The sequence below is a fragment of the Pseudoalteromonas sp. GABNS16E genome (genome assembly GCF_028598715.1).
GTDB lineage: Bacteria > Pseudomonadota > Gammaproteobacteria > Enterobacterales > Alteromonadaceae > Pseudoalteromonas > Pseudoalteromonas atlantica.
The window spans coordinates 1-53668 of sequence record NZ_JAQREZ010000033.1 but is presented as its reverse complement, the minus strand read 5'-3'; the positions used below and the strand labels follow the sequence as shown (position 1 = coordinate 53668).

Sequence of the window (53668 nt, the reverse complement as noted above, 5' to 3'; positions counted from 1 at the left end):
ATCGACATCTACGTAAATTGCATCTAAGTTATTCATGCCCTTGCCTTGGTAATCTTATGTTTCTTGGTCGAAAGATCTGATCACCGCAAGGGCATTTAGTTCCATTTCTTATGTGCAGCTCAGGTTACATTACGAACCGGCGTTATGGCTGGCTCAACCTGTCCCGAACAAGTTATGCGTAAAGTACAAACACTGATGAATATGAACCAAGTCGTTATAGCCTATGGACAAACAGAGTGTAGCCCAATCAACAATATCACTGAAACCGACTCATCAATTGAACGTCAAGTCACCACAGTAGGAAGAGCACTTGCGCACACTGAAGTAAAAATTATTGATGAAGTGGGTGAAGTTCAAAAAATAGGCCAACCCGGAGAGGTTTGTAGCCGTGGTGCCGGCATAATGCGTTGCTACTGGAATGATGAAGAGAAAACCAAAGCCACTATCGATAATCAAGGCTGGTTACATTCAGGTGATTTGGGGGTAATGGACAGTGAAGGCTTTGTCAGTATTGTTGGCAGAATTAAAGACATGATCATTCGCGGCGGTGAAAATATATACCCCCGTGAGATTGAGGAGGTTTTATACACCTACCCAGGGATACAAGATGCGGCAATTTTTGGTATTACCGATGAAAAGTTTGGCGAAGAAGTGTGTGCCTGGATCCAACCTAAAGAAGGTGAAGTACTTGATGAGCAAGCAATTCGATTGTTTTTAAAAGACAAACTCGCCTACTTTAAACAGCCTAAATATATTCGCTTTGTCGAACATTACCCAATGACGGTAACCGGCAAATTGCAAAAATTTAAAATGCGCGAACAAATGCAAGAAGAACTCGCCGAGTCTGCATTTTCGTAATAGTTAACGGCTACTTTATTACAATGCAACGATTAAACGTTGCATTGTATTTTATTATAAATTACTTAGCTAAGACTTAATGACTTTAACAGTAAGCCTGTTTCTACCTGCTGCTTTTGATTTGTACATGGCAGTATCAGCTGTAGCCAATAAAGTTTCGATTGATGGCCTATGTTGACAATATTTATCATAAGCTACCCCTGCAGATACAGTTACGTAATTAAACGGAGAATAAGCATGAGCAATAGGCTCATTTGCAAAGCGCTGTGTTAAATCACTCAGCCAATGTAATTCATTTTCATCGACCGTTTTAACTAATATAAATTCCTCCCCACCAAAGCGCACAGTAATATCAGCACCACAATCTTTCAGTCGGTTTGCAACTTCAACCAACACGTTATCACCCTCTAAATGACCATAGTTATCGTTATATTTTTTAAAATAATCAACATCTATCATCGCAAGCGCTAAATATTGAGAGGGTTTTAGCTTTTTTATTAAGGTTTTACAGTGCTTGTCAAAGCTATGCCTATTGCTCATACCGGTAAGTTGATCAATATTGGCTTTCTCTGCTTCTAAGAGCTCAGCCTGGTATTGTTTACGTAGTAAAATATCGAGTTGATATTGAATTATGGCCATCACAATAACCATACTGAAGTAAAAATAGAGCGTCCAGATAATTGATATAGAAGAATAAAGTTCAATTACTAATAAACTGATAGCTATAATTGACCACAGGACTAGCTTATGACCTAAATGTAACATGGGAATAGCGACAAATGCAGCCGCAACTAACATCGGGCCACCTTCGTGGAGTTCATAATAGGTTTTAACATAAGTCCAAAAGAAATAACCAAATAATAAACAAAATAAAATGCCGTATAAAAAGTAGCGAGTATGCAATTTTTCAGGTTTTAATTTTTTGTTTATGTAAATTAGATAAACCGACAAACCCACCATTATAATCCTCAGAATATTAATGGTTGAGGTACTCTCTTTTTTATCATCAAACCAAGAAATAAAAATAAAGGACAATAAAAATACCGTAACTAAATACAGCGTCACATTAGCAATGTGAAGCGTGTTTTTATTCAATAAGTATTGAAAGTCATGCTCGGTGGCACTTGAAAAATAAAACTGTGAAGGTAAGAGCTGCAATGTCACTCTCCTTGTTAGGCATCCTTATCAAAATAATATAGTAGACTCACCTTGTTTAGCGAATCAAATTTTAATTAACCTAATAAAAAACTTAAGAAAAGCCCACATAATCTCAATTATATAGGCTCATAAATTAAGAGAGTGGTTACACTACACCTTGTTCAATCATTGCATCGGCTACACGTCTAAATCCAGCGATGTTAGCGCCTAGTAGTAGGTTGCCGGGTTGATCAAACTCTTTTGCGGTGTCGTTGGCTGTGGTGAAAATATCTTTCATTATTTGCTTAAGCTTTTCATCAACTTCTTCAAACGTCCAGCTTTGCATACTGGCATTTTGCGCCATTTCTAATTGGCTAGTTGCTACCCCACCGGCATTCGCTGCTTTGCCAGGGCCATAAGCTATTTTTGCTTCAATAAAGCAATCAATCGCTTCTTTGGTTGAAGGCATATTTGCCCCTTCACTAACTAAAATACAACCATTTTCAAGTAGTGCTTTTGCATCCGCTTGGGTTAATTCATTTTGCGTAGCACAAGGAAAAGCCGCATCCGCACTGTAACGCCATACAGCATGACCATCCTGAGGGTACTCATCGCGGGGCGTATACTTTGCCTGAGGATGAGTATCTAGGTAGTCACTTAGGCATCCTCGTGAGTGCTCTTTTAATTGCTTAATAAGTTTTAAGTCAATGCCACTCTCATCGTACAAAGTGCCTTTTGAGTCACTACAGGCAATAGGTGTGGCCCCTAATTGATATAATTTTTCCATGGCATAAATAGCCACATTGCCTGAGCCTGAAATTAAACAGCGTTTTCCTGCTAAGCTGTCATCACGATCTTTAAGCATATAGTTAGCAAAATACACTGCGCCATAACCCGTTGCTTCTTTGCGAGCAAGCGATCCGCCCCAAAGTAAGCTTTTACCGGTTAGTACGCCTTCATAGCGCCCTGTTAAGCGTTTGTATTGGCCAAACATATAACCAATTTCTCTTGCCCCTACGCCAATATCTCCTGCAGGTACATCGGTTGTAGGGCCAATATGACGATATAACTCGGTCATAAACGATTGGCAAAAACGCATTATCTCGCCATCAGAGCGTCCTTTAGGATCAAAGTTAGCGCCTCCTTTGCCGCCGCCTATAGGCAAACCAGTCAGTGCATTTTTAAAAATTTGTTCGAAGCCTAAAAATTTTATGATGCTGGCATTTACACTTGGATGAAAACGTAAGCCGCCTTTGTAAGGGCCCAGCGCTGAATTAAATTCGATACGGTAGCCTTTATTTACTTGAATATTGCCCTCGTCATCAACCCAAGGCACGCGAAACATTAACTGACGCTCTGGCTCTACCATTCTTTGAATAATTGCTTGTTGTTGGTAATGACTGGTTTGCGCAAATATAGGCTCTAGCGAGTCCAGCACTTCTTCTACTGCTTGATAAAACTCACATTGCGCAGGGCTCGTCTGCTTTAATTGCGCAATTGTTCTGTGTATATAATTCATATTTATTCTTCCATGTGGGTATTTTTTAATTCGAAACAGGAAAAATGATCAACGCTATTGTTAGTGGAGAAATTGATTATGCGATCATTATTTTTACACTTTAACATCATAGATAAACTGGATGCACGTGTTTGATGTTGAATTAAATTGTTGTTTATTTTGTATAAAAACCCATTAATAAAGAATTTATATGCTAAAAACGCCAGTTTTAATGAATAACACGTTAAAAGTATTAAAAAAATAGTAAAACAAAAGACGACTCTACGTTTTTACGAGCGCAACAATATAAAATGCTTTATGAGACTGAAGTTGTAGAAGGATAAGACTAATAATAGCGTAGGTTTTAGTGAGTTCGTTTAAGAGTTTTAAATGGAGGTTGCTAACCAACCTCCATAAAATGCATTAAGCTTTTTCGCCATCTGGGCGAAAAGTACGCTGCACACCGGTTAAAAATAAACGTAAAACTTGATCGTTACACACACGGTAATGTTTGTTTTCAACTTTACGTGAAAATGCACTAAGTTCATGCTTACTTAAATCAAAATCAACTAAGGCTAGTGTGGCAATTACGTCTTCTGCTTTCATATTTAAAGCAATACGTAATTTCATAAAAATAATATTATTGTTTAATTTAGTCTCTGGGATTGGCTGCTCACCGTCACGTTTACCGCGCTTAGTATTTATAAAGCCATTTAAGAATACCGCAAATTCAGTGTCACTTATTGGGGTGTAACCTTGCTCGCCCTCTTTAGTTAACCATGCAATCACCTGCTCAGTGCTTACGCTGTGCTCTGCAGCGGCGAACACGCCAACCATTGCTGAATCGGTTAAATCAAAGGTGTAGCGAATACGGCGTAAAATATCGTTATTTGTCAAAGTAAATCCCAAGGTAAATAAGTGCTCAGCAAACAAAAGCTGTTTAATAGCGGCGCAGTTTATCAGAGTTACACTAAGCGCCCTATTAAATACTGCGTTTAATTACCCAATACTTTTGCCGGATCAACACGTGTTGCTTGCCATGCTGGATATAGCGTCGCCAATATTGCAAGCACAAAGGTGGCAATAACGGTCAACACAATATCTTGCCAAACTAATTTACTCGGTAAGAATTCGATAAAATACACACCTTCTAGCGGGTTTTCACCCATCAATAAGCTCAGCCAAGTAAACAGCTCACTAATATTGATTGCTAGAATAACGCCAATAATAGAGCCTAAAACCACGCCAACAAACGCTTGGGTTAAGCCTTGCATTACAAAAGTAGCCAAAATAGTACTGTCTTTGGCACCCATGGTTTTTAAAATGGCAATATTGCCTTCTTTTTCGCGCACTTCCATCACTAATGACGAAACAATGTTAAAACTAGCGACTGCAATAATTAAAAACACCACAATATAAACAATCGTGCGCACCATTTGAATGTCTTGATACAAGCTGCCTTGAGTTCTAAACCAACTCGATATATACACATAATCAGTGACTGTTTGCCCTACTCTCAACGCTATTTGGTGCGCTGCAAACACATCATCAACCCGTAAACGTAGGCCGGTTACTTGGCTTTGATCGTAACCTAAGGTTTGTTGTGCTTTGCTAAGGTGAATAAACGCGGCACTGCTATCAATAGGACCGCCCATTTCTATAATGCCTGCGAGTGTTAATGTAACCCGTTTTGGCGCAAGTAATGATTGTCCTTTTTCACTAATTTGTGGGATCAATAAAGTGACAGTGTCGCCTATTGATATATTAAGTTGAGTGACAATTTGCTTGCCTAAAATAACATCCTCAAGTGCTAGCTGACTGACTAATTTACCTTGTGTAAATTGGTTAACCGCTGATACGTCGCTCTCTAGCGAAGGCTCAACACCACGTATTTCAACTGCTTTTAATTGGCTTTTAAATTGCGCCATACCATTTACTGCTATAAATGGGGCTGCTCCTGTTACTTGTGGTTGCTGTTTTAATTTTTCGACTTTGCTGGGCCAGTCAGCAATCGGCCTGCTTGGTGCCACATATTCAACTTGTGGCACGACACTTAATAAACGATGCACTAATTGTTGCTCAAAGCCATTGATCACCGATAACGCCACAATCAACACGGCAACACCAAGTAAAATGCCAATAGTGGATGCCTTGGCAATAAAACTAACAAACGCGTTTTTTTCATCTTTATGGCCTGAGTAGGCTCTGAAACGTTTACTTATAAAGGCACTAAGCAACATGGCTCGACTCTTTTATCGTTAATTTACCATCATCTAAATACGCTATTTTACCCAGCTTGTCGGCAAGCTCTAAATCATGAGTCACCACCACAAAACTGGTGTTTAAACTTTTATTTAGCTGATTAATTAAATCGTAAATTTTAATCGCGTTTTGCTTATCTAAATTACCTGTTGGCTCATCAGCAAGCACCAGTGCAGGCTCAGTTACTAAAGCACGCGCTATGGCAACACGTTGGCGTTCGCCACCAGAAAGTGCCGACGGTTTATGGCTACTTCTGTGGGCAAGGCCGACTTTATCAAGCATGTCGAGCGCTTTTATATTTGCTTCTTTGGCACTCAAGCCTTTTATTAACAGTGGCATAGCAACGTTCTCAACCGCACTAAATTCCATTAATAAATGATGAAATTGATAAATAAACCCTAAGTTTTGATTTCTAAACGCGGCTTGTTGGCTGCGAGACAGTTTAGCCACATCTTGATTTTTTATTTTTGCACTGCCAGAACTGGCGGTATCTAAGGTACCTAAAATATGCAACAAGGTGCTTTTACCTGAACCTGAGCTGCCTACAATAGCTAACATTTCACCTTGGGTTAGGGCTAAATCAACCCCTTTTAATACCTCAACTTGGTTTTGCCCGTCTTGGTAGGCTTTACTTATTTGTTCACAACTAATTACTAAATCATTCATAACGTAATACCTCTGCTGGGTTTACTTTGGCGGCCTGACGCGCGGGATATAAAGTCGCTAAAAAGCTCATGGCTAAGCTTAAAACAGCAATCACACTTAAGCTAAGCACATCAAATTTGACCGGCAGTGAAATCCCCGATAATAAATTTAAACCAACCAACGCCAACAGTTCATTTATATATAAGCTAAATAAAATACCTAAAGAGGCACCTACTGCCGTACCAATCACTCCGTTATATAAACCTTGAACCATAAATACCGTTTGTACTTGGCTTGGCGTGAGCCCAAGAGTTTGCAATATGGCGACTTCGCTTTGTTTTTCACTCACCATCATGGTGAGCGCCGACACAATGTTAAACACCGCCACCAGCACGATTAAGCCAAGGAGCATAGACATAATGCGTTTTTCCATCGCGACAGCGGCAAATAAAGTGCCTTGGCTACTGCGCCAATCTGTGTAGCTAAAATTCTTGAGGATACGTTGGCTGTCTTGAATAAATTCATTAAGTGCAAATGGCTCATGCAGTGACACACTTAAATTAGGGGGTGTAGAGCTACTTTGCTTTAATACTCGTTGCAATGACACACCACTGGTAAATGCCAGTCCCATGTCAATTTCAGATCCGGTTTCGTAAATAGCAGCAATTTTGAATAAACGCTGACTTGGAACACGACCAAGGGGTGTATAAGTAGATGCATTAGGCATAATAACGCGCAGTTTATCGCCTAAGCCAACGCCGAGTTTACGGCTTAAATAGCGGCTAATGGCAATGTGATAATTATTATTTAATACGCTTTGCCAATTACCCTGCACTACTTTGTCAGTGATTTTATAAAGCGAGTCATTATTATCATAGAGCCCTTGCAGCAGCACACCATGCAGGTCTTTATTGGTTTGCAGTATGGCTTCACCATGGCGATATAAACTAACATGTTCAACATACGGTGATTGTTCAAGATCAGCTTTAAGGGTGTTCATCTGCGCTTTAGAGTGTTGTTTGGCCTGCACTTCAACGTGTGGAATGAGCCCGAGCATATTTGTTTTCAAGCTGCTTTCAAAGCCGTTCATGACACTACTTACTGTAAAGAGCGCCATTAAACCAATCGCTATACCTGCAATAGAAAAAAAAGAAATAAACGAAATAAACGCATTGCCTTTAGAAGAGCGACTATATCTAAGTCCGATAAACAGGCTAACAGGTTGAAACATATTAATTAAAACATTAATGCTAAAAGTGTGGCTTTATAGTAGCACGAACTCAGCGCAATTGAATATCATCAAAAATGTAAGAAATAATTTATAAATCTGATACTTGGCTATATTATGAGCAACCCCGTAAACCTAGCTAAACCTTCAACCCTGTTACTAAATAATCAAGTAATACCCGTACATTAGTAGCAACAAATTGCCGCGGAGGATAGAGCCCCCACACACCCTCTTGCTGAGGTTGATAAGCTGTTAATATTGGTACTAACTGCCCTGTTTTTATTTCATTCTCTATGTAGTAATCCGGCAACTGAACAATACCCAAGCCTTTTTTAGCGCCGTCAACCAGTGCCCAACCGCTATTACAATGCAATCGCCCTGCTATTTTAATATGTTTGTCGCGGCCATTTTCATTTACTCGCCAATAACTACTGTTACCAATTAAGCATTGATGCTGGTTAAGCTCACCTAGCGTATGAGGTTCGCCAAAACGCGCTAAATAGCTAGGTGCGGCACACATAATAAATCGTCGCGAGCTCAAGCGCCGCGCTTTTAGACTTGAGTCTTTTAAATGGCCTAATCGAATGGCTAAATCAAAGCCGCCTTCCAGCAGGTTTTCTTGCTCATTAGAGAGTGTTGCGATTACTTCTACTTCTGGGTGATCATGCATAAACGAATGCACTATAGGCATAATAAAACTCTCACCATACATAACCGGTGCTGTTAATTTAATTTTACCTTTAGGCGTTGTTTGCTGCGTTGCTAAGCTTTGCGTGGCATCGTCCATAGCATGTTGTAATTGCTTAGTTTGATGTAAAAAGGCTTCACCTTCTTTGGTTAATACCACTTTGCGGGTGGTACGGGTGAGTAACTGGGTGTTTAAACGCTGCTCCAGCGCCGTTACATGGCGACTTATATGAGCAACCGACAGTCCCAGTACATTAGCCGCTGCTGTAAAACTACCCTCTTCACCCACTGCTATAAATTCGTCTATGCCATCCCAACGCGCCATTATTACCATACTGTAAAAGTGTTTTAATAAATCAGAGATTATCATTATTTGAGAAACAAATACAATAGAGCCATCACCCAAACAAATTGGGTCTACAATTGTTATTTAAACCACTACAAAGGATAAACACATGTCTGAATTTATAAAATCAAAAGCAGCTATTGCGTGGGGTCCAAACCAACCATTAAGCGTTGAAGAAGTTGATGTGATGATGCCTAAAAAAGGCGAAGTAATGGTAAAAATTACTGCTACTGGTGTTTGTCACACTGATGCATTTACTTTATCAGGTGAAGATCCTGAAGGTATTTTCCCAGCAATTTTAGGCCACGAAGGTGCAGGCGTTGTGTATGCAGTGGGCGAAGGCGTAACCAGTGTTGAAGTAGGCGATCACGTTATTCCACTTTACACCGCTGAATGTGGCGTATGTAAAATGTGTACTTCAGGCAAAACTAACCTGTGTTCAGCAGTGCGCGAAACACAAGGTAAAGGCCTAATGCCAGATGGTACTACACGCTTTTTTAAAGACGGCCAACCAATTTATCACTACATGGGGACGTCTACTTTTTCTGAGTACACAGTACTTCCAGAAATTTCACTCGCAAAAGTAAACAAAGAAGCGTCGCTTGAAGAAATTTGTTTATTAGGCTGTGGCGTAACCACAGGTATGGGCGCGGTAACAAACACTGCAAACGTAAAACCAGGCGATACCGTGGCTATTTTTGGCTTAGGTGGCATTGGTTTATCGGCCATTATTGGTGCAAAAATGGCAGGCGCGGGTCGCATTATTGGTGTTGATATTAATACCAGCAAATTTGACCTTGCAACAAAACTTGGCGCAACCGATTTAGTAAACCCTAAAGACTTCGACAAGCCAATTCAAGAAGTGATTGTTGATATGACCGATGGCGGTGTTGATTACTCGTTTGAGTGTATTGGTAACGTTGATGTAATGCGCTCAGCACTTGAGTGTTGTCATAAAGGTTGGGGTGAGTCGGTAATTATTGGTGTAGCCGGTGCTGGCCAAGAAATTTCAACCCGTCCTTTCCAACTAGTAACAGGCCGTGTATGGCGTGGTAGCGCATTTGGTGGCGTTAAAGGCCGTTCACAATTACCTGAAATAGTTGAGCGTTACATGGCAGGCGAATTTGCTCTTAACGACTTTATTACGCATACCATGAGCCTTGAAGAAATTAACGATGCGTTTGATTTAATGCACGAAGGTAAAAGTATTCGTACAGTAATTCACTACTAATACGCTATTGGTAACCTATGTATTAAAAAGCCGTAATACTCAATTGTTTGCGGCTTTTAAGGATTTTTATGTTAGAAAATATCTCAAGTACAAAAGTAGCAGGTGGTTGGCACAAACAATATACCCACACTGCAACAAGTACCCATTGCACAATGCGTTTTGCGGTATTTTTACCACCTGGCGCAAGCGAAACAAATAAAGTGCCAGTACTATATTGGCTATCGGGTTTAACCTGTACAGACGAAAACTTTATGCAAAAAGCCGGCGCATTTAAAAAAGCGGCTGAGCTGGGTATTGCAATTGTAGCGCCTGATACAAGCCCACGTGGTGATAATGTCCCTGATGACGACAACTACGACTTTGGCCAAGGCGCAGGCTTTTACGTAAACGCAACACAAGCACCGTTCAATACACATTTTAATATGTATGACTATGTAGTTGATGAACTGCCTATGCTTATTGAGCAACACTTCCCAGTAACCAGTACTAAAGCAATTAGCGGTCACTCAATGGGCGGGCACGGCGCTTTAATGGTGGCACTTAAAAACCCTAAAGCGTTTGTTAGCGCTTCAGCCTTTAGCCCTATTGTTAATCCAATTGACTGCCCATGGGGCGTGAAAGCATTTACGGGTTACTTAGGCACTGACAAAGAGCTTTGGGCTCAATACGATTCGTGCGAATTGATGAAAAAAGCGCAGCAGGCTGATTTTCTCCCTATGCTTGTTACACAGGGCGATGCCGATGGGTTTTTAGAGGAGCAACTTAAGCCACAAAATTTAGCGGCTGTTGCTAAAAATAAAGGCTATCCGCTTAGCATTGAAATGCAAGCTGGCTACGATCATAGTTACTTTTTTATAAGCAGCTTTATTGACCAACACTTATCATTTCATAGTCAGTTTTTAACTGCGTAATCTCATTAGTGTGTAGATCAGATTTATCTACTTCTACACACTCTTTCAACACTTTACTCACTTGCCTACACACTTGTACCGTATTGCCCTCACCTTTTACTAAATTGATCAGCAATGAATCTATTTTTAACCCTATATCGGTAAAACTAAACCCGTTTTTGTCTTTCGGTACAGGTTCGAGTGGATTTTTATAAGGATCTGAACGAGCTGGGCTATTACTATATTTATTGGCGCGTGCATTTGACTGTGCCTGCCCATCAATTATAACACCAGCGACTGTGCAGCCACTTAGGTAAATAACACATAAACATAAAGTTAGCGCTCTCATGGCTCATCCTGATCAAAAATATTACCTAAATTATAAACATCTTTAAAAATAGTATTGTAAAAATATGTATACCTGTTCTATATACTTAATTTTGAGCGGCGTAAGCGTACAATTTAATACAGTGCGTCATCCTTTTATTAATAAAATGGGTTTAAGCCCTAATACTTAAATTCACTTATACACTCTTTTATAAAGCCCACCAGCTGCAAAATAAAAATAACTAAAAACGGTAAAGCGCCAATAATAGCAATGGTTCTGTTTAGTGGCTCATTATTTTGTACCAGTAATATAAAGGCACAAAGCCCAAGCGCGAGTGACCAACCATAAATACTCCATGCTTTTGCCTTTTTGCTATTTGTTAAATCACGTATTACTAATATGGCCGAGTCGGCTGAGGTAACCACAAAAATAAGTAACAGTAACAAGCTTGACCAAATAAGTACGGCGCCTTGCCAGCCTAACTGCTGAAAAAATATAAATAGCCCTTGGGTATAGTCGGCTTTAATGGCATCTAAAATACCGGCATGGTAGGTTTTATCCCATGCGATAGCCGAGCCCGAAAACACACTAAACCACACAATAGTCACAAGCGTAGGTAGCAAAACTACGCCCAATATATATTGCCACACTGGCCGGCCTTGGCTAATTTTAGCTAAAAACACGCCAACAAAAGGTCCCCACGCTAACCACCAAAAATAATAATTGTAGGTCCAGCCATTTGCCCACTCGGGGTTATTAAGTTGCCTTTGTAATTGCCATGCCCCTGTAAAAATAAGCCGTAGGTAATCCCTTGTGCCATCAATGGCAATAGCCATTATAGGCTGTATGGGCATTAACAAAAGTAGCCACAATAAAAGTAAAAAAGCTAGCCAAACATTAAACTTACTCAGCGTTTGAATACCTTTTTTAAGCCCAAGCTTGGCCGATATTGTATACAGCAATACAATTAAGCTGACTATGATAAAACCAGATACAAGCGCGGACTCTATCCCTAGGTTTATTTCAATTCCCTTGCGTAGCAATAACGTAGAGTTTGCAATTGTCCCAACCACACCAAAAAAAATGGCGAGCACGGCCACTAATTTAACAATAAAGGTAAGCCTGTTTTGGTATTTTATATTTATTGCGCCTTTTAATGCACTGATTACCGGTGCGCTAATATCACCACTGCAATGACTGTTTTTTGTTAAGCCACCTAACACAAGCCCAAATACTGCATAAAGAGCCCACGCATGCGCCCCCCAGTTAACCAACGTCAGCGCTAAAGCACTACTTACTTTGTCAGGGTAAAGTGTATGTTTTAAAGGAGAGTTGACTACATTCAACGCAGGCTCCGCAACTCCCCAAAAAATCAAACCCGACCCCATCCCTGCGGCAAAAAGCATAGAAAGCCAGCCAAATAAGCCAAATTCAATACGGGCATTGTCACCGCCTACTTTTCGCCTCCCAAGCGGGCTTATGGCAATAACGATGACTGCAAGTTATAAAAAATTTACTAACAAAAAAAACGGCGCCCCTAAAAAACTTAAGGCGTTATTTATAAGTGGTTGCAAATAATTAGTAAGTAATTGAGGCGCCAAAAATGCAATAGCACAAAGAGTAAGGCAAAGTAATAACGCTGTTTTTTCAAGCTTGGTTGTATGTAAAGGCAAGTGAAATACTGTTTATTAATGTTTAATAATAAAATAATACGCACTTTGCATAATTAATTAAACGCATAGGCAGGGTTTATCTGTAAAAGCGTAAATTAACTATGTAAATGTTACCAATTAATCAATGAATGCCTCTCAAATTTAAATTTAACACATTGATTTTAAGCAATAAAACAAGCTGGCCTGTAGGTTGCTATTAGTTTACACCCTTAACCAATAGAGACCATTATGGAAATTGATTTACAGTGGAACGAAATCATCGATAATTTAGTACACCTTGGCATTGCCTACATACTCGCACTGCCTATGGCTTACGACAGGGAGCGAAGCCACCATGGTGCAGGGTTAAGGACTTTTCCGCTTGTGGCAGTTGCCTCATGTGGCTATGCGGTAATTGCTATGTCAGTGCTAGAAGGTGCAGAAGCGCAATCTAAAATGCTACAAGGGATTATTACCGGCATAGGCTTTATTGGCGGTGGTGCAATTTTAAAAAATAATAAATCTACATCAGGTACCGCAACAGCAGCAAGCATATGGAATATGGGTTTAATTGGTATAGCGGTTGCCTACAGCCGTTACGAAATTGCTATTTTATTAGCTATCATTAATTTTATAACACTGAGGTACATTAAAAAGTTTAAGTAATGCTAAGGTGTACCATTATGTAATTACTAAAAAGAAGATAAATTGTGAGTAACTACTGCAACCTAAATTAATGTAATAAATCAAGGCGCTTAAAAGCGCTCAAGCTCGCATGACGATACTATATAACATATAATATCGCTAAATTTATACAACGTATTTGAGCTTAATGATGTCGTCTCACTCTACAGCCCCTCGGTTGCATCATATTGATTTATTGCGTGGCATTATCATTATATTTATGGTGATTGACCATGGTATGTATTATTGTCTTAATTACTCAGTAACCGATCCTATGACGGTTCCGGGTACCAGCCCTGTTACTTTTTTCACCCGCTTTATTTCGCACTTTTGCGCCCCTTTATTTGTTTTTTTAGCAGGCCTTTCAGCAGCTGTTACTGAGCATAAATACGCTTCAACTAAGGCATTTTCTTACAATTTAATTGTCCGTGGGTTGGTGCTAATCATTTTTGAATTTACCATTGTTTCGTGGTCATGGAGCTTTAACCCCGCTTTTCCAATGTTATACGCACAGGTCATTTGGGCAATAGGCTGGGGATTTGTCATATTAGGCTTATTACGTTTATTAGGCATTTACGGCGTACTAATAAGTGCTTTATTGTTGGTGTTTGGCCATAACCTATTTGATGGCGTAAGCTTTGAGCCAAATACGTTTGCACATACACTTTGGTCTATTGCACATCAAAAAAATGTACTTGAACTACCTTTGGGCTTAAAAATGAGAACAACTTACCCAGTTGCGCCCATTGTAGGTTTAATGGCTTTAGCCTACTGCGCGGGGGTATATTATAAAAAACACCAGTACAAAGCTCAGGTGATGAATCATGCAGCTATATTAGGTGCAAGCTGCCTTGCTTTATACACTGTGCTGCGCGGTTTTAATTTATACGGCGACACTTCAGTATTTACTATTCATACCAATACTATTAATACTGTTATGTCGTTTTTAAATCCGACTAAATACCCACTGTCATTACAATTTATGTTGCTAACCGTGGGCCTTGGGCTAATTGCGCTTAAACTTTTAAGCCATGTTAAAGCCGACTTTTCTCGCAACTTTTTACAAGTGCTTGGTAAAACCAGTATGTTCTCATACCTTGCACATTTGTATTTATTGCACGCTGTCGCTTGGTTGCTTATCCCTGTTTTAGGACTTAGTTTTAGCGATATGACATACGGTGACACATTAGTAGGCCTTCCACCGGGGTACGGTATGAGTTATGGCGCAACTTTGTTATTTATAGCTGTGGTTATAGGCTTAACCACTTTACTTGCAAAACGCTATTTAGGCTGGAAGCGCAATAATAAGCACACTCTAATTGCTAAATATATATAACAAAAACCCCACATAATATTGTGGGGTTTTTATTTAAGTGTTTATTACCAATAAAATACTTTATAAAAAGCTTTCACCAGTTTGTTTTAAAGTAACCGTTTGCGCCTGTGCACTTTTAATTAATAGCCCACAACGAATATCATTTTTTGAAATTAATATTTTATCAATCTCGTTGGTATTATAATTAACGACTTTGTTTTCACAGCGAAGTTGTACTTTAGATAACGGTTTACTCGCACTAAGTTTAACCGTACCTTTAGAAAGTAAAGGTAAAACCGCTTTTTCAGATTCAAGTGTTATTTGCTGATTTATAGCGCCAGAATTTTTATAAATGTCATTCACTTGTGCAAGTAATTGCGCTCTATTTTCCTCGCTAAACGTTATCGATTCAATATCGCCTAATGCATCAATTGCATCGTAAGCACGTACGTAGTCTTGTTTTGAAATAAACCACTGTAAGGCATTTTTAATAACACGTTTTTTTATTTGATCCGGTAAGTTATCTCTAAACAAAAAGGCTTCATAAATAGACTTATCAAAGCTTTTCCAATCTTGCACAAAGTAGCTATGTTGGCTTTTAAGCCAAGCCAGTAAAACTATTTCGACTGTGTTTTTAGTGTGTTCGTTTTCAAGCTCAGTAATATACGTTTTAGCTTCATCGTACTTTTTATCATCAATAAGCTGGCTGGCTTTCTCATAATCGTCAAAAAACGCCGGGATGCCTGATCGTTAGAAAAACTAGCATGTACATTTTGCGAGCTTACCGTAATAGTTTTCGCCGTAGGCACTGCCATTTATCTGTGCACTTTTATAATTAAGCTTAGAAACATAATCGAGAACTTCTCGTTGATATTTTTTTGACCAAGCGAAGCCACAATTTCGATATCACTCACCTGGCCGTTTTCATCAACCACGTAGCTACTTAAATTAATCCCTTCTAACCTTGATGCACGCGGCGAGGTATTAGTGAGCTGGTCGTAATTTTTATTAATAATTTCAGCAGCTACAAAATCATCTGCTGATACTGATAAGTGAGTAAAGGTTGAAGCGAGAGAAAGTGCTAGTAAAAGTTTTTTCATCGATATATCCATCCTAGATTATGTTTCTAATATAAAAACAAAGGTACTCCATAAATGCAAGTTAATCCATAAAAAAACACGTCATTTTTTAATCAATTTTATACCAATCCGCTTTATTAAGTGATCTATTTTAAGGTTGGAAAACGTGTTTGTAGCTAGGAAAAAAGTTGGCTATTTAATTAATCTAATTGAGAATTTTAACGCTTGTAGCGACATGTTTAGCCGCGCAAAATGATTGAGTATTACGGATTGGTATTATTATGGGTTTTATAAAAGACACAGGCATAAAAAAAGGCGCTTTAAACAGCGCCTTTGGATTCAAGTATGTGTGCTTAAAACATATCTTGATAGGAGTTGGTTGTATTAAACGAAATTGCTTTATCAAAACCAGGAAGCTCTATGCCGTCCTCGCCAATTACAATATCGTTATCGTCAATGGCGCCATCACCAAAACGATATACTAATTCGTACTTACCAAGGTCAGCTTGCGCTTTATAGGTATTTTGCGCCGCAACAACGGATGTGTTTTTATCAGCGTAATCACTCAGCGCTTTTTCACCATGGCGTTTAGCAAGCATTTGAAGTGTTACTTTAGCGCTTAGTACAGTAGCAGTGGCGTTATTACCGCCAAAACCTTTTGAGTTTATAAAGGCTATGTCCATGTCGCCACAATCGTAGTGGCTGTTACGTATATCTAAGTGTTCAGCATAAACATCGTCGGCAACTTTATCTATGGTAGTAATACCCGGCATAATATTATGGCTAAATACACCCAGCGCAATAGCAAGCTGATCGCCACTGGCGGGAGCAATTGTATGCCCTACATAAGCTTTTGGCGCCGTCACTTTCCAGCTATCAATGGCAAACGTTTGTGCCACTTTATGATAAATAAGTGACTCTGTGACTCTATTTTGCGGCGTGCTAGAACCGTGCGCTAAAATAAAGCTGCGCTTTTGTAACGCCTCTTTACCTAATAAACTTGTTGCAAGCGCTGCAGATTTGGCCATTGTAATGTAGTTACCAGGGCCCGGTGAGGTGATTGATTTTTTTATACCATCGGCATTTACAAATACATCCGGTACTGAACCCATAATGTCTGCACCTAGTTCAAGTGCTAACGCATCGTCCATTAGAATGGCCACTTGTGCGCCTTCACCTAATGTAAAGCCACAGTTTTCACCGAATGGGCGGCTACTTTTACGGTAATCGGGCTCTTGTTCACTGCTTAAATTATCTAAACGGCGCAGGCCTTCAACATTAGCAAGGGCGCTCATATTACCAAAGCCTTCTACTACTTCAGGCGTAATAGCGCATTCAACACTTGCTACCACCGCAACACGGGTGCGCCCTGCCTGAATATCGTTTACTGCAGCGCGTAAGTTATATAAAAATGTGGCACATGCACCCGAGGTAGAAAACGTAGTACCTACATTACCTGTAACGTAGGCATTTATAAAATCAGTCGACATCGTGTTTAAGCCAAGTGCTAATTGCTTTGTACTAACACGATCGCCCTGCTGGCGTGCTTTAACTAAACCGCCTAATCCTTTGTCGTCCATTTGGCCAATAACCGAGGCTGAATAAGTACCAATTTTATCTGGCTCTACGCTATTCATTATGCGTTGCCAATCAAGACCAGTTGACTTAATAGCATCGTTTGCTGCAAATATAGTGGCTTGTAAACCGCGAGGCTGGTAACGGCTGTTATACATTATTGATGGATCAAACCCGGTAGGAAACTGGCCTGCCGATTTAATTGGGTTATCACGGGTAGAATCTAGTTTTACATCTAGCTCTGCCGCTATAGTCACTTTTACTTTTTTGCCTTCAAGCTCTTGTACTTTCCAACTGGCAGGCAATGGGGTTGGTAAATCGCGTGCGCGCGTTTCAAAGACAATTGCGTTTTCATCAGAGGACTTTAACGTCATCTTTTGCTGCCAAGGCGTGGCATCTGCATCAAAGTGCTCTTTTTCAATTTTACGAATAAGCGTCCCAGCAATAATTTGCTCACCAAAGCGTGCTTCTATGTCGCTTTGCTCAACATTATTACCGTTTGTGTCTTGTAACTGGCCATCAACAACGCGTACTAAGTTCATTAATGTGGCGAGGCCTAAAAATGTTTCACTACGAGCTTGTGCGTTTAATGCGTCTAACACGATACGGCGGTAACCTTGATGAAAAGAAGTACGGCCCGCGGCGTTAATACCACCCATGCCTACTATTACGGGTAATGCTGTCATAATTAACCTTTAAAACGTGTTATAGGAGAAGCCAACAGTTTAATTGGATTAATCACAGCGCTTTGTGCTTTAATAGCCAAATATTCAGCATTAAAGGCCAAAAAGTACTGGTCGGAGCATTCACATGCATAAAAAATCAGTAAACCCTGCGTTAAATATTGCCATTGCAGTGTACCCGCATTTACTTATTACCAGTTTAACACTGCCTATTGAAATGCTAAGAGCCGGTGAGGCTTATGCAAAAGGCCATTTAAGCCACACGGACTTTAGACCGCTTAGTATAAATTTAATTGCTAAAAATAATGAGCCAATACAAAACCGTACTGGGCTTGCCATAGTTCCCGACTGCACCACACAAAACGCGCCCTACAACGACCTAATTATTGTACCTGGGATTTGGCGAAACCCTCGTCCTGTAGTACGTACTAATAAAGAAGTGGTTGAATGGCTACAAGAAAGTTTTGAAACCGGCAGTCATATAATTGGCGTAGGCACGGGTAATTGCTTAGTTGCAGAGGCAGGCTTACTTGATGGGCACCCTGCAACAACCCATTGGCATTACGCTAAACAATTTAGCAACGACTACCCGCTAGTACGCTTAAAGCCCGACTTTTTTATCACCCAGTCTGAGCGCATGTATACGGTGGCAAGTTTAAATGCCCTTGCCGATGTAATCGTTCATATTATTAGCCAATACTATGGCAAAGCCGCTGCGCAACATGTAGAGCGTAACTTTTCGCACGAAGTACGTAAACCATACGAAGATCAGCGCTACCTTGAAGGCGCGGTTGACCGCCATCCAGATGAACTCATAGCGCAAATTCAGTTTTGGCTTAAAACTAATTTAGCCAGCGAGTTAAACTTACAAGAAGTAGCCGCCCAATTTAGTTTGAGCTACCGTACATTTACCCGCCGCTTTAAGCTTGCGACTAATCAAAGCCCTATAGAATATTGGCAACAATTACGGGTAGAAGGCGCTAAAGAGCTATTAGCTTCATCTAATTTAACGATTCAAGAAGTAGCACTTGAGGTCGGCTATAATGACCAAGGCCATTTAACCCGCGTGTTTAAAAAAGTGCTTAGCCAAACGCCAAGCGAGTACAGAAAAGTAGTACGAAGAAAACTATTTGGCTAATGCAAATAAAAACGCCACTAAATTAGTGGCGTTAAATCAGTGGCTTTCTGAGTCGTTAAAGTCTTTTCGGTAGTAACGCTTTTGATAATTTTTTACTTTAGTGTGCACGCCTTTGCTTAGGCTTTTAAATTTTGCCTCCAGTACATCTACACCGTATAAAATACCAACCACCAGCACCGAAAGTTTAATGGCTGCACCTAAATTGTCGGTGGCTATCATTACCCCAATTGAGGCAAGCACCCAAATGGTTGCAGCAGAGGTCACCCCTACTACAGCGCCGTCTTTTGCAAGCATAACGCCAGCGCCTAAAAAGCCAATACCTGTAATTATTTGCCCCACTACACGAGAATGATCAATCACATCACCTTGTAAGTTAAACGCAGTTGATAAAAACAAATACGTGCCCAGCGTGATTAAAGCTGAGGTACGAATACCCACAGGTTTACCGCGCAATTGCCGTTCTAACCCAATTATGGCACCGCAAAAAGCGACGGTACCAATGGCCGCCCACGAATAAGGGGCTACATCAATTAAATCTAAAAAAGTCACTCTTTTTTATAAACCTATTAATTATTTGCAATGGCCACTGCGGTTCTTAAACGTTGGCTACCAAATGCTGACATTTTACTAAAATCACTGCGCGCTATAGGTACGTACTGGCAATCTATAGCGAGTTGTTTGTCGCTTCCTGGCTCGCAAAACGGGTCATGAACATACACGCAGTGCTCATCAAGGTGGGTAACGCACACCCAATGAGGTGATTTTTTACCATCAAAACTGTATGTGCTAATTAGTAGCAGCACACTAAAGCCTTGGCTTAACCACTGTTCAATATGCTCAAGCTCTACATCTTTATAGCTAAGTGGTATATTTGCGTGCGCTATACCCTCTACAAATTGCTTATGCACAGTAGCAAGCACCACTTTTTTATTTTCACTGCGTACACCATCTAAAAACAAAGGCTCTGTGGTATTTACCATTACCTCGCTTTTAAAGCCGCGTTTATTAGCCGCCAGTGCTAAACCAAACGGATGGCAACCACCGTAGCCCAATGTCATAAAAATAGTGGTGCCTTCGCGCCAAAGTGCCAACTCATGTGTTTGGCTAAGCTTAGTTGTTGGCTCAAGTGCCCCCATTGCCATTAATAGCGCCGCAGGCCCACAGGTAAACTCGGTAGTTTGTTGGTACCACGGCGTTAACCGCGCTACTTTTAGCTCACGCGTTTGGCGAATATTTTTTTGCATTCGCAGTGCATCACTATGATCGTCATAATAATCACTATATTGACCAAACACTCTGTAACCCAAACTTTTATAAAGCCCTATCGCACTTTCGTTATTTACCGCCACTTCTAAACGTAAGTAAAGCCGCCCACGCTCACTGGTTTGTTTTTCAAGCTCAGCTAATAACATTTTAGCAATGCCTTTACCTTGCACTGTGGGTAATACAGCAAGCGAATATAAACGCGCTAAACGCGTGCCTTTATGGCACCACACCAGCCCATAGCCGCATACTTGCTCGCCGTTATCTGCAACGAGCAAAATACCGTGCTTAGCACTTAGCCAACGCTTTAAACTACGCGGGCTCAATTTATCGTTATTAAAGCAAGTATTTTCAACGTCAATCAGTGCGGTTAAATCACTGCTAAGTGCTTTTCGAATAACAAGGTTACTCATGTATTAGCCACGGCCTCGCGCTTCTAAACGTTGTTTAAATTCATCCATAATGATCATGTATAGCTCATCGCCTAAATAGCCATCTTCTACTTTGTGATCAATACTTGGATTGTCATTTACTTCAAACACATATGCTTTGCCTTGATGTTCTTTAACATCTACGCCATATAACCCTTTACCCACTGTTTTGCACGCTTTTAAAGCGGCATCTAACACGGCTTTTGGTAACTCAAAGGTAGGTAGCGTTTCAAAGCCACCAGAGAAAAACCGTTTAGTATCGTGATTATAAATTTGCCAATGGTTGCGCGCCATTAAGTAGCGGCACGCATAAATAGCGCGGCCATTTAATACCCCTACTCGCCAATCGTATTCTGTGTACATGTATTCTTGTGCAAGTACCAATGCGCTATGTTCAAACAGCTCGGTTAGTTTAGCTTCAAGCTCACTGCGGTTTGCAACTTTAAACACCCCTTTTGAGAACGACCCTTCAGGCATTTTTAAAACCAGCGGATAGGTAAACGCCTCTTCTAATTGCTCAAGCGTTGGCGCTGCTTGATCAGCCACTACCACCGTTTTTAAACTGGGCACTTTTTGATAATTAAACGCATCGTGTAAATACACTTTATTACAACAGCGTAAAATAGACTCAGCATCGTCAATAACCACTAAACCAAGGCTTTGCGCTTTACTAGCAAGGCGATACGTTGGGTGGTCAATTGCTGCAGTTTGGCGAATAAATAACGCATCAAACTGGGCAATGTTGTCTATTTCATCAAAACTGAGTGCTTGCGCATTAATACCATGTTTAGCCGCGGCTTTTATAAAGCGGGCAATTGCGTCTTTATCGCTCGGTGGTACTTTTTCGTTATGATCAACAAGGATTGCCATGTCCCATCTAAAACGGCGCTGCACAGTACCAATGCGCCACTGTGTTTGGGTAAACGTATTTAGTTTTGCTACAAAATTGCTATATTGCTCATCGCTTAAAGAGCTAAGCGAACCTTGCTGTAACAAACCTTGTTCATCTACATATAAAATAGGCGCTGGGTATTGTTTAAATACCGATTTAGCCGCTTTACTTTGCAGCTCGTTTAAGGCATTACCAAAGTAAATTTCGCCATCAATCGAGCCAATATTTAACATAGGAGCTTGGCCGCTTCGAAGCGCGTTTATTGATTTAACGCTGGGTAACACTTGGTGTTTACGCGCCTCTGCAAGCAAAGAGCAATAGTAACCCTTACTCAAGTATTGGCTTGAGTCGCATAAATTAATAATGCGAGTTTTAGGTTCATTATGTTTTGGGTAATCACGTAAGTAACTATTAAACGTAATCACATTGTCGAACGATTGAGCAAGTGTTTGCTCGTTGTTATCAACCACTATTAAGGTTTTAAACACGACTTTTCCTAGTTAAGTCAGAAATATAAAAAGCATGCCTAATAAAATACTCAGCACTATAAATAGAAACACCCAGCGTACTAAGTGGGCATTGCGCGTATCACTTAATACGATGGGTGCTTTAACAAATACCTACTGTAAGTGTTAGCGCTTAAATTGCTTAAGCGACATCTGCTTTATATGCCCTTTTTAAAAACCACACAAACGAGATATTTTTAGCGTGAAGATAAAAAATATTGATTAACTATATTTTCCTATTAATGCAGATTAAAATACGCAAAATTAATATTTTATGAGCGTTATAAATGTCACATCCTGCCTGCCCACAGTGCCAATCTGAATATGTTTACGAAGACCAGCAACTGCTTATATGCCCTGAATGCGCCTATGAATGGAACCCAAATAGTACAAGCGATGAAGGCGCAATTTCAGTTAAAGATGCCAACGGCACCCAACTTACTGATGGCGATAAAGTAACCGTAGCCAAAGATTTAAAAATAAAAGGCAGCTCACAAGTCATTAAAATTGGCACCAAAGCGGTCGTAAGGCGTGTTCTTGATAAAAAAGATCACGAGCTAGATTGCAAAGTAGATGGTATTGGCGAAATGATGGTAACAGCGAAGTTTGTGAAAAAGGCTAACTCGTAGGTCGGATAAAGGGCGAAGCCATGCCATCCGAAGCGTAATAAAGGCCGAAATTATTTCATTTAACAAAAACTTTTGTACAAAACTAAAGTGTATTATGAAGCTATAGCTTTGTCGGATGGCGCTTCGCTTATCCGACCTACGAAATATTTATATTTTTTATCCGCACCAATTATTTGCATAAATACCTTGTTTCACGGCTCTATGAAAGCTTGAATAAGGCCAATCAGCTACTTGACTAACTAGGCCATGTTTTAACGGATTAAAATGAACATAGTTAACATGATGCCAATAATCATTATCATCCCTAATAGCATGTTCCCAAAAACGGCGCTGCCAAATTCCACGTTCATTTTTACGTTTCCGTGTTTGAGTTAAAAACTCTGTCTTTGGGAGTGATTTTGAAAATCGCTTTTTAATTTCTCGCCAGCGACTCGAATAATCCACATCATCATCTGGTAAAGTTAAAACTGCATGAAGGTGATCGGGCAGCACAACCCATGCATCTATATAAAATGGCCTTTGAGATTTAACAAAACGGATAGACTCTCTTAATAAATCGATATGCTCAACCAACAACGATTTATTCCTATCGAGCAAATTAACTGTAAAAAAGTACGTCCCACCTTTTACATATTTACGACGATATTGCATTGCATATCCATTGTATTATTTGTTACGCATTAGACAAATAAAGCGTAATTTTAGGATATATACAACATTGACGTAGGTCGGATAAAGGGCGAAGCCATACCATCCGACAATTAATTTATAAGTATAAGCGTTTATTGTATTGATATGGTTTTGTCGGATGGCGCTTCGCTTATCCGACCTACATATAAAACTAATACTTTATAAAATTTCTACTACCTCGTATTCGTGGTTTTTGCCTGCAATACTTAGGCTTATTTCATCATCAAGCTGTTTGCCTAAAAGCTGTTTACCGAGGGGTGCTTCGGGTGTAACAACTTGAATAGTGAGCCCTTTTACTTCAACCGTTAAGCCGCCTGCGGCTGGGCCTAAATAAAACCATTTTTGTAAGGCGTTTTCATCTTCTAAACAAACGAGTGAGCTTATAATCACTTTATTGTGAGTGGGCTCTTTAAAAATGGCTTCAAACTGTTTAATGCTTTTGTAGCAATCGTTTACACGCTCAGCTTGCCCTTGTGCTAAATAAGCGGCCTCGAGTCCTAGGGTATCGTACTGCGTTTCTGCAACGCTTTCTTCGTGAGTTGCGGCGTCGTGCGCGGCTTTTGCTGCTTGTTTTGCACTGTTTAATTGGGCTTCTAGTGCAAATTTAAGGTGTTCTATTACGTGGGATTTATTCATGAAAGGCGCTAATAACCAATACGGTAAACTATGTGATTAATTTTACCGTTATAAGGCGCTTAAAACCATTATTTTAAGCGCCTGTGTTTTAATGAAGATTTTTAAAAGCATTTATTGCTAGGGCATATCGAGCAGCGCTTGCGTTTCTGCATCTTGTTTTTCTTCGTAATTTTTAGCACTTAACCCTAAAAGCTCGGGTAACGTGGCGGCAATACAAATAGATGAGAACGTGCCTACTACAATGCCGGTAAATAGCGCGATGGCAAAGCCTTGTAATGGCGCACCCGCGAGGAGCCAAACACTTGCAACTGTAGCAAGTGTGGTACCCGATGTAATAAGCGTACGCGTTAAGGTACTTTTTATGGCGTTGTTAATAATACTTGCGGGGCTAAGCGCATTATTAGATTTAACACGTAAAAGCTCGCGTACTCTATCGCCTACTATTATAGAGTCGTTAAGTGAGTAACCTATAATGGCCAGCAAACTGGCAAGTACCGTTAAATTAAACTCAATACTTAATAGCGAAAATAGCCCCAGTACCAGTAATAAATCATGCACTAGCGCAACTACAGAGCCTACGGCTAAACGCCATTCAAACCGTACAGCTAAATAAAGCATTACTGCAACCATAGCTGAAAATAGCGCTAAACATCCTTGCTCAAACAGTTCATCACCCACTTGCGAGCCAATATACGCTGATGATAAAACCTCGGCGTTAATATCGGCATTTTGTGTAATGGCGCTTTGCCAATCATTGCTGTTTGCTTTTGAACCGCTGGGTGCTTCGCGTAGTTGAAAGTGATTATTCCCTTGTGCGGTTAGTTCAAACTCGCCATTGTGATTTTTAGTAATAAATTGCTCAAGCTGTTTTAGCTCAACACCTTGGCTGGTGGTAAATTCTGTTAGGTAACCACCGGTAAAGTCGAGTCCAAAATTAAGCCCTTTGTGACTAAGCGTAAATACCGATAGCAGTACAAGTATGGCGCTCAAAAGCATGCCCGAAAAACGCAGACGCGTACCCGCCTCGCCCTTTAAAAAAGTGTTAAGCATGTGCATTTACTCCTGCTTTTTTAGCCATTTTTAAATATACCGTTTGGCTTAGTACTTTTGATACGTACACGCCAGTAAATACCGAGGTTATTAAGCCAAGTGCCAATGTTATGGCAAAACCTTTAACCGGGCCGTAACCTATTCCATATAAAATAAGCGCGGTGATCATGGTGGTTATATTGGCATCAAATATGGTGTTAGCGGCTTGCTTGTAACCTTCTTGAATAGCTTGATAAGCAGAGCGGCCTTTTCTACGCTCTTCTTTTATTCGCTCAAATATAATAACGTTGGTATCTACCGCCATACCAATGGTGAGTACCAGCCCGGCAATACCCGGAAGTGTTAGCACAACCCCTGGTAATAACGACATTAGCCCCACAAGCGACGTTAAATTTAATAACAGCGCTACGTTTGCAATAAGCCCTAAACGGCGATACCACATTGCCATAAAGGCAAGTGTAATACCCATGCCTAGCATCAATGCGGCCAAGCCGTTAGTTATATTTTCTTGACCTAGGCTTGGGCCAATTGTTTGCTCGTGCACAATAGTAACCGGTCCAGTTAGCGAGCCTGCGCGTAATAATAGTGCTAAATCGGCCGCTGCTTGTTGGCTTTTCATATTGGTAATGCTAAAACGTGAACTTAAATGCTGCGCAATATTTGCCACATTTATAACTTCGCTTTTTTTAACCGTTTCACCTTTAGCGTTTTGAGAGTATTGTGAATAAACCGTGGCCATAGGTTTACCAATATTTGCTTTTGAAAACGCCGACATGGCATCGCCGCCTTGTCCATCAAGGCTAAGTTGCACAAGGGGTTTACCCCAGTCATCGCGCCCTATGGTGGCGTTATTAATATGCTCACCGGTAAAAATTGGCACAGGATCAAGTTTGATGGTCCCGCCCGATTGCATATCAAATGTTTTACCACCAATTTCTTTTAACTGATAAAACCCAAGTGATGCAGTTGCGCCTATAATGCGCTTTGCCTCTGTTGGGTCTTGCAGGCCAGGTAGCTCTATGCGTATACGGTTTTTACCTTGGCGCTGAGTGACGGCTTCGGTAATGCCTAATTCTTCTATGCGTGAGCGAAGCGTTGTGAGCGTTTGACTCATTACTTCTTTATCAAAGTTGCTTCGCCCTTGCTCTGAATAGGTGAATTTTGCATTTTTAATATCACCATTACTGGTTGTTGAAACTGCTAAATTAGCAAAGCGACTTTGTAGCTCATTAATTACCGGGGTAAGCTTTTTCGCTCCATTTGGGTGTGCATTTATTTCAAAGCCGTGCCCTGTTTGCAGCACTTTAAGGCCGTGCGCTTTTTGCTTAATAATAATTGATTTTGCTTGCTGGTACGCACTGACTAATTGCTCATCAATTGCTTTATCTAAATCTACGTCGAGTACAAATAACACACCGCCGTTTAAATCTAGTCCCAATTTTATTGGTGATAAACCAAACTCTTGCAGCCAAAGTGGGCTCGTTGCATGTTCTACAATTTTAACTTGCGTGTTTGGGTACTGCGCCTTTATAGCCGCTTGCGCTTGTGCGCTTTTAGTTGGCTCGTTTAACAAAATATTTATAGATGTTTGATTATTTAGCCCTTGCTCAACTTTTAAGCCTTGGTTATTTAAAAAAGTAACTAATGCATTAGTACTTGGCACAACTTGTGTTTCGCTATGAGGTGCATTGCTTACATGTAACCACGATTTATTTGGGTATAAGTTGGGTAATGCGCTAATGGCTAATAAAACCAGCACAATAAGCATGGCTATATAGCTTAATTTAAATTTAGCCATAAACGGCTTGTGATCTTTTTTTACACTTAACATGGTGTTTCCTTATTACCAGAACCGGTAACGTACTTTTTAAAAGCACAATTAATCTCAAGGCTTAAACATAAAACGTTAAAACCTAATAAAAATTAAATAAGAAAATTAAGCGTGGTAGGTACTTACGGCGGTATAAAGTAAATTAGCGTCTTTCCAGCCGCTGAGTCGCGACTTTTTGCTATGCGTTACAAGTGTATACCATGGCCGTTGGGCAATAAACGCGTTGGGGCTTAGGTATATTTCTCTAAAAAGGGTGTGTGCAAAAAATTCAAATACAACGTCGTATTCAGGCTCACTTTGCGCGACATGTAAAAATAACGAAGAATTACTGGCCGTTAACCTAGGTTGATGAGCGTCAAACCCTGTTTGATGTGTTTTTTTGTGCTCACTCCCCTTTACCGATTTTGATATAGGCAGCGTTTTAACTAACTCAACGCTATCAGCAAACACACTCAATGAGGTGGTTACAGTGTTTAATTTATGTGTGACGCACTGCGCACTACTTTGAACACTAAAAAGCGCACAAAACAGCAAAAAAGCAGTTATAAACACACGAACGTTAAACATGGTTGCGTCAACCTAAAATAAGGGATGCGTAGTATATATGGGCAAGCATTTAAAATACAATGCATATTAATTAAGTATTTATTTGACTGAGATCCGTAATGCGCTCTAAACACAGTACTATAAAACGCGCCGATGCAATGACCTTAAAACAAAGCATTAAAACGCTGTGGCCATACATTACTAAATTTAAAGGGCGCGTACTTTTAGCCCTTTTAGCGCTTATAGGAGCTAAAGGCGCGACTCTTTTAATGCCTTGGGCATTAAAAGAAATTATCGACTCGGTTGATAAATCAATCAATCCAGTTTTAGTTATCCCTGCATTACTATTGATTTTGTATGGTGGACTTAGGTTTGCCAGCGTGTTTTTAGGCGAAGTAAGAGATGCGGTGTTCTCTCGTGTGACAGAGCACGCGATGCGCGATATTGGGTTAAAAGTATTTAAACATTTACACTCGCTAGAGCTTGCTTTTCATCTCGATAGGCAAACCGGTGGAATAAGCCGTGATATAGAGCGTGGTATTAGTGGGCTGAGCTTTTTAATGCGTTTTTTAATGTTTAATATTGTCCCCACCCTTTTTGAAATACTGACCGTTGCTATTATTTTTGGCTCGCTATTTTCTATTTGGTTTGCGTTAATAACCTTATTAGCGGTTGCTATTTATATTACCTTTACTGTAACAGTAACGCAGTGGCGAAACCGTTTTATACGCGAGGCAAACGCCGCCGATAACCTTAGTAATACGCGCGCCATAGACAGCCTGCTTAACTTCGAAACTGTAAAATATTTTAATAACGAAGAATTTGAAGCTAAAACATATGACTCTTTTTTAGCAAATTGGGAAACCGCCCGTTTAAAAAATAGAATGTCGTTGCTTGCGCTTAATTCAGGACAAGCGTTGATAATTGCAAGCGCTATTACAGCGCTGATGTGGTTAGGTGCCAAGGAGGTGGTAACGGGCGCTCTAACAATTGGCGAGCTAGTAATGATAAACGCCTACATGCTCCAATTATTTTTACCACTTAACTTTTTAGGATTTGTTTATCGAGAAATAAGGCGCGCCCTAACCGATTTAGAAAACATGCTGGGCTTACTTAATAAAAAACCACAGGTAACGCAGCGCCCCCATGCTCAACACCTTTGTATTAGTAAAGGTAATATAGCCTTTAATAATGTCAGTTTTAGTTACGATGCCAACCGCCCTATTCTTAGTAATATTAGCTTTAAAGTTAAAGCTGGCAGTAAGGTTGCCGTTGTAGGTGCAAGTGGTGCAGGTAAAAGCTCGTTGGCGCGGTTACTTTATCGCTTTTACGATATTAGCGCGGGCAGTATAACCATAGATAACCAAGCTATAGACTCCGTCACCCTCGATAGCCTGCGTAAAGCCATTGCTATAGTGCCACAAGACACCGTGCTATTTAACACCAGCATACGCGAAAACATTGCCTATGGCAGACCCACAGCAAGCGATAGTGAAATAGATAAAGCAATAGAAATGGCCCATTTAAAAGACTTTATTTCAACTTTAGCGCAAGACGATAAAACGTTAGTGGGCGAGCGCGGTTTAAAAGTATCTGGCGGCGAAAAACAACGTATTGCAATTGCACGTGCAATTTTAAAGCAATCTCCTATTTTAATTTTTGATGAGGCAACCTCGGCGCTCGACTCGCACGCGGAGCAAGCCATTTTAAAGGCAATGCGCGATGTAACTCAAAACCACACCAGTATTGTGATTGCACACCGGCTATCAACTATAGTTGATGCCGATAACATATTAGTATTTAAAAAGGGCGAACTAGTTGAGCAAGGCACACATTCAGCACTTTTATTACAAAACGGACAATACGCTCAAATGTGGCAATTACAGCAGCAGGAAGATTAATTAACGCCATTTACTGGCGATACTGCAGCTTTACCTTTAGAATACGGCCTTGCAATTTTATTCAATAATTTACATATATTAAGGCGAAACGCAGATGGGAAGAGCTTACCAAAACAAAAAAGATTCAATGGCTAAAACTGCGGGTGCTAAAACTAAAGTTTATTCTAAGTACGGTAAAGAAATTTACATTTGCGCTAAAAATGGTGGCGTAGATCCAGATGGTAACCTTGCGCTGCGCCGTTTAATCGAGCGCGCTAAAAAAGACCAGGTACCCGCACACGTTATTGAGCGCGCAATAGACAAAGCCAAAGGCGGTGGCGGTGAAGATTACGCAGCCACACGTTATGAGGGTTACGGCCCTGGTAACTGTATGATTATTATTGACTGTTTAACCGACAACAACAAACGTACGTTTGCTGATGTACGTATTTGTTTTACCAAAGCAAACGCTAAAATAGGCGCACAAAATTCGGTATCACATTTATTTGATCACCTCGCTATTTTTGTTTTTGACGGCGATGACGATGAAGCAGTACTAGAAGCCCTTATGATGGCCGATGTTGATGTAACAGATGTAGAAGTAGAAAACGGTAAAGTGACGGTTTTTGCACCACATACAGAATACAACAACACCCGTACAGCGCTTGAAGAAATGGGCATTACAGATTTTGACGTAGATTTAATTTCGTTTGTACCACAAGTTGAAGCCCCTATTGAAGGTGAAGACGTAGAAGTAATGGAGCGCTTTTTAGCCATGCTTGAAGATTGTGACGACGTGCAAAACGTTTACCATAACGCGCAATTTTAAACTTTACTAAACGTATTTACTTTAAGCCAACAGCGATGTTGGCTTTTTTATTTTAAAAGGCTTGTGAAAATTTATGAATACCCTTGCAGAGCTTAAGTCTGGTAGGTTGAATGGTGTTACTCGCTTACAACTCGTAGAAGGCTTAACTGAGTTTCCTTTAGAAATTTTAACCCTTGCAGATACCCTAGAAGTACTCGATTTATCAAACAATAATCTCACTACACTGCCAGATGAGTTTGCGTGCTTAACAAAGCTTAAGCGGGTGTTTTTATCGTTTAACCAATTTGAACATATACCTAAAGTACTCGCTAAGTGCCCTGCTTTAATTATGGTTGCATTTAAAGGCAATCAAATAACAGAGTTTGCACTAAACAGCTTACCTAAAAATATTGAATGGTTAATACTTACTGATAACAAATTAAGCGCATTGCCAAGTGACTTTGGTAATTACACACAGCTTAGAAAGCTCGCCCTTGCAGGAAATAACCTAAAACAACTACCCGCGAGTATGGCTTCTTGTACTAATTTAGAGCTAGTTAGGCTCTCTGCTAATAACCTAACAAAACTTGATAATTGGCTATTAGAACTCCCCAAACTTGCTTGGCTTGCCTTTGCGGGTAATGCATTTAATAAAGCTCAGTGCTTAACTAACAGTCGTTTGCAAAACACGCCACTTGAAAATTTTCAGCTTAAAAAAGTAATTGGCCAAGGTGCATCGGGCGTTATTCATTTAGCTAAAACAGCACAGCACAATGTGGCGGTAAAATTATTTAAAGGGGCAATAACAAGCGATGGCTACCCACTTGATGAAGTAAACTGCTGTTTACAAGCAGGCTATCATAAAAACTTAATTAACGTATTAAGCTACATAGAGCAAAGCACACAGCTTGGTTTAGTAATGGAGCTAATAGATACACACTTTGCTAATTTAGGTTTGCCGCCAAGTTTAGAAACCTGTACGCGCGATACATTTAATACACACTGTCACTATTCGCCTGAGGCAATTTATAAAGTTGCCCAGCAAATGATAAGCACCCTTGCCCACTTACATGCTAACAACGTAAGTCATGGCGATATTTACGCCCATAACACCATGTTCAACGAACAATACGATGTTTTATTTGGCGATTTTGGTGCAGCAACAAATTTAGCCATGCTTACTCAAGAAGAAAAAAAACGCATAGAACTTATAGAAGTACGTGCTTTTGGTTGCTTAATTGAGGACTTATTAAGCACTGTTAGTACTGCAGATAAGCAAAACGAACTGTTTAATAAAATGTCCGATATAGCAGCGCGTGCTATAAATACTGATATTGCATCGCGGCCTAGTTTTAAAGAGCTAAGCGCTCTATTAAACGAGCGGGTATAAATTAATCAAAATAAAAAAGCCTGCATAATGCAGGCTTGGTTGGATAAAGCTAAACTTTTACAGGGTCAATTATAAGTACTGACCTAATGCTTTAACTTGGTCTAACATGCGGTTTGAGAAACCCCACTCGTTGTCGTACCAAGCCATTACTTTAACTAGTTTGCCATCAGCTTTAGTTTGCGTTGCATCAAAAATTGATGATGCAGGGTTGTGATTAAAATCAATAGAAACAAGCGGAAGCTCGTTGTACTCTAAAATTTCTTTCATTGAACCTGTTGCTGCGGCTTTCATTACTTCGTTGATTTCTTCAGCAGTTGTTTCGCGCTTAGTAATAAACGTAAAATCAACTAAAGAAACATTGATAGTAGGTACACGTACCGACATACCGTCTAATTTACCCGCAAGCTCAGGAAGTACTAAGCCAACAGCTGCAGCAGCACCTGTTTTAGTTGGGATCATAGACTGAGTTGCACTACGTGCACGGTATAGATCTGGGTGATAAACGTCAGATAAGTTTTGATCGTTTGTATATGCATGAATTGTAGTCATGCTACCTTGCTCAATACCTACTGTGTCGTTAATTGCTTTTGCAATTGGCGCTAAACAGTTAGTCGTACATGATGCGTTAGAGATAATGTTGCTATCAGCGTTAATTACATCGCTGTTAACGCCGTGTACTACCGTTGCATCTAAATCTTTACCAGGAGCAGACACAATTACTTTTTTAGCACCTGCTGTAATGTGCTTAGCTGCGTCTTCACGCTTAGTGAAAAAACCAGTACATTCTAAAACGATATCTACGTTTAACTCTTTCCACGGTAAGTTTGCTGGGTCACGCTCTTGAGTCAAAGTAATTACGTCATCACCAATCAGCATAGTGTTATCTGATAACGTTACTTTTTGAGAAAATTGACCGTGAACTGAGTCAAATTGTGTTAAATGCGCATTTACGTTAGCCGGTGCTAAATCGTTAATTGCTACAATTTTAATTTCACTGTTTTGTGCTGACTCGTAAAGTGCACGTAATACGTTGCGACCGATACGGCCATAGCCATTAATTGCTACATTAATCATTTTTAGACTCCTATTTAACTTCACTTGCTTGTCGAGCAAGCGCTTCAATGGCTTGCCAGTCTTTGTTTTCAATTAGTTGTTTATCTAGCATCCACGTACCACCAACACAAATAACGTTATTAAGCGCTAAGTAATTAGGGGCTGTTGCTAGGCTAATACCACCGGTTGGGCAAAAAGTAATGTGCGGCAATGGCCCGCCAATCGACTTAAGCATTGCCGTTCCGCCTGCAGCCTCTGCAGGGAAGAATTTTAAGTACTTAAAACCATGGCTTGCTAACTGCATTACTTCGCTTGCAGTTGCTGCACCCGGTAAAAAAGGGATGTCTGAATCTTTAGCTAATGCTAATAATTCATCACTTACACCTGGGCTTACCATAAAATCAGCGCCTGCTTCTACTGAAGCATCAAAGCTTGCTTTATCAACCACTGTACCTGTACCAACGTAAGCTTCTGGAACTTCTGCTTTCATTAGTTTTACAGCTTCCACTGCAACAGGCGTGCGTAGCGTAATTTCAAGGGCTTTTAAGCCACCGTTGTATAACGCTCTAGCGAGTGGTGCTGCATCTTCTAGTTTTTCGATTACAACCACTGGCACCACAGGTGCCGACGCTAAGATTTTTTCAATACTCATTACTTGTTCCTCATTACCCAGTGTGTGGCAATTATTATTCAAGTCCAAAAGCACTCGCACCTAAATCGGCGCTGCTTACAATATTTCTAAATCCAGTAAATAATTCTCGGCCGGTACCAAAGGTTAAGCTTGGTTGGCTAAGTTGTAGTTCACGCTTAGCAAGCTCTTCATCGCTAACATGTACTTTTAATATTCCGTTTGGCGCATCCAGTGTTACTAAATCGCCCTCAAGAATTTTTGCAATAATGCCACCTTCAACAGCTTCTGGCGCTAAGTGAATAGCAGCAGGCACTTTGCCTGATGCGCCCGACATACGGCCATCAGTCACAATGGCTACTTTAAAGCCTTCGTCTTGAAGTGTTGCCATTACAGGCGTTAATTTATGCAGCTCTGGCATACCTTTCGCTTTAGGGCCTTGCTCTTTAAGCACGGCAATAAAGTCTTGGTTTAACTCGCCACGGCTGTATGCCTCTTGCAGTTCGCCTTGTGAGCTAAATACTTTAGCTGGGGCTGTTACTACTTGGTGCTCAGTGGCTACAGCAGACACTTTAATGACGGCTTTACCTAGGTTACCCGTAAGTAGTTGTAAGCCACCTTGCTTACTAAATGGATTGCTAATTGGACGCAGTACTTCTTCATCGAGTGAGTTTTCTGGGCAATCTACCCATTTCACTTTTGAAGGGCCTGTTGAGTTGCTCATAATTAAGCTGTCGTCTTTATCTAAACGCGGCTCCATCATGTAAGGCGCTAAACCTTCACCAAGCATTGTTTTAACATCAGTATGCAAGTAACCTGCGCCGGCTAATTCACGCATTAAAAAGCCCATACCGCCTGCGGCTTGGAAATGGTTTACATCGGCTGAGCCGTTAGGGTAAATACGCGTAAGTAGTGGTACAACTTCTGATAAATCAGACATGTCTTTCCACGTTACTTGAATACCCGCCGCTTTTGCGATAGCAACAATATGAATAGCGTGGTTAGTAGAGCCACCTGTAGATAGCAAGCCAACTAAACCATTAATAATGGTTTTTTCGCTGATTACATCTGCTAAACACGGGCTTTCTTTATCATCTGTAAGCTGCTTAAGCATGGTTTCTACAGCATTACCTGTTAAACCATCGCGAAGCTCAGTGTAAGGGTTAATAAACGAGCTACCTGGAAGGTGTAAGCCCATTATTTCCATTAACATTTGGTTTGAGTTAGCAGTACCGTAAAACGTACAAGTACCTGCGCTGTGGTACGAGGCGCTTTCAGCTTCAAGTAAGTCTTCACGGCTTACTAAACCTTGTGCAAATTTTTGGCGAATACGTGCTTTTTCTTTGTTAGGAATACCAGATTGCATTGGCCCAGCAGGTAAAAAGAATACCGGTAAGTGACCAAAAGATAAGGCACCAATTAATAAACCTGGGACAATTTTGTCACATACGCCTAAACAAAAAACGCCGTCAAATACGTCATGCGATAGTGATACCGCAGTAGACATAGCAATTACGTCGCGAGAAAAAAGCGATAATTCCATGCCGTCACGCCCTTGCGTAACGCCATCACACATTGCTGGTACACCGCCTGCAACTTGGGCAGTGGCGTCGTACTTAGTAGCAAGGTCTTTAATTAAATCTGGGAAATCTTTGTATGGCACATGGGCCGAAAGCATATCGTTATATGAGTTGATAATAGCAAGATTTGGCTGCTCATCAGCCTTTAAGCGCGCTTTGTCGTCGCTGCTACACGCAGCCATAACGTGAGCGATGTTTCCGCAGCCTAGTCCGGCACGGACTCTTGTTTGTTTTTTTGCGTGCGAAATACGATCTAAATAATCTTGACGGGTTTGTTTACTGCGTTCAATAACGCGTTGGGTGACTTCTTCAATGCGAGGGTGCAACATAATTTAGCTCATCTCTATTAGTTAGAGGAAAAAGGCTCAGTAGCAATTACAGACTCCACGTAAATAACTGCACTGAGCATCTTTGATTTACCCGTTCAAAGGTACGCTACCAGGGAGCCTCTCACAACAACCCTGACACCGGTGTCACTGTATTAACGCATAGCATTGACACCGGTGTCAACCCTGAGTAACAAAAATAGTGTAAAATTTTAACGTGACCAATTAATGACCATGCTAATTTTAGTTTATTTGCTAAAATCCGCATAAAAAAAACCCGAATAAGCGTCACTCAAATTCGGGTTACTGTGAAAAACAAAAAAGGGGGTTATTTTATTGCTGCTGTAGACTCGCGGGTAATTAAGCGTGATTCTAGCGTTACCTGATACGGCTGCTCTTGTGGCTGCGAAATATGCGATATAAGCTGCGTAACAGCTTGTTTAGTCATTTCTTCTACAGGTTGTGCAATAGTCGTTAAGCCCGGCCATATATGGCGTGCAATTGGTGCGTTATCAAACCCTGCAATAGAAATATCATCGGGTACGCGTAATTGGCGCTGTGTGGCAAGCTTTAATACCGCCGCCGCCATGTAATCGTTTGATGCAAATACCGCGGTAGGACGTGGCGATAAATCTAAAATGCTGCGCGCACTGTCTACACCTGAGTGATAACTAAAGTTACCCTCTTCTACTAGGCGCTCGTCAAATTCTATACCGTGGCTTGCCAACGCTCGCCTGTAACCTTTAAAGCGCTGTTGTGTAGCACTGTGATCTGGGTGGCCTTTAATAAAAGCAATTGACTTATGACCAAGTGAAATTAAGTGCTCGGTTATTTCATAGGCGCCCTGCTCGTCGTTGCTGCGCACTGAAATTGAATCATCTTCTAGCAGTGCCGATGCAACCCGTGCATAGGGTATTTTTTTAGCTTTTAAAAAATTAGCGAGTTTTTCAAAATCACCAAATGGCGGGGTCAGTACTACGCCGTCTAAACGCGAGGTTTGTAATAACTGCTCTATATCGTTAATTAAATCATCACCACGTAATTCACACGGGTGTATTAGTAAGTTGTAGTTATTTTCTTTACAGGCAGCAAGCGCACCCGTTTGTACGCGTGTTATATAACTTTTACTGGGGTTGTCGTATAAGCAGCCAATAATAAAGCTGCGATTTTGCGCAAGCCCGCGTGCTATTGGGTTAGGCGTGTAATCAAGCTCTTTAAATACTTTAAGTACTTTTTCTCGCGTAGCTGCACTCACGTTAGGCTCATTATTTAAAACCCGCGACACGGTTTTTTTAGAAACGCCCGCATGGCTTGCTACGCTATTTATGGTTACTTTTTTCATTTGTTCACTATCCAAATACAACCATTAAGCAAATTTACTTGCTGTTATATAAACACGCACCCGCCCCAATTAGCGGTATGTTATCTTGTGTTACTAAAGTAACTGGAATTTGCCCTGCATATTGCGACATAACACCTTTTTGCGAAAAACGCTCTACAAAGCGGCTTTCAAGTAATCGCGTTTGCATGCGCGGTAAAATACCGCCACCTATAAATAGGCCACCTAATGCGCCGTATACTACCGCTAAATCGCCTGCCACACTGCCAATCCAGTCACAAAACTGATTAAGCGTTGCATCGCACACTTCACACTCGCCACTGTTTGCAAGGCTACTAATTTGTGCTGCGTCTAAATTTTTAGCTGTAACCCCTTGCACGGCTGCCATTGCTTTGTATAAATGGGCAATACCTGGGCCTGAAAAAACAGTTTCTATAGATACATGAGGGTGTTCTTTACGAAGCTCGTTAATTAATAAAGCGTCTAGCTCGTTTACAGGTGCAAGCGACATATGCCCGCCCTCAGAGCTTAATACTGCAGTTGACTGCGCTGTACGCACTAAACACGCAGCACCAAAGCCAGTACCTGGTCCCATAACACCAATATTTGCATTTGCATCGGCCTGACCAGGCTTAATAGTAATATTTTGCGTTGAGTCTAAATAAGGCGCTGCATAAGCAAATGCAGCAAAGTCATTAATTACTTCTAATTGTGTTAAATTAAAATATGCTTTAAATTCACTAACACTAAAATGCCAACCTAAATTAGTTAAATGCACTTGGCCTGCTTTTATAGGGCCTGCAACAGCTAAACATGCCTGAGTAGGCGTAACATGGGGAATCGTTGTTAGGTATTGTTCAAGTGCACTTTCTAAAGAGCCAAAATTAGCACTGGGAAATATGTTAATATGCTCAATAACAAATTGGTTAGTTTGCTCATTAAAGTCGGTAATTAATGCAAAGCGCGCATTGGTGCCACCAATATCGGCAACTAAGATAGGGTTAAACTGGGCAGAAGAATTTTGGCTCATGGTATTATCTCTTTTGTGTAAGCGGCTTATGCTTATTATTTTACAACGGCTATGCGTTGTTATTTATACACTTTGAGCTATCACCTCAAAGTAGCTATCACAGTAAAAAAGGCTGCTATATAAAATAGCAGCTAATACGTTTTGACAACAAAATGATAAAACATTGGCATTATGACACCGGTGTCAGGATTAGATCAATAATAAATCGCAAAAAGCTTGAAATAATTCACTAATAGTCGAAAATGGCACAATTATTTAGCATTTAATTAAGTTGTAACAATGAAAGGTAAAGCCACCTCATTTGACATTGCCCATTATGCAGGGGTTTCACAATCAACTGTATCTCGCGCTTTACGTAACAGCCCCCTTGTTAATGAAGAAACACGCAAACGCGTCCACGACATAGCAAAACAACTTAACTATAAAGTTGATAAAAATGCCAGCAACTTGCGTACTCAGCAAAGTAGTACCCTTGCGCTATTGTTGTTTGAAGACCCAACATCAGATGAATCACAAATCAATCCATTCTTTTTATCAATGCTGGGCAGTATTACCCGTGCGTGTGCAAAAGAAGGTTACGACTTATTAGTATCGTTTCAATCAGCTAGTGCCGATTGGCAAGCCGACTACGAAGACAGCCACAGAGCCGATGGTATTATTTTGCTCGGCTATGGTGATTACATAGACTTTCAACCAAAATTTAAAACCTTGCTTGACCAAAACACTAAGTTTGTATGCTGGGGCGCCACAGTAGATAACCGCCCAGATCTTACTGTATGCTGCGACAACTACGGCGGGGGCAAACTAGCCGCTGACCATTTAATTGCCCATAACCGCACCGATTGCGCGTTTATCGGTGATGCATCTGATCACAGCCCAGAATTTTTTGCCCGCTTTCAGGGGTTTAAAGATGAGCTACTTACTAATGGTATAACCATTAATGAGCGAAAAACGGCCAATGCTATTTCAACTGAAGAGTCTGGTTATCATGCTACACGCTCACTTATTGCTAATAACATAAAATTTAACGCCTTATTTGCCGCTAGTGATTTAATTGCCATTGGTGCAATTCGCGCTTTAAAAGAAGCCAATATTAATGTTCCTAACGAAGTGGCCGTGGTCGGTTTTGATAACATAGCCATTGCAAGCTACATAAACCCACCGCTTACAACCATAGCGCAAGACACCACCGTCGCAGGGCAAATGTTAGTAGAGAACCTGCTTAAATTAATACGTGAAGAAGAGGTGCAAAGCACCCTTTTACCGCCGGTATTAATTGCCAGGGAGTCTAGTTAAGAATTTATCACTCAACTTCATTGTGCTTATTAAACATTAAACCCCCACTTAGATACAAAAAAGCCACGGCTGTTAACCGTGGCTTTAATTTTACATTTTGAACTAGCCTTATTTTAAAGCTTTCTCAACAACGGGATAATGATCCCAAACTTGTTTGTCGCTCAGTGAACGGACTAATTTAATATACTCGGCATGAGTCCATGCCAATGGTGTTGCTGAATTAGTCCCCTCGCCTAGCTCATAACCTGCTTTGTTAATCCCTACACCATCCCATACCTGCTCTGGTAACATAAGGCCGTTATTAGCAAATTGCTCTAAGCCTTTTACATAGCTGTTTTTAATTTGCGCTTGTTTAGCATCATCCAGAGCGTTGTTTGCATTAGCTGCTGCGATTTCGTAATGTCCGCGCTCACCGGTGAAAAATGGCCATACACGCCCACGTTGGCCTGGTGTATTACTGCCACCCTCAGCATAGTTTGTGCCTTTAACTTCATCTTCACCGTAACCATCATTGCCATAGCGGCGGTAGCCTGCAAAAGTGCCGCTGCCATCATCAAAACTAAAGCTGTATTTAACTTGTAGGTTATCTTCAAGCGTTTCGTCGTCATACTCAGGTAGTGTTTTAACGATGCTTTCATCATTTGCACCGCGTACGCCATAGCGTACTAACTCTAAAAAGCCGCCATCTAAAATTTGCTTTTTATTAAACCCTTCGCGGCCATTATTAGCGTTAATTTTAGTGTTTGAGTTTGCATCGGTATCTTGGCCTATACGAATAAAGTATTCGCCATCGCTATTCTCGCCTTTTAAGTTACCTTCGGTAGTAAACATTTGCGATTCAATATCGCTGCTGTATTTTTTAGCCGTGGCAAGGTAGCGCTGCGCGTTTTTATCATCGCCACTAAGCGTTGCGATATCGCTTGCGGTAATAAGGCCTGCCACTATTGCTGCAGTTGTAGATGGCGAATAACCGCTTTGCTCTTCCCAGCGCTCTTGTTGTGTTGCCGGTGGTGTAATTTGTGTGTCGTTCCACAAAATTTTAGCAAGTCCGCCCTCTACTAAAAAATCGGCCGCTGGTTTTAACATTTTGCCGTACCAGCTTTTTAGCTCTTCATCGCTAAGTACGTTGGCTTTATGTAACTTCCATGCCAGCATGATAGGCATAGCAGTTTGATCAAGCTGTACGCCTACCCATTCTAATTCACCATCGACGTGTGTTTTTTGTAAAAACCAGCCGGTATCGCCTTTATTACCTGGTGTTTTGCTGCTTACTTGCACTTTTTCAAGGTATTCGAACGCTGTTTTTGCTGTGGCAGTATCGCCAAGCGCCATAAATGCCATAGCTACTTGATAAAAATCGCGCACCCATACCGCTTTATAACCCGTAGAACCTTCTTTGGCTGAAACCGTTTCGCCCCATGGGTTAGATAAAGAAGCAATTAATGCCCCTGCGTGTGTTTTATCTTCTTGTGCTTTTAATACCATGGCGCTGGTGTATAAAAGCTTACCGTTATCGGCTGTTTGTTCAACCATGGTATTAAGCGGTTTTAGGCTTTGTAGGTAATCTTCCCAGCCTAGCGCTTCACCTTTGCCGTTGTAGTGATCGAGCACCGTTTGGTACCCTTTTGCCAAACTTTGTTCACCTTGCTGAATACTTTGCTGCTGCGTTTTACCAAAGCTCAGGGCTAAATCAAAAGTGGTATTTGCACTTATCTCGCCAAGCTCTGCAAGCATGCTTACATTACCAGCAGTTTCGCCAGTATCTGTGTATTGGTTATTTAGAGATTGCGTAGTTTTAAGTGCATTAATGCCGTCACTTTTTCCTGTAAACCCAACTGTTTTTGCTTTAAATGGTGACGCGGATTGAAGTGATAAATAGTTATCATCTTCCCATGCTAAAAGCCCTTTCTCTGTTGTTTTAGCAAAGTCACCTAAGCCGTTATTATTAATGTACGGATTAACAGACACATACGCTTTTAACCCTTCAAGCTCAGTATTAAACACGCTGCGTACAAACAGGGTTTGCCCATCTGGGTCAGTAAATATGTGTTTTTCTATGCTAAAGCGGCCTTGTTTATCAGTGCTTGTTACTTTATAAGCCAGCGATAACGGGCGACCTTGTGCATCTTTATGTAAGTAATCAATGGTGACATTTAAATCATCCGCTTCACTAACGGTAAAATCTTTACCTGTTACTATAAATTGCATGTCTTTTATTTGTGCTTGGTGAATAAGCCCAAACATGGTTTCGGTGATCATCCCTTTAGCAATTGAAAACCATACTTTAGACACATCCCCCGTTGCAGCTGCATCAGTGTATTGGCCGTTTTGGTATTGCTCGTATGATGTACCAATACCTGTTTTACCCGCATAAGCCCAAAAAGGCTCTGCGCCTGGGGCGCCTGGTGCTGATGTAACCTGTGCTGTGGTACTTTCGTTAGTTGTGCTTGTGTTTTGAGCGCCGCAAGCCGTTAAACCTAACGTTAAAAGAGAGGCGGTTATAAGGTTATATTTTTTCATTGTGTGTCCTTAATGAGAATTTTTAACGCGCATTACTGCAACAGCAGCAACAACAAACGAAGCTGCACCAATTAATAATGCGTAAATAGGCTGATTAGAAAATACGTGGCGTAAAATAAGCCCTAAAATACTGGCAGCAAGTAACTGAGGTATAACTATAAAAAAGTTAAAAATCCCCATATAAACGCCCATTTTGTTACTCGGTAGTGCGTTACTTAACATGGCATACGGGAGTGATAAAATAGACGCCCACGCAAACCCTACGCCTATCATAGGTATAAGTAGCATTTTAGGGTCTTGAATAAACATAAAGCTTGCAAGACCTAACGCGCCCAGCAATAAATTAAAGCAATGCGCGCCTTTTAATCCCATTTTTTTAACTAAAAACGGAATACACATAGCGGCAATTGCGGCAAATCCATTGTAGGCGGCAAATAAAATACCCACCCAATCTGCACCATCGTTAAATGCTTTAGAAGTTGCATCGCTACTACCATAATGAAAACTTGTTACTGCAGCGGTGGTATAAATCCACATAGCAAATAAAGTAAACCAGCTAAAAAACTGCACCCAGGCAAGCTGCTTCATGGCCTCTGGCATAGTAAATACATCTTGTACTACTTGGTAAAAACCACCTTGGGTTTTATTCGCACTTTTAAGCGCCGCTGCAATCCACTGCACAATACCAAACGCTAATAAACCACCAGCAAGTAGGTATAATTCTTTTTCAAGGGATAAGCCCATGACTAATGCAAGAGTTGCTAAACCCAGTACCACAAAAATAATGGCACCTTTATTAAAGTTAATATCAACCACTTTGCTTGTTGTAGGTTGAGCACATTGCTTTTCAAAAGCCGCTAATTGCTCAGGGCTGTATTCTTTAGTACGTGCAACGGTCCAAAGCACGGCAACAAGTAACACCACCCCGCCCCAATAAAATGAGTATTTAACAGATTCAGGAATTTGCCCTGGGGCTGCGGTATTACTTACATCAAACCAGTTGGTCATCATCCATGGTAGCGCCGAGGCTAACACCGCCCCAATACCAATAAAAAAGCTTTGTAAACCGTAACCTGTCGCGCGTTGTTTTTCTGGCAAGTTATCACCAACAAGTGCTCTAAACGGTTCCATGGTTACGTTGATTGACGCATCCATGATCCATAACATACCCGCGGCAATCCAAAGCGTTGGTGAATGCGGCATAATAAATAGTGAAAGCGTTGTTAACACTGCGCCTATAAAAAAGAACGGACGACGGCGGCCAAAGCGACCCCAGGTTTTATCGCTCCAATAACCTATAATAGGCTGAACAATTAAGCCTGTAAGTGGGGCTGCAACCCATAAAATGGGAATATCATCAACTTGTGCGCCTAATGTTTGAAATATTCGGCTCACATTGCCGTTTTGCAGGGCAAAACCAAATTGTATGCCTAAAAAGCCAAAGCACATGTTCCATATTTGCCAAAAACTTAAATTTGGCTTATCGGTATTATTATTTTGATTATTCATTATTAGCCTTATTTGTTAATACTGCGCTGCTAAATGCATCAAGTGTGAGGTTAAATGTAGCGCCTTGCGGGTGAGCTTTAAGCTCGGTGGTGTGATTTTCAAGTAAATCATTTAATAGCGTATTCTCACTCATTGCACCTAATTGTGCCTTTGATAAATTAACCGTAACTGTTTGTGGCTGCTCGCTAAAGTTACTTAACACATATACACTTTGCTGGCCTAAAGAGCGGGTAAAACCAACAACACGTTCACTTCCTACAAGGTTAAGTGCCGACATTTCTCCGCCTACTACAGCAGGTAAACTATTCAGTGACATAACCGCTTTGTAGTATTCACGAAGTGCTACTTGCTCTGCAGTTAAGTTAGCGCCATCAAATTTCCCGTTATTCATCCATGCTTGGTGTGCTGGGACGCCAATGTAGTCAAAAATACTGGTACGTGTCGGCGCTCCAAACCCCGCGTTTTCAGAGCCATCTTCACCCACATCTTGAGCAAAATATAAAAGTGTTGGCGAGCGGCTAATTAAATTAGAAACAACTAAAGCAGGTTTACCCCACTGGGAATTACCCGCAAAGTCTGGGCTTGCGATTCGTTGCTCGTCGTGATTTTCTAAAAAATGCAGCATGTGTTGCTCTATATCGAGCACACTTTGATGCGCATCAAAAATACTATTGGCAGGTTGTTTAAGTTGCATTATCGCTTTTAAGGTATCGTAAAAGCCGACTTTATCGTAAAGGTAATCCATTTTACCTTGCTGAATATAGGCACGGTACATTAACGGGTTATATACTTCGGCCAATAAAAACGCATCGCTTTTTTGCATTTTTATTGACGAATTTAAAAAGCTCCAAAATTCAACCGGGACCATTTCGGCCATGTCGTATCTAAAGCCATCAACGCCTTTGTCTAACCAAAAAAGTGCAATGTCTCTAAATTTGTACCAGCTATCTGGTAGCTCTTTATCTTGCCAAAACGCATAATGAGCACGGTAATCTTTGTCTTTGTAATCGTTTGGCAGCTGAGCAAAATCGTAGCTCCCATCTGGCTTTACGCCATAATTTACTTTTACTGTTTCGTACCAATCGTTAATATCGGGTTTTGGTGCACGGGCACCGTTACCTGTCCATTTAGCAGGTGTTTCATCAAAAAAGCCATCCGCAAGTGGGTGATCCTTTCCCCCTAACACGGTATAAGTTGTAGAGGTAGGCACTTGAAAGGACTGCCCAGGCACATAATAAAAGTTGTTATTTTTATCGTACGTTTTGCTGGTGTCGTCTTGCGCGCCGAAATCCTCTACGCCTTTAGGCTTTCCAAGTGATTTATAATTTCGGGCAACATGGTTAGGCACTATATCAATAATGACTTTCATACCGTGGCTATGTGTACGCTCAATAAGCTGGCTAAACTCCCCCATGCGGTTTGTTACATTAACGGCTAAATCGGGGTTAACATCGTAGTAATCTTTAATTGCGTACGGTGAACCTGCGCGGCCTTTTACTACATCGGGGTCATCTTGTGAAATACCGTAGTCGGTATAATCGCCCACTAACGCGTGGTGTAATACACCGGTATACCAAACGTGCGTGGTACCTAGCTCTTTAATGCCTTTGAGGGCTGCATCGTTAAAGTCGGCAAATTTACCTACGCCGTTTTGCTCTTTAGTGCCCCATGGCACATTGGCTGTTTCGGTATTACCAAACAAACGGGTAAATACTTGATATACAACCGGCTTGGTAAGCTCATTTTGCGTGTGGGCAGGTGCTTGCTGTTGTTCAGGTTTGTTATTTTCTGAACACCCTGTAGCAATAAGTGCACTACACAGTACTGCGGGTACATAAACTGATTTTTTCATTGTGTGTCTTTTTTGTCAGTATTGTTATTAACTTTATACTAAAGATTACTGCAGCAACCATACAGTTGCTGCATACGTATTCAGGTCACTATTGTGGCGTATTTATAACGAGTACCGTTGCGCTCATCGCTGGTAATTCAATGGTTTTGCCAAGCTTTTGTGTTTTTTGAGTAAATAAATTAAATGCTGTTGTGCTGTTAGGCATTACCTCTTGCATATACTCAATATTTTTTTGTAGCGCTTGTGTGTTTTTATTCATAAATACCAACACTGTTTGCTCATCGCTAATACGCGCATAACTATAAACCCCTTGTTGAGGCGTAAAGTGTACAAGCTTCCCTTTATCTAATGCTGAGCTGTTTTTTCTAAAATTAAGCAGCGTACTGATGGTGTTATGCATCTCTTTTTGCTGTTTTGTTAAGCCCTCTTTGGTAAAGGCATTACGTGTTTGGCCTTCAAACCCGCCGGGGAAGTCAATTCTAATATCACCATGGTCTTTACTTGGGGTGTTATCTAATAGTACTTCCGTACCGTAATACATTTGCGCTATGCCACGTGTGGTTAAAAACAAGGTCATCGCCATTTTTGTTTTGGCTACATCTTGGCCAAGCTCAGTGTAAACACGGCTCATATCGTGGTTATCGGCAAATACCATAATGTTATTTGTATCAGGGTATAAAAAGTCATTAGCTAACGATTCATATACTTTAACCCAACCCGTGTTCCAGCTTTCATCTTCATTTAGCGCTTGAATTACCGACTCTTGCAACGAAAAGTCCATCACGCTTGGTAAGCTTGATGTATAGCCATCTTGGTTATGCTTGCCACGTTGCCAGTAAGAGGCAATAGCAGGGTTAGACGTCCACTCTTCTCCAACAATATTAAAGTCTGGGTACTCTTGCATTATGGCTTTTGTCCAATCACTCAAAAATGCTTTATCTGAGTAGGAGTAGGTATCAACACGTATGCCGCTTAAATCGGCGTATTCTATCCACCAAATCGCATTTTGAATTAAGTATTCACTTAACAGTGGTTGGCGCTGATTTAAATCAGGCATGGTTTCTACAAACCAGCCATCGTTAAACTGGCGCTTGTCGTATTCACTGGCGTGTGGGTCTTGTATGGTTTGGCGCGCATGGCTGGTGGCATTTTTGCCTTTATTAAACTCACCATTAAAGTTAATCCAATCTTTAGTTGGCTTATCGTTAACCCAAGTATGCTCAGAGCCAAAATGGTTAAGGACCATATCCATTACCAGCCCTATACCCTGCTCTTTTGCTTTTACTGATAACGTTTTGTATAGCTGGTTTGAGCCCATGCGTGGGTCAACCTTATAAAAGTCTGTAATTGCATAACCATGATAAGAATAATTAGGCATGTTGTTTTCAAGCACTGGGGTTAACCAAAGCTGTGTTACGCCTAAATCGTTTAAATAGGGTAGCGCGTTTATAACGCCTTGAATATCACCACCGTGGCGCCCACCTTTTATACTCGGGTTTGCCGCTTCTAACATGCTTGCGACAGTATCGTTTTGTTTATCACCATTAGCAAAGCGATCTGGGTTAATTAAATAAAGCGTATCAGCTGATGTAAACCCTTGACGCAGAGCGCTGTTTTTATCTCGCTCAAGAAGTGGAAACTCAAAGTTATTGCTTGTTTCGCTGCTATTAAATTCAAGCGTTCCGGCTTTAGCGGCGTCGGTAATGGTAATATTTAAAAATACATAATTTGGATTGTCGGTACGGGTTACTTTATTTAACTTAACGCCGTTGCATTTAGCTAATTTAATTTGCTCGTTTGCAATGTTTTGCTCATGAACCATGATGGTAATCGTGTTTTTGTTCATGCCAACCCACCAATTAGCTGGCTCAACGTCAAGTGCGTAGCTAATGGTTGGTAAAGTACAGGCACTTACAAGTAAAAGTTTTTTTAAAAGTTGCATCATCAGGCCTTTTTAATTTTTGCTAAAAAATTTTTATGAGTGGGTAATTGATCTACCGTTGAGGTAATAAGCGTTTTTAGTGTTGAGAATAAATCGTTTAGTTGTTCACTACTGAGTGAGTCAACAATGCTGTTGTAATCTTCGGGGATAAGCCCTTGGCCAATAAACACCTGTTGCCAGGCAACTTCGGCAAATAATTCGTCGTTTTCGCGCACTGCTTTGCCGGTTTGCTTAAATAATTTGAGCTTATGAGCCAATGAGTCAGGAATGTCCATTTGCTTACATTGTCGCCAAAATGGAGAGTCTTCTCGCGCTGTTAGTGTGTAATGCAATATTATAAAATCACGAATGTGCTCTATTTCTATCACGCTTTGCTTATTAAATTCAGTAACTAAAGCTTCGCTTATGCCATTGTGTGGAAACAGCTTTATTAAACGGGTTACGGCACTTTGTATTAAATGAATACTGGTAGACTCTAGCGGCTCTAAAAAGCCACTGGCAAGGCCAACCGATACCACATTTTTATGCCATTGTTTTAAACGTCGTCCTGTTTTAAATTTAATTACCCGCGGCTCAGTCATTGGCTTAGCGGGTAAATTATTTAATAATAACTGCGTTGCCGCATCGTCAGATAAATAACGACTACAGTACACCAAGCCATTACCTATTCGACTTTGCAGCGGTATTTGCCACTGCCAGCCTGCGCTGTGTGCAATTGAACGCGTATAAGGTTTTAGCTCGCTAGTACCTTGAGACTGCACCGCCACGGCACTATCACACGGTAAATAATGAGACCAATCGACAAAACCGGTGTTAAGGGTTTGCTCTATGAGTAAGGCGCGCTGCCCTGTAGCGTCTATAAAAAGGTCGCCATTTATCTGTTGTGAGTTACCAAGGGTTAATGATTTTATATTCCCTGATAAAGGGCATTGTTCAACCTGCTCTATTTTGGCATCAATATGCTCAACACCGCGTGATGTTGCGAGGTTTTTTAAAAACTCAGCATATAACGTTGCGTCAAAATGATACGCATAACTCAAGCCAGGCAATTGTGTATTAGGTAGGGTATTTAAGGGTGCAAATTTATGCTGCTTAGCCGCTTGGTAGTTAAGAGAAAAGTCCCATAAGCTTTCTTTTGCACCGCTAATATGCCCTTTTACCCAAAAATTGTAAAAATCGCAAAAGGGGAGGTCTTTTCCAAATGAGCCAAAAGCATGCATGTAGCTATGAGAGGGGGTTTTCCAATTTTCGAACTCAATCCCTAATTTTATAGATGCATTTGTAGCGTTTATAAAATCTTGCTCGTTTATACCCAATGCGTTATTAAGCTGAATAATAGGCGGAATTGTAGCTTCACCCACGCCTATAGTGCCAATAGTACTTGACTCAATAAGGGTTATTTTAATTACTTTACCTAACACTTTATTAAGCAAGGCGGCTGTTATCCACCCTGCCGTGCCCCCGCCTGCGATTACGACGTGTTTTATTGGTTTCATATTATTGTCCACGCTTACAGTTTAAAGCTTTGTTGAGTTTGATAAAGTAGCTATAAAAAAGCCCTTGTAAAACAAATTACAAGGGCTCCTACACACAACCTTTATTATAGCTTGTAGCTAAAGCCTAACAAGTAAGTACGACCGTAATCTTGGTAGTCACGAACTTGTAGCGCGTTATCGCCAGAAAGCGATGTAAACGGCTCTTCTGTTAAGTTTTGAACTTGGAACTGAATTGATAACCCTTCAAGGCTTTCAACACCGGCCTCACTAAAGTCGTAACCCGCTTGAATGTCCCAAATTGTTTCGCCTAGGATATCCACTTGCTCGGTATCAAAACCTAGCCCGTATACATCACCTTTAAAGGCACTACGTTTACGCATGCTGGTACGCAGTTGAATACCATTCATTTCGTAGTAAACCGTTAAGCTTTGAATTTTGTCAGACAGACCCGGTAGCTCGTACTCATTGCCGTTTTGATCTTCAATGTCTGATTCAATACCCGTATGGCTTGCAATTAAACCAAAACCTTCAAGTGACGGGTGGAATATTTTAAATGGTAACGCTAGTGATAGCTCGTAACCGTATAGGTCGCCGCCACCGCCATTTACTTTACCACTGCCAGTACCTTCAGATGTAGCTGGAATTTCACCTGTTGAAGGGTCAGCAACGCCCGACATATCAATTTCGTATGTGCCGTCAAAAATCCACTGGGTTAAGTCTTTATAGAAAAACGCAGCAGAGAAGTAACCTTCATCGCTAAAGTAGTTTTCGTACGTTAAATCGTAACCAGTTGCTTCTTTAGGCTCTAGGTTAGGGTTACCACCCGATACAGACCAAAAGTTACCGTTTTCATCAGGCGTTGTGTTGTATGATGCATCAATCGATGAGTTCATCTCGTCCAAACGGGCGCGTGAGATTGTTTTAGCTGCACCAAAACGTACTGTTTGCTGCTCATCAATCGCAAGTGATAAGTTCAAACTTGGTAAAACGTGTGAATAATCGTGGCTAATATTGGTAGGTGATGCCACAACAATGCCATCTACAGTACTAAATGCATTACCTTGCGATGACTGATCAGTGTGAACGTAACGTACACCGATATTACCCGTTAACGCTAAGCCGCTTACTTCGGCATTAATATTAGCTTGTGCAAATGCAGAGGTAATTTCTTCTTTTACGGTCCACGATTTAGTTAAATGGCTCGTATTTGTTAAGCTTTCATCTAGTAAGTCGTAGTAGCCGTCATTAACAAGACCATTTACATCGTAGGCAATCATATCGCCCATGCCAATAAAGTCTAAATCAACGCTGCCCATTCGATACTGCTCTGGCACGGTAACTAAACCCGGGTTATCAAGTGAAAACCCAGATAACGTCATAAAGAAGCCCTGTGAATCTTTGGTTTTTTCGCGCTCTTTATAAGACATACCAAATTCAATTGAGCTGAAGTATTCGTTTTCTAATACTTTAGATGCCGCTAGTTTTAACGTAGATAACTCATCTTCAATTGTAGGTGCATTAATGAAACCATCTTGCGCTTGGTTTTCATACTCGGTGCCGGTTAAGCCATATTTATCATTTAAAGCAGAGCTTGCACCCCATGATAAAGGACCACCTAATTGCATTAAGCTGTAATCGCTGTAATCTAAATCGTGAGTAAACGTAGCACCTGTATTACCACCGTTAAATGTGTAACCAAGGTTATCTGCAACACCGCGAGCATCGCCTCGACCTGTGCCTGAGTAACTCTCAAGGCTCCAAATTTTACGGTCTACTTGAGAGTAACTCGCGTCAAACTCTACTGACCACGAGTCATCAATATCGTATTTCGTGTTAAAGCCAAACGCGGTTAGTTCTGCTTCACGCTCTTCGTAGTCGTTACGAACAACCACACGTTGGCCATTTGTTACCGCACTGGTAATAAAGCCACTTGCGTCATCTACAGCTACGCTTGCAGGGTCAATCGAACCTTGACCCCATGCGAATGGGATTTCGATACCACGTAAGATTTTTTCATCTGTAAAATCAACATATAACGCATCAAACGTCATGTTTAATTTGTCTGTAGGAGCGGCCTCTAGTACGAGCATTGCTGAGTCACGTTCAAGGGTTGATGAACGTACAAATGGTTTTGCACCCCCTAATATAGAGTACGTTTGACCATCATCAGCAGTAAATTCAGGGTAACCCCAAGAGTTCCAACGTTTTTCTTGATTTGGAGAGCTCATGGTATTTAGTGCAAACGCAACACCTATGGTGTCATCTGCAAATTGATCAATGTATGAAATAGTACCGCGGTAACCATCGTCGTTACCGTCTGGGTTTAGTTTATCAAAGCTAGTTTGCTCGTATTGGCCATTAACTTGAAATACACGCTCGCCTTTACTTAAAGGACGTACGGTTTGCATGTTAATAACACCGGCAATACCTTCTGCTTCAATACTTGCATTAGGTGTTTTATATACGGTAACGCCGCTCATAATTTCTGATGGATAAAGGTCAAACTCTACGCCGCGGTTATCGCCAATAGATACTTGCTCGCGGCCATTAAATGTGGTGCCACTTTCGTTTTCACCAAAACCACGAATTGATACTCTACTTGCGCGACCATCTAGGCGCTGCGCCGTTAAACCTGGTAAGCGTGCAATAGACTCAGCAATAGACGAGTCAGGAAGTTTACCTATATCTTCAGCTGAAATTGACTCAACGACTTGAGTAGAAAAACGCTTTGTGTTGATTGATTCTACAACACTGCCACGAAAGCCTTTTACTTCGATAACCTCAACGTCATCATTTTTAACTGTATCTTCTTGTGCTGCTACAGAGGCAAAGCTTGCTAATCCTGCAGTAGCCATTGCCAACGTTAATATACTTGGTTTGAACATAGACATGATGTTTTTCCCGTTACCCATATTGTGATACTCGCTTCTTTATTTGAGTGATAGTCAAACAGGCGAACTAATTTTGTTGTCAGCATCAATATTAACGCTCGAATTATTTTATTAACAACTTTATGCATACGTATTCAGTACTATACAAAAGGCTAAAAGTTAACAATGAGTTCACAAATAAAACTTTAACCCACTGTTTTAAATAGTTTTATATTGGTGCAACCTAGTGATGTATTATCATTATAAAAATACATCAATTATTTAACTGAAATCCCTTTGTCATCGTTTGTAAATAGCGTTAATTAAAGGTTTTTTATAAATTTACACGCATATCTTTTGTAAAAATCATCAGATTAAATTGGTCTGACCAAAGAGTGAAATCACCAAAGCTGTGCAGCCCTTTAAAAATAAGCACCAAAATAGCCAGTTGTTTTAGTTACACATAAATAAACACGATTGGTAAAAGTGCTGCAGCGGTTTTTATGGGTAACTTTCCGCTTAGCTAAAACCGCTTTTATGTAAGTAAATTAGCTGCATACGTATGCAGACTTTTTACAGAGCAGCACCCTTCACGTATGCTTTTTGAAAATTTAGTGATTGTTTCAATCAAACTAATAACAATATAAATACTGTGTGGAACGACGGAGAAAAGCATGACCCAACAGCAGTGGTATAAAGGTGCGGTTATTTATCAGGTTTACCCGCGAAGCTTTCAAGACAGCAATAACGATGGTATTGGTGATCTTAAAGGGATAATTAATCGCATTGATTACATTAAAAGCTTAGGCGTTGACGCTATTTGGATTTCTCCTTTTTTCAAATCTCCAATGAAAGATTTTGGCTACGACATAAGTGACTATCGCGATATAGACCCCATATTTGGTGACCTAAACGACTTTGATGAGTTAATAGATCAAGCACATAAACGCGACATTAAAATTATTATTGACCAAGTGTTAAGCCATACATCAGACCAACATCAATGGTTTTTAGATAGCCGCGAAAACCAAAACAATGATAAAGCTGACTGGTACGTATGGGCAGATGCTAAAGAAGATGGCACAGCGCCTAATAACTGGTTATCTATTTTTGGTGGCGGTGCTTGGCAATGGGAGCCTCGTCGCGGTCAGTACTATTTGCATAACTTTTTAACCGAACAGCCTGATTTAAACTTTCATAACCCAGATGTAAGAAAAGCTGTTTTAGAAAACGTAGAGTTTTGGCTTAAAAAAGGTGTAGATGGTTTTAGATTAGACGCTATTAACTTTTGCTACCACGATGCACAATTACGTGACAATCCTGCAAAGCCTAAAGATAAACGCCAAGGCCGTGGCTTTAGTGAAGATAACCCATACGCGTTTCAGTACCATTATTATAATAACACCCAACCAGAAAACATTGAGTTTATGCAAGACATACGTGCACTACTTAATAAATACCCGGGTACTGTATCACTTGGTGAAATTTCATCGGAAGATTCATTGGCAACAATGGCAGAATATACCCAAGGCGGTGATAAGCTGCATATGGGCTATAGTTTTGAGCTACTCACTGATGATTATTCAAGTGAATACATAAGAGAAACCGTACAGACTCTAGAGCAACGCATGACTGAAGGTTGGCCGTGCTGGGCGTTTAGCAACCACGATGTAGAGCGTGTTGCGAGCCGCTGGAGCCAAAATGGTGAAATAAACCCAGCACAATGCAAAATGCTTACAGCCCTACTTGCTTCATTACGTGGTAGCGTATGTATGTACCAAGGTGAAGAGCTGGGGCTAGGTGAAGCCTCTGTAGCATTTGAAGACCTACAAGACCCATATGGCATTACCTTTTGGCCAAACTTTAAAGGTCGCGACGGCTGTAGAACGCCAATGCCATGGGAAGGTAACAACACACAAAACGCAGGATTTAGTGCTGCTAAACCGTGGTTACCGGTTGGTAGCGCGCATACGCAGCAGGCTGTGTCTGTACAAGATAAAGATGCAAACTCTATACTTAATGCTTATCGTGAGTTTATGGCATGGCGTAAACAGCATACTGTGTTATTAGCAGGCGATATTAAGTTTATTGATACTGCTGAGCCTATCCTCGCTTTTTACAGAACGCTAAACGAGCAAACTATGTTATGTGTGTTTAACTTAGCTGATACCAATCAAACATTTGAGTTGACTAAAACAGTGACTGAGTCGCATGACTCACTATCTCATTGTAATGCTACTTTAGATGGTAATAAGCTAAACATGAATGGTTTTGACTGTTACTTTGCTTTTGTAAAATAAGAAAGCCCCGACTGTCCCGTCCTGAAATAGGTTGACGGTTTTAATGAAAGACTTGGTGCGAAAGCGCCAGGTCTTTTTTATGCACTTGATTTGGTGTTTTCATATCCAAACTTAAGTGCGGTCGCATTTCATTGTATAT

The 53668-nt window shown here is 40.8% G+C and carries 42 protein-coding genes and 1 pseudogene; 12 read left to right on the top strand and 31 right to left on the bottom strand.

The annotated features are described in order from the left end of the window. Positions 1-126 precede the first annotated feature (126 nt). Positions 127-858 (top strand): annotated as a pseudogene (locus PSI06_RS13700) (AMP-binding protein); the annotation flags it as partial. A gap of 69 nt (positions 859-927) precedes the next feature. Here the strand turns inward: PSI06_RS13700 and PSI06_RS13695 are convergent. From PSI06_RS13695 to PSI06_RS13665, 7 genes are all read right to left on the bottom strand, one after another. Then, positions 928-2016 carry a GGDEF domain-containing protein gene (locus PSI06_RS13695; RefSeq protein ID WP_273605030.1) on the bottom strand — a complete coding sequence of 363 codons (1089 nt, stop codon included), beginning with the start codon at positions 2014-2016 and terminating at the stop codon, positions 928-930. 145 nt (positions 2017-2161) lie between these two features. Further along, positions 2162-3514 carry an NADP-specific glutamate dehydrogenase gene (gene gdhA / locus PSI06_RS13690; protein ID WP_076920261.1) on the bottom strand — a complete coding sequence of 451 codons (1353 nt, stop codon included), beginning with the start codon at positions 3512-3514 and terminating at the stop codon, positions 2162-2164. Positions 3515-3916: 402 nt separating this feature from the next. Further along, a complete protein-coding gene (locus PSI06_RS13685) occupies positions 3917-4390 on the bottom strand; it encodes a DUF1456 family protein (protein WP_273603983.1) in 474 nt (157 codons plus the stop codon). 98 nt (positions 4391-4488) lie between these two features. Further along, entirely contained in the window at positions 4489-5733 is a 1245-nt protein-coding gene (locus tag PSI06_RS13680) for a lipoprotein-releasing ABC transporter permease subunit (protein ID WP_273603984.1), read from the bottom strand. Next, entirely contained in the window at positions 5723-6421 is a 699-nt protein-coding gene (gene lolD, locus PSI06_RS13675) for a lipoprotein-releasing ABC transporter ATP-binding protein LolD (RefSeq protein ID WP_076920258.1), read from the bottom strand. The genes PSI06_RS13680 and lolD overlap by 11 nt, the downstream gene beginning before the upstream one ends. Then, positions 6414-7631: a lipoprotein-releasing ABC transporter permease subunit gene (locus PSI06_RS13670; RefSeq protein ID WP_273603987.1), complete on the bottom strand. Its 1218-nt coding sequence runs from the start codon at positions 7629-7631 to the stop codon at positions 6414-6416. Before PSI06_RS13670 ends, lolD begins: the two co-directional genes overlap by 8 nt. 136 nt (positions 7632-7767) lie before the next feature. Beyond that, positions 7768-8640: a LysR family transcriptional regulator gene (locus tag PSI06_RS13665; protein ID WP_273604027.1), complete on the bottom strand. Its 873-nt coding sequence runs from the start codon at positions 8638-8640 to the stop codon at positions 7768-7770. A 130-nt stretch (positions 8641-8770) separates the two neighbouring features. Here PSI06_RS13665 and PSI06_RS13660 point away from each other — a divergent pair, with 130 nt between their 5' ends. Together PSI06_RS13660 and fghA are read left to right on the top strand one after the other, a co-directional pair. Continuing rightward, positions 8771-9892, top strand: coding sequence for an S-(hydroxymethyl)glutathione dehydrogenase/class III alcohol dehydrogenase (locus PSI06_RS13660; RefSeq protein ID WP_004587830.1), 1122 nt, complete (start codon positions 8771-8773; stop codon positions 9890-9892). Positions 9893-9960: 68 nt separating this feature from the next. Continuing rightward, on the top strand, positions 9961-10803 hold the full coding sequence (gene fghA / locus PSI06_RS13655; protein WP_004587829.1) for an S-formylglutathione hydrolase: 843 nt from the start codon (positions 9961-9963) through the stop codon (positions 10801-10803). Here the strand turns inward: fghA and PSI06_RS13650 are convergent. Together PSI06_RS13650 and PSI06_RS13645 are read right to left on the bottom strand one after the other, a co-directional pair. Next, positions 10757-11131 (bottom strand): hypothetical protein, encoded by a 375-nt coding sequence (locus PSI06_RS13650; protein WP_004587828.1) that lies wholly within the window; start codon positions 11129-11131, stop codon positions 10757-10759. The two genes, fghA and PSI06_RS13650, sit on opposite strands and share 47 nt — an antisense overlap. Before the next feature lie 158 nt (positions 11132-11289). Continuing rightward, complete coding sequence (locus PSI06_RS13645; RefSeq protein ID WP_269745357.1) at positions 11290-12597, bottom strand: BCCT family transporter; 1308 nt, start codon at positions 12595-12597, stop codon at positions 11290-11292. Positions 12598-13011: 414 nt separating this feature from the next. On the opposite strand from PSI06_RS13645, the gene PSI06_RS13640 reads away from it, so the two are divergent. Further along, the gene (locus tag PSI06_RS13640; protein ID WP_004587826.1) at positions 13012-13428 is read left to right on the top strand and encodes an MgtC/SapB family protein; all 417 of its coding nucleotides are present in this window, start codon (positions 13012-13014) and stop codon (positions 13426-13428) included. 169 nt (positions 13429-13597) lie between these two features. Beyond that, the gene (locus PSI06_RS13635) at positions 13598-14782 is read left to right on the top strand and encodes a DUF1624 domain-containing protein (RefSeq protein ID WP_004587825.1); all 1185 of its coding nucleotides are present in this window, start codon (positions 13598-13600) and stop codon (positions 14780-14782) included. Positions 14783-14842: 60 nt separating this feature from the next. On the opposite strand, the gene PSI06_RS13630 is transcribed toward PSI06_RS13635, so the two are convergent. From PSI06_RS13630 to PSI06_RS13620, 3 genes are all read right to left on the bottom strand, one after another. Continuing rightward, the gene (locus PSI06_RS13630) at positions 14843-15340 is read right to left on the bottom strand and encodes a hypothetical protein (RefSeq protein ID WP_273603990.1); all 498 of its coding nucleotides are present in this window, start codon (positions 15338-15340) and stop codon (positions 14843-14845) included. A 236-nt stretch (positions 15341-15576) separates the two neighbouring features. Beyond that, on the bottom strand, positions 15577-15861 hold the full coding sequence (locus PSI06_RS13625) for a hypothetical protein (RefSeq protein ID WP_273603992.1): 285 nt from the start codon (positions 15859-15861) through the stop codon (positions 15577-15579). Between the two features lie 332 nt (positions 15862-16193). Next, entirely contained in the window at positions 16194-18101 is a 1908-nt protein-coding gene (locus PSI06_RS13620; protein ID WP_273603994.1) for a beta-ketoacyl synthase, read from the bottom strand. A 124-nt stretch (positions 18102-18225) separates the two neighbouring features. Here PSI06_RS13620 and PSI06_RS13615 point away from each other — a divergent pair, with 124 nt between their 5' ends. After that, a complete protein-coding gene (locus PSI06_RS13615; protein ID WP_273603995.1) occupies positions 18226-19236 on the top strand; it encodes a GlxA family transcriptional regulator in 1011 nt (336 codons plus the stop codon). Positions 19237-19272: 36 nt separating this feature from the next. Here the strand turns inward: PSI06_RS13615 and PSI06_RS13610 are convergent, their stop codons facing one another. The 3 genes from PSI06_RS13610 to PSI06_RS13600 are packed head-to-tail and all read right to left on the bottom strand — an operon-like array spanning position 19273 to position 22310. Further along, entirely contained in the window at positions 19273-19785 is a 513-nt protein-coding gene (locus PSI06_RS13610) for an MgtC/SapB family protein (protein WP_273603997.1), read from the bottom strand. 17 nt (positions 19786-19802) lie between these two features. After that, entirely contained in the window at positions 19803-20912 is a 1110-nt protein-coding gene (locus tag PSI06_RS13605; RefSeq protein WP_273603998.1) for a GNAT family N-acetyltransferase/peptidase C39 family protein, read from the bottom strand. A 3-nt stretch (positions 20913-20915) separates the two neighbouring features. Then, on the bottom strand, positions 20916-22310 hold the full coding sequence (locus PSI06_RS13600; RefSeq protein ID WP_273604000.1) for a RimK family protein: 1395 nt from the start codon (positions 22308-22310) through the stop codon (positions 20916-20918). Positions 22311-22615: 305 nt separating this feature from the next. Between PSI06_RS13600 and PSI06_RS13595 the strand changes: the two genes are divergently transcribed. Beyond that, a complete protein-coding gene (locus tag PSI06_RS13595; RefSeq protein WP_273604001.1) occupies positions 22616-22957 on the top strand; it encodes a zinc ribbon domain-containing protein YjdM in 342 nt (113 codons plus the stop codon). A 156-nt stretch (positions 22958-23113) separates the two neighbouring features. Here the strand turns inward: PSI06_RS13595 and PSI06_RS13590 are convergent, their stop codons facing one another. From PSI06_RS13590 to PSI06_RS13570, 5 genes are all read right to left on the bottom strand, one after another. Continuing rightward, positions 23114-23608, bottom strand: a complete 495-nt coding sequence (locus PSI06_RS13590) for an REP-associated tyrosine transposase (protein ID WP_273604003.1) — start codon at positions 23606-23608, stop codon at positions 23114-23116. 198 nt (positions 23609-23806) lie between these two features. Continuing rightward, on the bottom strand, positions 23807-24283 hold the full coding sequence (locus PSI06_RS13585) for a GreA/GreB family elongation factor (protein ID WP_273604004.1): 477 nt from the start codon (positions 24281-24283) through the stop codon (positions 23807-23809). Positions 24284-24400: 117 nt separating this feature from the next. Next, positions 24401-25333, bottom strand: coding sequence for a protein translocase subunit SecF (gene secF, locus PSI06_RS13580; protein WP_273604006.1), 933 nt, complete (start codon positions 25331-25333; stop codon positions 24401-24403). Continuing rightward, positions 25326-27164: a protein translocase subunit SecD gene (gene secD / locus PSI06_RS13575; RefSeq protein WP_273604007.1), complete on the bottom strand. Its 1839-nt coding sequence runs from the start codon at positions 27162-27164 to the stop codon at positions 25326-25328. The genes secF and secD overlap by 8 nt, the downstream gene beginning before the upstream one ends. 105 nt (positions 27165-27269) lie before the next feature. Next, positions 27270-27731, bottom strand: a complete 462-nt coding sequence (locus PSI06_RS13570) for a hypothetical protein (RefSeq protein WP_273604008.1) — start codon at positions 27729-27731, stop codon at positions 27270-27272. Positions 27732-27829: 98 nt separating this feature from the next. Here PSI06_RS13570 and PSI06_RS13565 point away from each other — a divergent pair, with 98 nt between their 5' ends. From PSI06_RS13565 to PSI06_RS13555, 3 genes are all read left to right on the top strand, one after another. Then, positions 27830-29611 carry an ABCB family ABC transporter ATP-binding protein/permease gene (locus tag PSI06_RS13565; RefSeq protein WP_273604009.1) on the top strand — a complete coding sequence of 594 codons (1782 nt, stop codon included), beginning with the start codon at positions 27830-27832 and terminating at the stop codon, positions 29609-29611. Positions 29612-29705: 94 nt separating this feature from the next. Then, a complete protein-coding gene (locus PSI06_RS13560; protein WP_273604010.1) occupies positions 29706-30419 on the top strand; it encodes a YebC/PmpR family DNA-binding transcriptional regulator in 714 nt (237 codons plus the stop codon). Between the two features lie 73 nt (positions 30420-30492). Further along, positions 30493-31788, top strand: a complete 1296-nt coding sequence (locus tag PSI06_RS13555) for a leucine-rich repeat-containing protein kinase family protein (protein ID WP_273604012.1) — start codon at positions 30493-30495, stop codon at positions 31786-31788. Between the two features lie 69 nt (positions 31789-31857). Here PSI06_RS13555 and gap read toward each other — a convergent pair whose 3' ends face one another. The 5 genes from gap to glk form a co-directional block, all read right to left on the bottom strand. Continuing rightward, the gene (gene gap, locus PSI06_RS13550) at positions 31858-32862 is read right to left on the bottom strand and encodes a type I glyceraldehyde-3-phosphate dehydrogenase (protein WP_029773117.1); all 1005 of its coding nucleotides are present in this window, start codon (positions 32860-32862) and stop codon (positions 31858-31860) included. Between the two features lie 10 nt (positions 32863-32872). After that, on the bottom strand, positions 32873-33493 hold the full coding sequence (eda, locus tag PSI06_RS13545) for a bifunctional 4-hydroxy-2-oxoglutarate aldolase/2-dehydro-3-deoxy-phosphogluconate aldolase (RefSeq protein ID WP_004587806.1): 621 nt from the start codon (positions 33491-33493) through the stop codon (positions 32873-32875). 34 nt (positions 33494-33527) lie between these two features. Continuing rightward, positions 33528-35378: a phosphogluconate dehydratase gene (edd, locus tag PSI06_RS13540; protein WP_029773525.1), complete on the bottom strand. Its 1851-nt coding sequence runs from the start codon at positions 35376-35378 to the stop codon at positions 33528-33530. 325 nt (positions 35379-35703) lie between these two features. Beyond that, the gene (locus PSI06_RS13535) at positions 35704-36717 is read right to left on the bottom strand and encodes a LacI family DNA-binding transcriptional regulator (RefSeq protein WP_024034047.1); all 1014 of its coding nucleotides are present in this window, start codon (positions 36715-36717) and stop codon (positions 35704-35706) included. 34 nt (positions 36718-36751) lie between these two features. Further along, positions 36752-37744 (bottom strand): glucokinase, encoded by a 993-nt coding sequence (gene glk, locus PSI06_RS13530; RefSeq protein ID WP_273604014.1) that lies wholly within the window; start codon positions 37742-37744, stop codon positions 36752-36754. 279 nt (positions 37745-38023) lie between these two features. Here glk and PSI06_RS13525 point away from each other — a divergent pair, with 279 nt between their 5' ends. Next, complete coding sequence (locus tag PSI06_RS13525; RefSeq protein WP_273604015.1) at positions 38024-39040, top strand: LacI family DNA-binding transcriptional regulator; 1017 nt, start codon at positions 38024-38026, stop codon at positions 39038-39040. A gap of 108 nt (positions 39041-39148) precedes the next feature. On the opposite strand, the gene PSI06_RS13520 is transcribed toward PSI06_RS13525, so the two are convergent. The 6 genes from PSI06_RS13520 to PSI06_RS13495 all read right to left on the bottom strand — a co-directional run bounded on the left by PSI06_RS13520 (position 39149) and on the right by PSI06_RS13495 (position 51250). Beyond that, positions 39149-41560: a glycoside hydrolase family 15 protein gene (locus PSI06_RS13520; protein ID WP_273604017.1), complete on the bottom strand. Its 2412-nt coding sequence runs from the start codon at positions 41558-41560 to the stop codon at positions 39149-39151. 9 nt (positions 41561-41569) lie between these two features. Further along, positions 41570-43069, bottom strand: coding sequence for an MFS transporter (locus tag PSI06_RS13515; protein ID WP_004587800.1), 1500 nt, complete (start codon positions 43067-43069; stop codon positions 41570-41572). Beyond that, a complete protein-coding gene (locus PSI06_RS13510) occupies positions 43062-44921 on the bottom strand; it encodes an alpha-amylase family glycosyl hydrolase (RefSeq protein ID WP_004587799.1) in 1860 nt (619 codons plus the stop codon). Before PSI06_RS13510 ends, PSI06_RS13515 begins: the two co-directional genes overlap by 8 nt. 88 nt (positions 44922-45009) lie before the next feature. Then, positions 45010-46866: a glycoside hydrolase family 13 protein gene (locus PSI06_RS13505; RefSeq protein ID WP_273605029.1), complete on the bottom strand. Its 1857-nt coding sequence runs from the start codon at positions 46864-46866 to the stop codon at positions 45010-45012. Further along, positions 46866-48359: a tryptophan halogenase family protein gene (locus PSI06_RS13500; protein ID WP_273604022.1), complete on the bottom strand. Its 1494-nt coding sequence runs from the start codon at positions 48357-48359 to the stop codon at positions 46866-46868. Before PSI06_RS13500 ends, PSI06_RS13505 begins: the two co-directional genes overlap by 1 nt. A 104-nt stretch (positions 48360-48463) precedes the next feature. Further along, entirely contained in the window at positions 48464-51250 is a 2787-nt protein-coding gene (locus tag PSI06_RS13495) for a TonB-dependent receptor (protein WP_004587796.1), read from the bottom strand. A 653-nt stretch (positions 51251-51903) separates the two neighbouring features. Between PSI06_RS13495 and PSI06_RS13490 the strand changes: the two genes are divergently transcribed. Further along, a complete protein-coding gene (locus PSI06_RS13490) occupies positions 51904-53529 on the top strand; it encodes an alpha-glucosidase family protein (protein ID WP_273604026.1) in 1626 nt (541 codons plus the stop codon). Positions 53530-53668: the final 139 nt, after the last annotated feature.

Bases quoted from the DNA above. Each gene is read 5' to 3' on its own strand.
- PSI06_RS13495 (WP_004587796.1), bottom strand. From the start codon at position 51,250: ATGTCTATGTTCAAACCAAGTATATTAACGTTGGCAATGGCTACTGCA.
- edd (WP_029773525.1), bottom strand. From the start codon at position 35,378: ATGTTGCACCCTCGCATTGAAGAAGTCACCCAACGCGTTATTGAACGC.
- gdhA (WP_076920261.1), bottom strand. From the start codon at position 3,514: ATGAATTATATACACAGAACAATTGCGCAATTAAAGCAGACGAGCCCT.
- PSI06_RS13515 (WP_004587800.1), bottom strand. From the start codon at position 43,069: ATGAATAATCAAAATAATAATACCGATAAGCCAAATTTAAGTTTTTGG.
- PSI06_RS13590 (WP_273604003.1), bottom strand. From the start codon at position 23,608: ATGCAATATCGTCGTAAATATGTAAAAGGTGGGACGTACTTTTTTACA.
- PSI06_RS13535 (WP_024034047.1), bottom strand. From the start codon at position 36,717: ATGAAAAAAGTAACCATAAATAGCGTAGCAAGCCATGCGGGCGTTTCT.
- PSI06_RS13560 (WP_273604010.1), top strand. From the start codon at position 29,706: ATGGGAAGAGCTTACCAAAACAAAAAAGATTCAATGGCTAAAACTGCG.
- PSI06_RS13570 (WP_273604008.1), bottom strand. From the start codon at position 27,731: ATGTTTAACGTTCGTGTGTTTATAACTGCTTTTTTGCTGTTTTGTGCG.
- PSI06_RS13635 (WP_004587825.1), top strand. From the start codon at position 13,598: ATGTCGTCTCACTCTACAGCCCCTCGGTTGCATCATATTGATTTATTG.
- PSI06_RS13510 (WP_004587799.1), bottom strand. From the start codon at position 44,921: ATGAAAAAATCAGTTTATGTACCCGCAGTACTGTGTAGTGCACTTATT.
- PSI06_RS13525 (WP_273604015.1), top strand. From the start codon at position 38,024: ATGAAAGGTAAAGCCACCTCATTTGACATTGCCCATTATGCAGGGGTT.
- PSI06_RS13585 (WP_273604004.1), bottom strand. From the start codon at position 24,283: ATGAATAAATCCCACGTAATAGAACACCTTAAATTTGCACTAGAAGCC.
- fghA (WP_004587829.1), top strand. From the start codon at position 9,961: ATGTTAGAAAATATCTCAAGTACAAAAGTAGCAGGTGGTTGGCACAAA.
- PSI06_RS13615 (WP_273603995.1), top strand. From the start codon at position 18,226: ATGCATAAAAAATCAGTAAACCCTGCGTTAAATATTGCCATTGCAGTG.
- gap (WP_029773117.1), bottom strand. From the start codon at position 32,862: ATGATTAATGTAGCAATTAATGGCTATGGCCGTATCGGTCGCAACGTA.
- PSI06_RS13625 (WP_273603992.1), bottom strand. From the start codon at position 15,861: ATGAAAAAACTTTTACTAGCACTTTCTCTCGCTTCAACCTTTACTCAC.
- PSI06_RS13650 (WP_004587828.1), bottom strand. From the start codon at position 11,131: ATGAGAGCGCTAACTTTATGTTTATGTGTTATTTACCTAAGTGGCTGC.
- PSI06_RS13595 (WP_273604001.1), top strand. From the start codon at position 22,616: ATGTCACATCCTGCCTGCCCACAGTGCCAATCTGAATATGTTTACGAA.
- PSI06_RS13555 (WP_273604012.1), top strand. From the start codon at position 30,493: ATGAATACCCTTGCAGAGCTTAAGTCTGGTAGGTTGAATGGTGTTACT.
- PSI06_RS13490 (WP_273604026.1), top strand. From the start codon at position 51,904: ATGACCCAACAGCAGTGGTATAAAGGTGCGGTTATTTATCAGGTTTAC.
- PSI06_RS13620 (WP_273603994.1), bottom strand. From the start codon at position 18,101: ATGACAGCATTACCCGTAATAGTAGGCATGGGTGGTATTAACGCCGCG.
- PSI06_RS13500 (WP_273604022.1), bottom strand. From the start codon at position 48,359: ATGAAACCAATAAAACACGTCGTAATCGCAGGCGGGGGCACGGCAGGG.
- eda (WP_004587806.1), bottom strand. From the start codon at position 33,493: ATGAGTATTGAAAAAATCTTAGCGTCGGCACCTGTGGTGCCAGTGGTT.
- PSI06_RS13665 (WP_273604027.1), bottom strand. From the start codon at position 8,640: ATGGCGCGTTGGGATGGCATAGACGAATTTATAGCAGTGGGTGAAGAG.
- lolD (WP_076920258.1), bottom strand. From the start codon at position 6,421: ATGAATGATTTAGTAATTAGTTGTGAACAAATAAGTAAAGCCTACCAA.
- PSI06_RS13605 (WP_273603998.1), bottom strand. From the start codon at position 20,912: ATGAGTAACCTTGTTATTCGAAAAGCACTTAGCAGTGATTTAACCGCA.
- secF (WP_273604006.1), bottom strand. From the start codon at position 25,333: ATGCTTAACACTTTTTTAAAGGGCGAGGCGGGTACGCGTCTGCGTTTT.
- PSI06_RS13680 (WP_273603984.1), bottom strand. From the start codon at position 5,733: ATGTTGCTTAGTGCCTTTATAAGTAAACGTTTCAGAGCCTACTCAGGC.
- secD (WP_273604007.1), bottom strand. From the start codon at position 27,164: ATGTTAAGTGTAAAAAAAGATCACAAGCCGTTTATGGCTAAATTTAAA.
- glk (WP_273604014.1), bottom strand. From the start codon at position 37,744: ATGAGCCAAAATTCTTCTGCCCAGTTTAACCCTATCTTAGTTGCCGAT.
- PSI06_RS13660 (WP_004587830.1), top strand. From the start codon at position 8,771: ATGTCTGAATTTATAAAATCAAAAGCAGCTATTGCGTGGGGTCCAAAC.
- PSI06_RS13505 (WP_273605029.1), bottom strand. From the start codon at position 46,866: ATGATGCAACTTTTAAAAAAACTTTTACTTGTAAGTGCCTGTACTTTA.
- PSI06_RS13565 (WP_273604009.1), top strand. From the start codon at position 27,830: ATGCGCTCTAAACACAGTACTATAAAACGCGCCGATGCAATGACCTTA.
- PSI06_RS13640 (WP_004587826.1), top strand. From the start codon at position 13,012: ATGGAAATTGATTTACAGTGGAACGAAATCATCGATAATTTAGTACAC.
- PSI06_RS13520 (WP_273604017.1), bottom strand. From the start codon at position 41,560: ATGAAAAAATATAACCTTATAACCGCCTCTCTTTTAACGTTAGGTTTA.
- PSI06_RS13670 (WP_273603987.1), bottom strand. From the start codon at position 7,631: ATGTTTCAACCTGTTAGCCTGTTTATCGGACTTAGATATAGTCGCTCT.